The 57671-nt window shown below is 69.2% G+C and carries 49 protein-coding genes and 1 tRNA gene (1 of these 50 running past the window's edge); 20 read left to right on the top strand and 30 right to left on the bottom strand.

Annotated elements, in window-relative coordinates; genetic code table 11:
* Together DBV35_RS19575 and DBV35_RS19570 are read left to right on the top strand one after the other, a co-directional pair.
* On the top strand, window positions 1-1883 hold the 3' portion of the coding sequence (locus DBV35_RS19575) for a methyl-accepting chemotaxis protein (protein WP_108662072.1). It extends 145 nt beyond the left edge of the window; 1883 of the gene's 2028 nt are visible here — the last part of the coding sequence; its start codon lies off the left edge, out of view; its stop codon occupies window positions 1881-1883.
* Window positions 1884-1989: 106 nt separating this feature from the next.
* A complete protein-coding gene (locus tag DBV35_RS19570; RefSeq protein WP_157961864.1) occupies window positions 1990-2364 on the top strand; it encodes a hypothetical protein in 375 nt (124 codons plus the stop codon).
* Window positions 2365-2389: 25 nt separating this feature from the next.
* On the opposite strand, the gene DBV35_RS19565 is transcribed toward DBV35_RS19570, so the two are convergent.
* The 10 genes from DBV35_RS19565 to msrP all read right to left on the bottom strand — a co-directional run bounded on the left by DBV35_RS19565 (window position 2390) and on the right by msrP (window position 17502).
* Window positions 2390-3163 (bottom strand): SDR family oxidoreductase, encoded by a 774-nt coding sequence (locus DBV35_RS19565; RefSeq protein ID WP_108662070.1) that lies wholly within the window; start codon window positions 3161-3163, stop codon window positions 2390-2392.
* A gap of 115 nt (window positions 3164-3278) precedes the next feature.
* A complete protein-coding gene (locus tag DBV35_RS19560) occupies window positions 3279-4346 on the bottom strand; it encodes a capsular biosynthesis protein (RefSeq protein ID WP_108662069.1) in 1068 nt (355 codons plus the stop codon).
* Between the two features lie 197 nt (window positions 4347-4543).
* Window positions 4544-5227, bottom strand: a complete 684-nt coding sequence (grpE, locus tag DBV35_RS19555) for a nucleotide exchange factor GrpE (protein ID WP_108662068.1) — start codon at window positions 5225-5227, stop codon at window positions 4544-4546.
* Between the two features lie 14 nt (window positions 5228-5241).
* On the bottom strand, window positions 5242-5562 hold the full coding sequence (trxA, locus tag DBV35_RS19550) for a thioredoxin (protein WP_108662067.1): 321 nt from the start codon (window positions 5560-5562) through the stop codon (window positions 5242-5244).
* Window positions 5563-5622: 60 nt separating this feature from the next.
* Window positions 5623-9075 (bottom strand): double-strand break repair helicase AddA, encoded by a 3453-nt coding sequence (gene addA, locus DBV35_RS19545; protein ID WP_108662066.1) that lies wholly within the window; start codon window positions 9073-9075, stop codon window positions 5623-5625.
* The gene (gene addB / locus DBV35_RS19540) at window positions 9060-11966 is read right to left on the bottom strand and encodes a double-strand break repair protein AddB (RefSeq protein ID WP_108662065.1); all 2907 of its coding nucleotides are present in this window, start codon (window positions 11964-11966) and stop codon (window positions 9060-9062) included. The genes addA and addB overlap by 16 nt, the downstream gene beginning before the upstream one ends.
* A complete protein-coding gene (locus DBV35_RS19535) occupies window positions 11963-12661 on the bottom strand; it encodes a nucleotidyltransferase family protein (RefSeq protein ID WP_108662064.1) in 699 nt (232 codons plus the stop codon). Before DBV35_RS19535 ends, addB begins: the two co-directional genes overlap by 4 nt.
* Window positions 12662-12681: 20 nt before the next feature.
* Window positions 12682-14115, bottom strand: coding sequence for a tRNA (adenosine(37)-N6)-threonylcarbamoyltransferase complex ATPase subunit type 1 TsaE (tsaE, locus tag DBV35_RS19530; RefSeq protein WP_108662063.1), 1434 nt, complete (start codon window positions 14113-14115; stop codon window positions 12682-12684).
* On the bottom strand, window positions 14112-16388 hold the full coding sequence (locus tag DBV35_RS19525) for a sensor histidine kinase (RefSeq protein ID WP_157961863.1): 2277 nt from the start codon (window positions 16386-16388) through the stop codon (window positions 14112-14114). Before DBV35_RS19525 ends, tsaE begins: the two co-directional genes overlap by 4 nt.
* A gap of 112 nt (window positions 16389-16500) precedes the next feature.
* Window positions 16501-17502, bottom strand: coding sequence for a protein-methionine-sulfoxide reductase catalytic subunit MsrP (gene msrP / locus DBV35_RS19520; RefSeq protein ID WP_108662061.1), 1002 nt, complete (start codon window positions 17500-17502; stop codon window positions 16501-16503).
* A 137-nt stretch (window positions 17503-17639) separates the two neighbouring features.
* Here msrP and DBV35_RS19515 point away from each other — a divergent pair, with 137 nt between their 5' ends.
* The 7 genes from DBV35_RS19515 to phoB all read left to right on the top strand — a co-directional run bounded on the left by DBV35_RS19515 (window position 17640) and on the right by phoB (window position 25308).
* On the top strand, window positions 17640-18875 hold the full coding sequence (locus DBV35_RS19515) for an ATP-binding protein (protein ID WP_108662060.1): 1236 nt from the start codon (window positions 17640-17642) through the stop codon (window positions 18873-18875).
* 157 nt (window positions 18876-19032) lie between these two features.
* Window positions 19033-20073: a substrate-binding domain-containing protein gene (locus DBV35_RS19510; RefSeq protein ID WP_108662059.1), complete on the top strand. Its 1041-nt coding sequence runs from the start codon at window positions 19033-19035 to the stop codon at window positions 20071-20073.
* A 157-nt stretch (window positions 20074-20230) separates the two neighbouring features.
* A complete protein-coding gene (gene pstC, locus DBV35_RS19505; protein WP_245944005.1) occupies window positions 20231-21604 on the top strand; it encodes a phosphate ABC transporter permease subunit PstC in 1374 nt (457 codons plus the stop codon).
* A 4-nt stretch (window positions 21605-21608) separates the two neighbouring features.
* Window positions 21609-22982: a phosphate ABC transporter permease PstA gene (gene pstA / locus DBV35_RS19500; protein ID WP_108662057.1), complete on the top strand. Its 1374-nt coding sequence runs from the start codon at window positions 21609-21611 to the stop codon at window positions 22980-22982.
* Window positions 22983-23008: 26 nt separating this feature from the next.
* Complete coding sequence (gene pstB, locus DBV35_RS19495) at window positions 23009-23842, top strand: phosphate ABC transporter ATP-binding protein PstB (protein ID WP_108662056.1); 834 nt, start codon at window positions 23009-23011, stop codon at window positions 23840-23842.
* A 42-nt stretch (window positions 23843-23884) separates the two neighbouring features.
* Window positions 23885-24613 (top strand): phosphate signaling complex protein PhoU, encoded by a 729-nt coding sequence (gene phoU, locus DBV35_RS19490; RefSeq protein ID WP_425428493.1) that lies wholly within the window; start codon window positions 23885-23887, stop codon window positions 24611-24613.
* Between the two features lie 2 nt (window positions 24614-24615).
* Window positions 24616-25308, top strand: coding sequence for a phosphate regulon transcriptional regulator PhoB (gene phoB / locus DBV35_RS19485; protein ID WP_108662054.1), 693 nt, complete (start codon window positions 24616-24618; stop codon window positions 25306-25308).
* A gap of 45 nt (window positions 25309-25353) precedes the next feature.
* On the opposite strand, the gene DBV35_RS19480 is transcribed toward phoB, so the two are convergent.
* The gene (locus DBV35_RS19480) at window positions 25354-25974 is read right to left on the bottom strand and encodes a GcrA family cell cycle regulator (protein WP_342752388.1); all 621 of its coding nucleotides are present in this window, start codon (window positions 25972-25974) and stop codon (window positions 25354-25356) included.
* A 194-nt stretch (window positions 25975-26168) separates the two neighbouring features.
* On the opposite strand from DBV35_RS19480, the gene DBV35_RS19475 reads away from it, so the two are divergent.
* The 5 genes from DBV35_RS19475 to DBV35_RS19455 all read left to right on the top strand — a co-directional run bounded on the left by DBV35_RS19475 (window position 26169) and on the right by DBV35_RS19455 (window position 34336).
* Entirely contained in the window at window positions 26169-27368 is a 1200-nt protein-coding gene (locus DBV35_RS19475; protein ID WP_108662052.1) for an aspartate aminotransferase family protein, read from the top strand.
* The gene (gene argF, locus DBV35_RS19470; RefSeq protein ID WP_108662051.1) at window positions 27365-28276 is read left to right on the top strand and encodes an ornithine carbamoyltransferase; all 912 of its coding nucleotides are present in this window, start codon (window positions 27365-27367) and stop codon (window positions 28274-28276) included. The genes DBV35_RS19475 and argF overlap by 4 nt, the downstream gene beginning before the upstream one ends.
* A gap of 300 nt (window positions 28277-28576) precedes the next feature.
* Window positions 28577-29554, top strand: a complete 978-nt coding sequence (locus DBV35_RS19465) for an Hsp33 family molecular chaperone (RefSeq protein ID WP_108662050.1) — start codon at window positions 28577-28579, stop codon at window positions 29552-29554.
* Window positions 29555-29591: 37 nt separating this feature from the next.
* Window positions 29592-30974 carry an efflux RND transporter periplasmic adaptor subunit gene (locus DBV35_RS19460; RefSeq protein ID WP_108662049.1) on the top strand — a complete coding sequence of 461 codons (1383 nt, stop codon included), beginning with the start codon at window positions 29592-29594 and terminating at the stop codon, window positions 30972-30974.
* Window positions 30974-34336, top strand: coding sequence for an efflux RND transporter permease subunit (locus DBV35_RS19455; protein WP_108662048.1), 3363 nt, complete (start codon window positions 30974-30976; stop codon window positions 34334-34336). Before DBV35_RS19460 ends, DBV35_RS19455 begins: the two co-directional genes overlap by 1 nt.
* Window positions 34337-34372: 36 nt before the next feature.
* On the opposite strand, the gene DBV35_RS19450 is transcribed toward DBV35_RS19455, so the two are convergent.
* The 5 genes from DBV35_RS19450 to minC all read right to left on the bottom strand — a co-directional run bounded on the left by DBV35_RS19450 (window position 34373) and on the right by minC (window position 37245).
* Window positions 34373-34945, bottom strand: a complete 573-nt coding sequence (locus tag DBV35_RS19450; RefSeq protein ID WP_245944004.1) for a tetratricopeptide repeat protein — start codon at window positions 34943-34945, stop codon at window positions 34373-34375.
* A gap of 175 nt (window positions 34946-35120) precedes the next feature.
* Entirely contained in the window at window positions 35121-35246 is a 126-nt protein-coding gene (ykgO, locus tag DBV35_RS19445) for a type B 50S ribosomal protein L36 (RefSeq protein WP_108662046.1), read from the bottom strand.
* Between the two features lie 88 nt (window positions 35247-35334).
* The gene (gene minE / locus DBV35_RS19440; protein ID WP_108662045.1) at window positions 35335-35619 is read right to left on the bottom strand and encodes a cell division topological specificity factor MinE; all 285 of its coding nucleotides are present in this window, start codon (window positions 35617-35619) and stop codon (window positions 35335-35337) included.
* On the bottom strand, window positions 35616-36431 hold the full coding sequence (minD, locus tag DBV35_RS19435) for a septum site-determining protein MinD (protein WP_108662044.1): 816 nt from the start codon (window positions 36429-36431) through the stop codon (window positions 35616-35618). The genes minE and minD overlap by 4 nt, the downstream gene beginning before the upstream one ends.
* 4 nt (window positions 36432-36435) lie before the next feature.
* Window positions 36436-37245, bottom strand: coding sequence for a septum site-determining protein MinC (gene minC, locus DBV35_RS19430; protein ID WP_108662043.1), 810 nt, complete (start codon window positions 37243-37245; stop codon window positions 36436-36438).
* Window positions 37246-37609: 364 nt separating this feature from the next.
* On the opposite strand from minC, the gene DBV35_RS19425 reads away from it, so the two are divergent.
* On the top strand, window positions 37610-38878 hold the full coding sequence (locus DBV35_RS19425; protein ID WP_108662042.1) for a pre-peptidase C-terminal domain-containing protein: 1269 nt from the start codon (window positions 37610-37612) through the stop codon (window positions 38876-38878).
* 34 nt (window positions 38879-38912) lie between these two features.
* Here DBV35_RS19425 and yacG read toward each other — a convergent pair whose 3' ends face one another.
* The 11 genes from yacG to DBV35_RS19370 all read right to left on the bottom strand — a co-directional run bounded on the left by yacG (window position 38913) and on the right by DBV35_RS19370 (window position 49874).
* A complete protein-coding gene (gene yacG, locus DBV35_RS19420; protein WP_108662041.1) occupies window positions 38913-39119 on the bottom strand; it encodes a DNA gyrase inhibitor YacG in 207 nt (68 codons plus the stop codon).
* Window positions 39116-39763: a Maf family protein gene (locus DBV35_RS19415; protein WP_108662040.1), complete on the bottom strand. Its 648-nt coding sequence runs from the start codon at window positions 39761-39763 to the stop codon at window positions 39116-39118. Before DBV35_RS19415 ends, yacG begins: the two co-directional genes overlap by 4 nt.
* A 4-nt stretch (window positions 39764-39767) precedes the next feature.
* Complete coding sequence (gene infA, locus DBV35_RS19410; RefSeq protein ID WP_108662039.1) at window positions 39768-39986, bottom strand: translation initiation factor IF-1; 219 nt, start codon at window positions 39984-39986, stop codon at window positions 39768-39770.
* Between the two features lie 94 nt (window positions 39987-40080).
* Window positions 40081-40509, bottom strand: a complete 429-nt coding sequence (locus DBV35_RS19405; protein ID WP_108662038.1) for an arsenate-mycothiol transferase ArsC — start codon at window positions 40507-40509, stop codon at window positions 40081-40083.
* Window positions 40506-41006 carry a UPF0262 family protein gene (locus DBV35_RS19400; RefSeq protein ID WP_108662037.1) on the bottom strand — a complete coding sequence of 167 codons (501 nt, stop codon included), beginning with the start codon at window positions 41004-41006 and terminating at the stop codon, window positions 40506-40508. Before DBV35_RS19400 ends, DBV35_RS19405 begins: the two co-directional genes overlap by 4 nt.
* A 12-nt stretch (window positions 41007-41018) precedes the next feature.
* A complete protein-coding gene (gene hisD / locus DBV35_RS19395) occupies window positions 41019-42308 on the bottom strand; it encodes a histidinol dehydrogenase (protein WP_108662036.1) in 1290 nt (429 codons plus the stop codon).
* Complete coding sequence (locus DBV35_RS19390) at window positions 42308-42763, bottom strand: DUF2948 family protein (protein ID WP_108662758.1); 456 nt, start codon at window positions 42761-42763, stop codon at window positions 42308-42310. The genes hisD and DBV35_RS19390 overlap by 1 nt, the downstream gene beginning before the upstream one ends.
* Window positions 42764-42843: 80 nt before the next feature.
* Window positions 42844-44133, bottom strand: a complete 1290-nt coding sequence (gene murA, locus DBV35_RS19385) for a UDP-N-acetylglucosamine 1-carboxyvinyltransferase (protein WP_108662035.1) — start codon at window positions 44131-44133, stop codon at window positions 42844-42846.
* A 206-nt stretch (window positions 44134-44339) separates the two neighbouring features.
* Window positions 44340-46235 carry a putative bifunctional diguanylate cyclase/phosphodiesterase gene (locus tag DBV35_RS19380; protein WP_170134994.1) on the bottom strand — a complete coding sequence of 632 codons (1896 nt, stop codon included), beginning with the start codon at window positions 46233-46235 and terminating at the stop codon, window positions 44340-44342.
* 359 nt (window positions 46236-46594) lie between these two features.
* Window positions 46595-48925, bottom strand: coding sequence for an ATP-dependent helicase (locus DBV35_RS19375; protein WP_108662033.1), 2331 nt, complete (start codon window positions 48923-48925; stop codon window positions 46595-46597).
* Between the two features lie 52 nt (window positions 48926-48977).
* On the bottom strand, window positions 48978-49874 hold the full coding sequence (locus DBV35_RS19370) for a histone deacetylase family protein (RefSeq protein ID WP_245944001.1): 897 nt from the start codon (window positions 49872-49874) through the stop codon (window positions 48978-48980).
* Window positions 49875-50064: 190 nt separating this feature from the next.
* Between DBV35_RS19370 and DBV35_RS19365 the strand changes: the two genes are divergently transcribed.
* Window positions 50065-51408, top strand: a complete 1344-nt coding sequence (locus DBV35_RS19365) for an MATE family efflux transporter (protein WP_108662032.1) — start codon at window positions 50065-50067, stop codon at window positions 51406-51408.
* A gap of 42 nt (window positions 51409-51450) precedes the next feature.
* On the opposite strand, the gene DBV35_RS19360 is transcribed toward DBV35_RS19365, so the two are convergent.
* Window positions 51451-51535: transfer RNA gene (locus DBV35_RS19360), tRNA-Leu, on the bottom strand.
* Between the two features lie 129 nt (window positions 51536-51664).
* On the opposite strand from DBV35_RS19360, the gene DBV35_RS19355 reads away from it, so the two are divergent.
* Window positions 51665-52444, top strand: a complete 780-nt coding sequence (locus DBV35_RS19355) for a hypothetical protein (RefSeq protein WP_108662031.1) — start codon at window positions 51665-51667, stop codon at window positions 52442-52444.
* 9 nt (window positions 52445-52453) lie between these two features.
* Here DBV35_RS19355 and DBV35_RS19350 read toward each other — a convergent pair whose 3' ends face one another.
* Window positions 52454-53140 carry a YggS family pyridoxal phosphate-dependent enzyme gene (locus tag DBV35_RS19350; RefSeq protein WP_108662030.1) on the bottom strand — a complete coding sequence of 229 codons (687 nt, stop codon included), beginning with the start codon at window positions 53138-53140 and terminating at the stop codon, window positions 52454-52456.
* A gap of 69 nt (window positions 53141-53209) precedes the next feature.
* Here DBV35_RS19350 and leuS point away from each other — a divergent pair, with 69 nt between their 5' ends.
* Genes leuS through holA form a run of 3 tightly spaced genes read left to right on the top strand, consistent with a single transcriptional unit; the run spans window position 53210 to window position 57322 of the window.
* The gene (leuS, locus tag DBV35_RS19345) at window positions 53210-55786 is read left to right on the top strand and encodes a leucine--tRNA ligase (protein WP_108662029.1); all 2577 of its coding nucleotides are present in this window, start codon (window positions 53210-53212) and stop codon (window positions 55784-55786) included.
* Window positions 55773-56297, top strand: coding sequence for an LPS assembly lipoprotein LptE (gene lptE / locus DBV35_RS19340; RefSeq protein WP_108662028.1), 525 nt, complete (start codon window positions 55773-55775; stop codon window positions 56295-56297). Before leuS ends, lptE begins: the two co-directional genes overlap by 14 nt.
* On the top strand, window positions 56294-57322 hold the full coding sequence (gene holA / locus DBV35_RS19335) for a DNA polymerase III subunit delta (RefSeq protein ID WP_108662027.1): 1029 nt from the start codon (window positions 56294-56296) through the stop codon (window positions 57320-57322). Before lptE ends, holA begins: the two co-directional genes overlap by 4 nt.
* A 144-nt stretch (window positions 57323-57466) precedes the next feature.
* Here the strand turns inward: holA and DBV35_RS19330 are convergent.
* Window positions 57467-57671: integrase core domain-containing protein (locus tag DBV35_RS19330; RefSeq protein ID WP_157961862.1), on the bottom strand; the 205-nt coding region annotated here is incomplete at its 5' end.

Raw genomic sequence — 57671 nt, 5'->3', positions numbered from 1 at the left:
TCAGCGGCCTCGCGCACGAATTGCAGAAAGAGCGCGGCCTGTCCGCCGGCTATATCGGCTCGCGCGGCGCGACCTTCGCCAACGCGCTGAACCAGCAGCAGCGCGATACGGACGCGGCGCTCGCGCGCGTGCGGGCGCTCCTGCCCCAGATGCGGGCGGGCGCGGAGCGCGTGGCCGAGATCGACGCCCTCGACCGCACCCTCTCCCACCTCGCCGCGTGGCGGAACAAAGTGCTCGACATCGCCGTCCCGGTCTCGGAGATGGCCGGCTTCTACACGGGGATGATCCGCCAGCTCCTGGACCTGTCGACCATCCCGTCCGAGCTCGTCGAGGACGCCGAGACGATCCGGCAGGCGACGGTGTTCTTCACCATCATCAACGCCAAGGAGGCGGCCGGGCTCGAGCGGGCGATGGGCGCGACCGGTTTCGGCTCGGGCGCCTTCGCGCAGCCGATCTACGAGCGCTTCATCCGCCTCGGCGCGCTCCAGGACGGCTACCTGGAGGTCGCCCACCGCAAGGCCACCGCCGAACAGAGCGCCCTCATCGACCGCACCCTCTCCGGTCCGGTGATCGAGCGCGTGGAGGCGATGCGCACCGTCGCGCGCGGCAGCGCCTTCGGCACGCCGGTCGCGAGCGTCACCGGCCGCGAATGGTTCGAGGCCTCGACGGCGCGCATCGAGCTCCTGAAAGCGCTGGAGGAGAGAGTCGTCACCGACCTTGTCGCGGCCTCGGAGGCGGCCGAGCACGCCGCGCTGCGCGGACTCGCGATCACCGGCGGCATCGGACTCGCGATCGTCCTCCTCACCACGATCCTGTGCTGGCAGATCACCCGCTCGCTGAAGCAGCCCATCCGCGCGATCGTCGACAAGCTGCGCCGCGTCAGCGACGGGGACGCCGACCTCACCATCGAGGAGACGGCGCGGCGGGACGAGATAGGCGACATCGCCCGTGGCCTCGAGATCCTGCGGCAGAAGGAGAAGGAGCGGGTGCGCCTCGTCGAAGCCTCGCGCGAGTCGCAGGCGAGCGAGGTCCAGCGCGCCCGGCGGCTCGAGGAGGCGATCGAGGGGTTCCGCAGCCGGGCGGAGGACGCGCTCGCCGAGGTCGACCGGATGGCGTCGCTCCTCGCCACGGTCGCGCGCTCCCTGACCGACGCGGTGGACATCACGAACCGCAACACCGCCGACGCGCAGAGCTCCTCCCTCCAGGCCAACGAGGCGGTGGAGGACGTCGCGACCGCCGTCAGCGAGCTGCAGGGCTCCATCGCGGAGATTTCGAGCCGGATCGATTCCTCCCAGCGCGCGACGGACGAGGCCGCATCCGCCGCCGCCTCCGCCTCCACGCGCATCACGGGCCTTTCGAGCGCGGCTCAGTCCATCGAGACGGTGGCGACGATGATCGCGAAGATCGCCGCGCAGACGAACCTCCTCGCCCTCAACGCCACGATCGAGGCCGAGCGGGCCGGCGCGGCGGGGCGCGGCTTCGCCGTGGTGGCGCACGAGGTGAAGGAGCTCGCCAATCAGACCGCAGCCGCGACCAGCGACATCGCCAAGCAGATCGCCGAGATCCAGCGGGAGACCAGCGCGGCGGTGAGCGGGATCGACGACATCCTGAAACGCTTCGACGCGCTGAAATCGTCCGCCCTCGGGATCGCCTCGGTGATGGCGCAGCAAAACCAGGCGACGCGCGACATCAGCGCCGGCATCAACAGCGCGTCGAGCGGGTCGCGGGTGGCGAGCGACCGCGTCGTGAGCGTCGTCAGCGCGGCCGAGCGCACCTCGGGCGACGCGAAGGAGGTGCAGACGGCCTCGGCGCGGATGAACGAGGTCTCCTCGCACCTGCGCGCCGTCGTGACCGATTTTCTGCACGGCGTGCGCGCAGCCTGATACACTCGGTCCGCGTCATCGGGTCGTCACCCATGCGGACGACACTGTTGTCGATCAGGCCGGCGGGCCCTTCCAGCCTTCCGGCAACACGACGGAGCGACGCGCCATGATTGTAGTTCGACCGGTGATCCTCGCGGCGCTCGCCGCGGCGTCGCCCGCCATGGCGGACGATTGCGCCACGCTGCGCGCCGCGCACGGCCCCAGCGTCTACATGTGCTCACTGGCGTTCAATGACGGCAGCTCGGCGAAGTCGAAGCATTCCTGCTTCGTCGATGTCGACGAGGGGTTCCGCTGGATGGGCCAGCAGGCGTCCTTCGCTAAGGGCCCGATCTTCGTCGGCAACTGCCGCAACGACGCGGGCATGGTCCGCTATCGCGACTGGGCGGCGACGAAGGGCCTCGACGAGAAACCGGACGTGCGCATGCCGAAAAACCCGACGAGCCCCGCCGAACAAGCCGCCGAGGCCGAACGGGCGCGGTAGGCCGCGCCCTCCAGAGCGGTGAGCCTCAGAGGCTCACCGTGATGCCGCCGTCCACATAGAGCGTGTGGCCGTTGACGAAGCTCGACGCGGACGAAGCGAGGAAGATGCACGCGCCCACGAGCTCGGGCAGCTTGCCCCAGCGCCCCTGCGGCGTGCGCTTGCAGAGCCACGAATTGAAATCCGTGTCGGCGATCAGCGCCGCATTCAGCGGCGTCTCGAAATAGCCGGGCGCGATGGCGTTGACGTTGAGACCGTATTTCGCCCAGTCCGTCGCCATCCCCTTGGTGAGGTTCGCGACCGCCCCCTTTGACGCCGTGTAGGGCGCGATGCCCGGCCGCGCGAGCGCCGACTGCACCGAGGCGATGTTGATGATCTTGCCCGCACCGCGCGCGATCATATGCCGGGCCACCGCCTGGCCGACATTGAAGACGCTCGACACGTTGGTGCGCATCAGCCGCTCGAAAGCCTCGGCCTCGAACTCCTCCAGCGGCCCGCGATGCTGCATCCCCGCATTGTTGACGGCGATGTCGATCGGCCCCTTCTCCGCCTCGTAGAGATCGATCGTGGCGCGCGCGGCCGCGTGGTCGGTCGCATCGAAGGGCAGCGCCTCGACGCTTGCGCCGGCGGCTTCGAGACGGCTCACCGCCTCGGCGAGGCGGCCCGCGTCGCGGCCGTTCACGACCACCTTCGCCCCGGCCGCCGCGAGCCCTTCGGCGAGCGCGAAGCCGATCCCCTGGCTCGATCCCGTGATCAGCGCCGTCTTGCCGTCCAGCGAAAAGAGCGCGAGCCCCGTTGCCATGTCCCGTCCTCCGATATCCGACTGACGAGTAGCGGCTGCCGCGTGGCCACGCCAGCGGATCTTCCGGCGACATCCACCTTTGCGGGACGCGCCCTCTCCGGCCGCCCCTCGCCCGTCAGCGGATCCCGAGCGCGCGGGCGCGCCCGTAGCGCGGCGGCGGCCCCTCGGTGGCGCCCGGATGGCCGACGGTCCCGGCCGCGATCCGCGCCGCCATCTCCTCGGCCGCGCGGACCGTGCCGGCGCGCGAATAGATCGTGCCGCGCACCTGGATCGCGGCGACGAGCGCCTTGCGGAAATCGCGGAAGAGGTCCGGGTCGGGCGGGGTCGCCTCGCGCCAGAAGGCGTCGAGCGTGCCCTGGAAGGTGAGGCCCGGCACGTCGTAGATCGCCGGGGACATCGCGAAGGTCGGAAGCCCGGCCGCGAGGGCGTCGAGCGCCGCGCTGGAGTTGACGGTCACGAGGCCCGCCGCGTCCGCGCACCAGCGGTCCATGCCGAGCCCGTCGACGAAATCCACCCGGTCGCCGATGCCCGCCACCATGGCGATCGCCGGCACCGTCGCGTCCCAGTCGACCGGGCCGAGATCGCCCGGATGCTTCTTGACGACGAGCCGCGCGTCCGGGGGGGCGTGCGCCGCGAAGGACGCGAACACCTCGCCGAGCGCCTCGGCCATGTTTTCAAGCTGGGAGTTCGCACGGATCTGGAAATCCGTGTCGGTCTGCATCGCGAAGAGGAAGAAGGGCGGCTTCAGCCGGTCCCGCACCTCCTGCGCGGCCGCGTCGCGCGCGCCCTTGTGCCCCTCGCGCCAGAGGAAACGGGCGTAGGCGACGAACGGGTGATAGAGCCCGTGCGCGCGATAATGCGGGTAGAGGAACCAGAGGAAGACGTTCGGCAGGCTGTTCGAGAGGTCGTCCACCGTCTCTAGCCCCGCCTCACGCGGGTAGAGGACGCCCGTCTCGACCTCAGGCGCGCCGGCCGCGATCGCGCGGATCGCGTCGGGATCGGTCGGGAAGAGGGAATCGACGGAGTTGCCGTTGACCTCCAGCGTCATCCAGTCCGGCCGCAGATAGCCGAGCTCGGTGACGAGCACGTCGATCCCGCGCCGCCGCGCCTCCGCGGCCGCTTCGAGGTGATAGGGCCGGCGCTCGGAATGCATCAGCACCGCGTCGATGCCGTGCTTCTCCATGAACGCGCCGACGAAGGCCGGCCAGTCCGCCTTGCGGCCGCGAAAGGATGTGCCACGACGAAAACCCCAGGCGACACGGTCGCCTGGGCACAGATTGATCCGGTGCGTGGAGATCCCCGCCGCCTCCAGATTCGCCGCGATGCGGCGGTAGAGGGGCGAGAGCGGTCCTTCGAGGAGGAGGACCGCCTTGGGCTTCCTCAGGCCGCGCCTCCGTCGGATTTCTCCTCCGACGGCTGCTCGGCCTCGGGGGCCTCCTTCGGCGCCTCGCCGGGCTTCGGACCGCCCTTCGAGACCCCGACCATCGCCGGACGCAGCACGCGATCGCCGATCATCGAGCCCGCCTGCATCACCTGCAGGACGGTGCCGGACGGCACGTCCGGATTCTCGATCTCGTACATCGCCTGATGCTTGTTCGGATCGAAGCGCTGGCCGGTCGGGTCGACGACCGTCACGCCGTGACGCTCGAACACCTGCTTGAGCTCGCGGTCGGTCATCCGCACCCCGTCGAGCAGGCTCTGCACCTCGGGCGAGAGGCCCTCGGACGCCATGCCCTCAACGCTCTGCAGGGCGCGCTGGAAATTGTCCGCAACGGTCAGCAGGTCACGTGCAAAGCTCGTCACGGCATATTGCCGTGCGTCCGTCACGTCACGCTGCGCACGCCGGCGCACATTCTCCGCCTCGGCGAGGGCGCGCAGCATCTGCTGGCGCATCTCGTCGCTCTCGCGCCGCAATTCTTCCATTGCGGCCCCGAACGCGTCGGGCGCTGAATCCTGTGCCGCACGGTCGTTCGCGGCGCCGCCCATGATCTCTTCGGCTTCGGGAACCAAGCTTTCTTGGGCGTGCGCGTCCTTGGACGCGCCCGTCTTGTTGTCGTCTGCCATAGCCGCCCCTGCGGTTAGATGGACGAATTGATCCAGTCGACGAGCTTGCCCTTCGGGGCGGCCCCAACCTGGGTCGACGTCGGCTCACCATTCTTGAACATGATGAGCGTCGGGATCGAGCGTACGCCGTACTTCATGGCGACGCTCTGATTCTCGTCAACGTTCAGCTTGGCGATCTTCACCTTGCCTTCCATCTCGTTGGCGATTTCCTCGAGGGCGGGCGCAATCATTTTGCAGGGACCGCACCACTCGGCCCAGAAGTCGACGACCACGGGCTCGGCGGAGTTGATGACGTCGTCGTTGAAGGACGCGTCCGTAACGGTGGAGGGGGACATGCCTCACCTTTTACTGTGTCGGAAAAGTTGAATGGTACGTATGGACGGCCCGGCACAGCGTCAAGCAGCAGCGGTGCCGGTGACGACCTCGACGACAGGCAGAACCCCGTCGAGATCCATGAATCGCGGGCCCGCCGTCCAGACGATTCCGGCCGAAACGCGTCGTCCGGGACACATCGCCACCACGAGAGCACGGTAAATGGCGAGTTGAAGCCGGTAGCCCTCGGGCGCCCATTCGGCCCGCTCCGGGACAGCGCGGTCGGTTTTGAAGTCGACAATCAACACCTTGTCATGGCTGAATTGCAATCGGTCGATACGTCCGGTCACCCGGCGGACGCTTCCGTCGGGCAGGCGCACGTCGCCGGTGACGTCGACCTCGCGCCGCACCGTCCCCTCGCCCAGCATGTCGAGCGCCAGCGCCGCGCGCGCCTCGGCAACGATCGCCGCCGCCGCGCCCGGCAGGAGGTCGGGGAAGCTCGCCGCGACGCGCGCCGCCATTTCGGCCTCGCTCTCCCCCTCGCGCTCCAGGAGGACGTGGAGGATCGTGCCGAACTCGGCCGCGGCGAGCGGACGCCGCTCCACGAGGGCGGGCGCGGCGGCGATCTCGTGCTCGCCCGCCGAGGGGGCGAGCGGCTCGGGGGCGAGGCGGATGTGCGGGGCCGGCGCGCCGAGCCAGGCGGGCAACGGCTCCGGCGGGCGCGGCGGCGCGTCCTCCTCGGCGGCAGCGGCTTGGGTGGGCGTGGCGTCGGGGTGGCGCCAGCGCAGGACCGGCCCGGCCTCGGTCTCGATCGTCTCCGCCTCCGCGCCCAGCGCATCGGTCACGATCTCGTGCCACATGCCCGCCGCAGGCCGCAGCGAGCGGTAGGCGCCGCAGATGACGAGATGCCGCTCCGCCCGCGTCATCCCGACATAGAGGAGGCGGTGATGCTCGGCCCGCTCGGCGACCTCCGACTGGGCCATCTCCACTTCCACCAGCGCCGGCCGGTGTGCCTTGGTCGGGGCGAAGAGCACGGCGTCGGCGGCCTTCCTGGCGGGCGGCTCGTCGAGCGGAAGGGCGTACTGGTCCGACCCGGCGGGCTCCGGGCGTTCGGGGATGGGGAGGACCACGGTCGTCCCGCCTGTCTGGCGCTGGATGACGCTGGACCCGACATCGGCGAGGAACACCACCGGCGCCTCGAGCCCCTTCGAGCCGTGGACGGTCATCACGCGCACCGCGACTCCCTTCCCCTCGGCGGCGCGGCGCAGCTCCTGCCGCGTCTTGGAGAGGCGCAGGAGGAAGGTCTCCAGCGAGGGGATGCCCCGCCCCTCGTGCTCCAGCGCGAGGTCGAGGAGCGCGTCGAGCGCATCCTCCGCCTCGCTCCCCATCCGGGCGGCGAAATCGGCGCGCCGGCCCTCGCCGATCAGGATGGACGCCAGGAAATCGAACGGGCGCTCCCGCCGCGCCGCGCGCCCCCAGCGCAGGAGCGTCGCGTGCGCGGCGACGGCGCGGGCGTCGCCCGCCGCGAGCGCGGCAAGAAGCGTGCCCTCGCGCCCGTGGGCGACGGCGAACAGGTCCTCCTCGCCGAAGCCGAAGAGCGGGCTCTTCAGCACGGCGGCGAGCGACAGATCGTCCGGAGTCACGAGCGCGCGGGCGAGCGCCAGCATGTCCTGCACCGCGATGTGGGCGGTGACGTCGAGCCGGTCGGAGCCCGCCGTCGGAATGCCCCGGCGCTTCAGTTCGCGGTTCATCAGCGTCGCGAACGGGGCGCGCTTGCGAGCGAGGATCATCACGTCACCCGGCTTGATCGGCGCCCCGCCATCAGGACCGACCGCGCACCACGCCTCGATCTGGTCGGCGATCGCGCGCACGAGCTTCACCATGCCCGCATTCTCCGGCGCATGGTCGAAGGGGAGGTACCATTCCTTCGGCTGCTCCGACTGGGTGTCGCTGAAGAGCGGCCAGACATCGACACCGCCCACCCGCGAGCGCACCGGAATGTGCCGCACGCTCCCCGCCGCGGCCCGCACCGAGGCGGCCAGCGCGTCCATGCGGAAGACGCGGTCGACCGCCGACAGCACCTCAGGCGAGGAGCGCATCGAATGCGCGAGGTCGACGGCGTGAAAGGGAATGCCTGCGGCAGCGGCGCTTCCGCCATAGGCATCACGCATCTTTGCGAAGAGATCGGGCGCGGCGCCCTGGAACGAGTAGATCGACTGTTTCTCGTCGCCGACGACGAAGAGCGTGCGGTGGGCCTCGCGCGCACCGTGGCCGGCGAAGAACTCCTCCGTCAGCGCCTCGACCATCTGCCATTGCGGCGGGGAGGTGTCCTGCGCCTCGTCGACCATCACGTGGTCGACGCCCTCGTCGAGCTTGAAGCGCACCCAGGCGGCGGCCGAACCGGCGCGCACGAGGTTCATCGCCCGCTCGATCTGGTCGTCATAGTCGATGAGGCCGCGCCGCCGCTTCTCGGCCTCCAGCACGCCGAGCACCTGCCAGGCGAGCTGGACGAGGGGCACGGTCGCCGCGATCGCGTTCCGCGCCTTCTGCCGCTCCTGCCAGGCCGCGAGGCGCGCCTGCTCGGCCTCGATCATCTCATCGAGGGCGGGAAAGCGCTGCCGGACGGGTTTCGTCACGACGCGGCTCGCGGCACGGGGCGCGCCATCGTCCTTCAGGAAGATCTGCGCCCAGAAGAGCTCGCGCTGGGCCGGCTCCTCGCAGCCGAGCGCGCTGGCGAGACGTTCGGCCGTGTCGCGCGAGTGACCGCCGAGCGTCAGGAAGTCGAGAAGCTCGCGGCAGAAATCGGCGCCCCAGGCGCAGGGCGTCTCGTCCCCGTCGGCGATGCCGAGCGCGGCTTCGAGGTCGGCGGTGAGGCGCGCTGTGCCCGTTCCGGTGCGCAGCCAGGGGGCGAGGTGCTGGCGTTCGGCGAGCACGGCCCGCAGCGCGCCCGAGAGGCCGCCGTCGGAGATGTGCGGCAGCAGCGCCTCGATCGCGGCGGCGATGGGGCCGTCCGGCTCGGTGGCGCCCTTGGCGAGGACGGTGGCGATCGCGCGGTCGGTCAGTTCCTCGCGCGTGCCGTCGTCGAGCACCTGGAAGGAGCCGGAGATGTTCGCCTCCAGCGGGAAGCGGCGCAGCAGGGCGGCGGCGAAGGCATGGAGCGTCTGCACCTTCAGTCCGCCCGGCGTCTCGAGCGCCTCGGCGAAGAGGGTGCGCGCCCGCGCCATCGCGATCGCGGGGTCCGCCTCCGGCGCCAGCACCGCAACCCGCTCGGCGAGCGCCGCGTCCGGAAGCGTCGAGAGGCGGGCGAGTTCGGCGAAGACGCGCTGCGCCATCTCCGCCGCGGCGGCGTTGGTGTAAGTGAGGCAGAGGATCGAGCGCGGCGCGACGCCAGCGAGGAGCAGCCGCACGACGCGCTGGGCGAGCACGTAGGTCTTCCCCGCCCCGGCATTCGCCGAGACCCAGACGGACGCACCGGGGTCGGAGGAGCGGCGCTGCGCGGCGTCCGCCTCGGGCGGAACGATCAGCTGTTCTGCCATTCGCCCGTCCTCGCGAGGTGGTCATAGTCGCCGTCGATGACGAGCTCCTCCTTCGGCCGCGCCCGCGAGAGGTAGCCCATCGCCGGATCGTCATAGCGGGCGAGGAGGGCCATCAATTCGGCGAGCGTGTCTGCGGCCAGCGTCTCGGCATCGTCGGCGGCGATGCCCTTCCAGGCGACCGGCACCCTCCCCGCGCCAAGCTCCACATAGGAAAGGTCCCGGATGGGCTCGGCGGGATCGATGTCGGCGACCGCCCCGGCGCGCAGGAGCGCGGCCTCCAGCGGGAGTTGCGGCTCGAAAAAGGTCGTTACCTGCTTCGCGGTAGGGGCCTTGCCGGACTTGTAGTCGATGAGGGCGAGGCTGCCGTCGCGCATCCGGTCGATCCGGTCGATCCGGCCGCGCAGGACGACCCCGTTCGCGAGCGTCGTCTCGGCGGCGATCTCGACGAGCGATCCGGCGACCGAGGGCGCGCGCTCGGCCTCGATCGCGACCACCTTGTCGGCGATGTACTTGAAGCGCGCGCCCCAGAGGGCCTGCGCGTCCGGCGCGTTCTCCAGCGATTTCAGCGCGTCGTCGACGAGGGCGTGGAAGCGGGCGACGGCGTCCGGCACGGTCTGCAGGCGGTCGCGGATGAAATGGGCGAGCACGTCGTGGATGATCTCGCCGCGATCGCCCGCGCCGGGATCGGCCTCCAGCGGGTCGAGCGGGGATAGGTCCAGCACGCGGCGCGCGTAGATCGCGTAGGGATCGCGCACGAGCCGCGCGACTTCGGTCACGCGCAGCACCTTCGGACGGGCCGCGAGCGGCGGGCGCGGCTCCGGACGCGGCGCGGGGGGCATCGCGTCCCGCGCCTCCAAGGCGGCGGCGAGGCGGACGAGCGCCCGCCCCCGCTCGCGCGCCACCTCGATCGCCTCGCCCGCGAAGGCGGCGAGCCGCAGCCACCAGCGGGACGGGACGGACGGGCCGTCCCCCGCCTTGCGCGCCCGCGTCAGCGTCACCCGCTTCTGGTGCGCGGCCATCACGAAATCATGCGCCGAGAGGCCGATCCGGCGCTCCGGCAGGTCGATGCCGAACGCGCTCATCATCCCGCGCGACATCCACGGCCCCGCATCCGGCAGAGCGGGCCAGGTGCCCTCGTTGAGGCCGCCGAGGATCGCGTGGTCGAACGCCTGGAGGCGCGCCTCCAGCGGACCGAGAATGCGCACCGCGTCCTCGCGCGGCGCGCCGCGCACGACGATCCCCGAGAGGAGCGCCTCGAAGGTGGACGGCCAGTCCCCGGCCGGGATGGCGAGCTCGGTGCGCGCCGAGAGGCCTTCGAGCGCGGCGACGATGGCGGAAAGGTCGGGGCTCGCGACGGCGTCGGGCGCAACGCGGGCGAGCGCCGTGCGGTGGGCGCGGGCGAGGGCGCCGACGGTCCGCGACGTGCCGCGGAGCGCGATGAGGGGCGCCAGCGCCTCGGCGATGGGTCCGGCGACGCGGTCGGCCGCCTCCCCCTTCGCCTTCATCGCCGCGAACACCTTGCCAGGCGCGAGGCGCGGGCCGCGGAACATCTTCTCGATGGCGAGGATCCCGGCGCGCATCTCGGCCGGGTCGACGGAGAAGGTCGCCGCCGGATGCTTGAGGAGGGCGAGCCATTCGGCCGCCCCGCCCGAGAAGGCCACCGCCGCGATCAGCCGAGCGAGGATGCCGGCCGAGGTCCCGGTCGCGGGCTCGCCGGCCGAATCGTCGACCGCGATCTCCCAGCGGGTCAGCGCGTGGCGCACGCGGCGGGCGAGCGTGCGATGGGGCGTGATGAGCGCCACCGTCTCGCCGCGCTCCACCGACTGGCGCATCGCGACGGCGATCGCCTGCGCCTCCTCCCGCTCGTCCGCCGCCTCGACGAGGGCGACATTCTCGAGCCCGGCCGAAAGGTCCGTCGCGGCGCGGTCCGCGAGCCAAGCGCCCGTCGCGGGCGCCGGCCGGAGCGCGGCCGACAGCACCGCCGTGCGCGCCGGATGGACGCCGGAGGGGCGCGGGGCGGAGAGGCGTGCGACGTCCGCCGGCGCGAGGCCGAGCGCCTCGACGAGCTGGTGCATGCCGAACTGGGGATGGCCGGGCGCGTCGGCCGCATCGACGAGCCCCGTCCAGTCCGCCGCGCTCGCCGCGCGATCGAAGCCCGGCAGCACCACGGCCCCCCAGGGGCTCTCGGCGATCGCGCGGATGAGGCGGCGCGTCGCCGGCATCGAGCCGGTGGAGCCCGCGACGATGATCGGCCCCCTCGCGTGCGCGACCCGCAGCGCGGCCGCCTCGGCCTCGAGGCGGCGCGCCGTCGCGGCGCTGATGCGGCCGGTGGCGGTGAGATGGTCGGGCCAGGCCTCGGTCGCGATCGTGAGGAAGCGGGTGGTGATCTGCCAGTGCTCGGCGAGGTCGGCGCGCTCCACGAGGCCCGGCAGGTCCGCCCAGTCGACCTCCTGCGTCTCCACCTGGTCCATCAGCGCGATGAGATCGTCGGCGAGGCGCACCGAGTCGGCGCCGGAGGACGGGACGAGCACGCGCCCGTCGGGCTCCGCCTCCTCCGCCTCTTCGAGCGCCCCGGCCCAGGCGCGGATCAACCGTGCGAGGACGACGCGCGCCTCAAGGATGTCCATGACGGCGCCGCTCTCGACCGCCTCGTCCTCGGCGTCGCCGAGCGCCTCGATGCGCGGAAGCGCGGTGGCGCCGCCGCCGGCGGCCTCGAGGAAGGCCGTCGCGAGGGCGCGTGCGGCGCGGCGGGTCGGCAGGTAGATGGTGACGTCGGCGAGGGCCAGCGGGTCGTCGGGCACGGTGCCGCCCGGCCACAGCGTCCCGTCGCAGATGCGCGCGGCGAGCGTCGCGAGGAAGGGGTCACTCGGATCGACCGAGTAGACCCTCATGCCGCGCTGGCGAAATAAGCCCGTTCCGCCTCGCGGATCGCGCCCGGCGTGCCGACATGCAGCCAGAGTCCGTCGAGCCGGAGGCCGTGGAGCCGCCCCTCCTGGATCAGCCGGTTGAAGATCGTGGTGAGCGGGAACTTGCCCTCGGGCGCCCCGTCGAAGACCGACGGCGACATCACCGCGCAGCCGGCATAGACAAAGGGCGCGACCGTCCGCTCACGGCGCCATTTGAGGCGCCCGTCGGTCGAGAGCTCGAAATCGCCCGACCCGTCATAGCCCACGGCGCCGACCGTCGGCGCGAGGAGGAGGAGGGCGTCCATCTTGTCGGGGTCGAAGGCGGAGAGGAGGCGGGGGAGGTTGGCGCTCGCCCCCTCGATCCAGAAGGTGTCGGAGTTCGCCACCACGAAGGGCGCGTCGCCGAGGATGGGGAGCGCCTTGACGATGCCGCCGCCGGTGTCGAGCGCGGCCTTGCGCTCGTCCGAGATCAGCACCCGGTCCCCGGCGCGGCGGCGCACATGCACCTCGATGAGGTCGGCGAGATAGTGGACGTTGACCACGATGCGGCGGACATCCACCGCGTCGAGCCGGTCGAACACATGGTCGATCAGGGCCTTACCGGCGACCTCGATCAAGGGTTTCGGCGTCATGGCGGTGAGGGGGCGCATCCGGGTGCCCCGCCCTGCGGCGAGCACCATGGCCGACAGTCCAGTGGCGCTCACGAGACCTCGCTGAGAATGGTGGTATGGCGTGCGAACCAAGCCTTTAGCGGCTCAAGGGCCGGTTCGGCACGAAGATTCTTCGCGAGCTGCCGCTTCAGCCGGGGCAGGTGCGCGAGATATTGGGGCTTGCCGTCACGGTCGTTGAGGCGGCGGAAGACGCCGAGAATGCGCGTCGCCCGCTCGGCGCCGACGATGTGATAGGCGCGACGCCAGGCAGTGACGTCGAGGCCCGGCCGGGCGGCGAGGTAGCGCGCGACAAGCTCGGCCTCGATCTCGTCCGGCACGTCGACGCGGGCGTCCTGCGTCAGCGAGACCACGTCGTAGACGCTCGGCGCGAAGAGGGCGTCCTGATAGTCGATCCAGCCGATCTTGTGGACGCCCTCGCGCTCGGGGAGCCAGAGGAGGTTCGGCGAGTGGACGTCGCGGAGCGCGAGGTGATCGTCGGCGTGGCCGATCCCCTCGATCGCCGCGCGCCAGAGGGCCGCGAACTCCGGATCGATCGGCGCGCGCAGATACCATTCGGGGAAGAGCGCGACCTCGACGGCCGCAAGGTCCGCGTCGAAGCGCGGCGGGGTGTAGGCGGGTGGGCCGGGCAGGATCGCGGGCGGCGGGGCCTGATGGAAGGCCGCGATCGCGTCCGCCGCGGCGCGGTAGCGCTCGGCGACCATCACCCCGTCCACCGCGATCTTCTCGTCGCCGAGATCCTCCTGGAGGAGGCAGCCGGCCTCGGCGTCGACCGCCAGCGTGCGCGGCACCGTCAGCCCGCGCGCGGCGAGGAGGGCGCCGACGGCGAGGAAGGCGCCCATGTTGCCGTCCGCGAGGCGGGCGCGCACCGGGTAGGAATCGGGCGGCGGCACGAAGGACGGCGCGTCCATGAGGACGGCCCGCTCCTCGCCGCGGAAGAGACGCTCATAGCGCCGCGTCGAGGCGTCGGCCTTCAGCACGGTCCGTTCGGCCGCGCCCCAGCCGGCCTTGTCGAGGAAGGCGGCGAGCACGTCCTGCCGCGCCAGCGCATCCGTGAAGGTGGAAGGAGCCTCGATCGTCACTCTCCGGGCCTCGTCCGCGTCGCCAAAACCGATCTCGACGGTGATGGGCATCGCCTCGCGGGGCCATTCCACGAGCTCGACGGCGTCACCTTCGCCGAGGCCGAGCTCGACAAGCTCATCATCGCCGGACACGCGGTAGAGGTCGACGTGCCTCACCGCAAGCCTCAGATCGTAGTCCTGCACCAGGGTGAAGGTCGGGCTCGGCACTTCGAGCGCCGGATCCTCGGCGATCGCGCGCAGGATCGCCCGCGAGAGGGTGGTCTTCCCCGCCCCGAGATCGCCGACGAGGGCGACCCGGTCGCCCGGCCGCAGCACGCGGGCGATGGACCCGCCGAGGGCGGCCATCGCGGCTTCGTCGCGAATGTCGATCCGGACGGTGCTCACGCAGCTCGCTGCACCGGTGCGCGATCGGCCACCGCGCCCGAGTCGGCGGTCAGCGGGAAGCGGACCACCAGCTCGGCCCCCGCCCCGTCGACCGGCGCGACCGAGACGGACCCGCCATGAAGCTCGACGAAGCTGCGCACGAGCGACAGGCCGAGACCGACCCCGCCGCGCCTGCCCTGCGCACCCGTCGTGTGGAAGCGCTCGAACACCGCCTCGGCCTTGTCCTCGGCGATGCCGGGGCCGTGGTCGCGCACGGAGACGGCGACGAAGGTCCCGTCGCGCTGGGAGGCGACGACCACCGCGCCGCCCGGCGGCGAGTGGGAGATGGCGTTGGAGACGAGATTGAAGAGCACCTGGCGCACCCGCAGCGGGTCGGCATCGAAGACCTTCGCGTCATCGGCGATGTCGATGCGAATGTCGATGGCGCCCTCCGCAACCCTGTCCTTCAGCCCGTCGAGGACCTGGCGGACCGTGTCGGCGATGTCCACCGGCTCGACATTCAGCTCCATGATGCCGGCATCGATGGTGGCAAGGTCGAGGATGCCGTCGATGATGACGAGGAGCGCCTCGGACGAGGCGGAGATGTAATTGGCGTACTCGCGCTGGCGGTCGGTGAGGTCGCCCGTCTCCGGCCGCGCGAGGAGCTGGGTGAAGCCGATGATCGTGTTCAGCGGCGAGCGCAGCTCGTAGGAGACGTGCTCGATGAAGGCGTTCTTCAGCCGGTCCGCCTCGACGAGGGCGTTGTTCCGGTCGACGAGCGCGCGGGCGATGTTCACGCTGTCGGTGACGTCGGCGAAGGTCGCGAGGGTGGACCCGTCCGGCAGCGGCGAGAAGGCGTAGTCGAGCACCTGCCCGCTGGTGCGCTCCAGCCGGCCGCTGACATTGATGCGGTGGTCGGTCATCCCGGTGACGCGCTCGATGAGGGCGTCCCACATCTCCCGCTCGTCGTCCGGGGCGCTGGCGGCGAGATCGCGGACGTGCTCGCCCACGTCCGCCGGCGGCGTGGAGGTGACGAGCCAGAAGGCCGGGTTCGCGAGGCGCAGGAGGCCGTCGGGCCCGAAGGTCGCGATCCCCTCGCCGAGGCTGTCGATCGTCTCGGCCTGGACGCGGGAGAGGGCGTTATAGTTGCGCTCGAGCGCGAGCTGCTCGGTGACGTTCTCGTAGATATAGGTGACGCCGCCGTCCGCCCCCGGATTGGCGATGACGCGCAGCGTCTGCCCGTCGGGCAAGTGCCACCAGCGCTCGAACCCCTCGCGCGTCTCGTAACCCTTCAGCTGTTCGCGCTTCCACGACTTGAAGTCGGCGGTCTCGGGCAGGCGCCGCTCGGCGCGCAGGCGGTCGAGGACGCGCTCCTCCGGCGGCGACTGCTCCAGGAAGGCCGGCGGCAGCGCCCACAGCGTCTGGAAGGCGGCATTGTGGAAGGTGAGGCGGCGGTCAGAGCCGTAGATCGCGATCGCGGTGGCGAGCCGGTCGAGCGTCGCCGCGTGGCTCTCCAGTGCGCGCGCCTGGTTGGTGATGGCGAGCGTCGCGTCCGTCACGTCGATCGCGAGCGCGGCGAGGGAGGTGTCGCGGTGGTCGGCCGTCACGTCGAGGATGCGCCGCTCGCCCGCGACGACGGTCTGCACCCGCTCGTGCGCGACGCCGCCCTTGCTCGCCGCGAGGAGCTGGGCCGAGGCGTTGGCATCAAGGAGCGGGAGGGGGCCGAGCGCGGGATCGGCCCCGGCGCCGCGCTCCACCGCGCGCGTGTAGGCGGGGTTCGCCCACATCGTCTCGCCCGTCTCCGTCGCGACCCAGGCCGCGTGCGGCACGCGCGCGAGGAGGCCCTCGATGATGCCGGCGATCCCCTCCAACGCCGCGCCCGGCTCGAAATGGGCGGTGGGCTCCACGAAGAGGGTCGGGTAGCCGCCATCGAGCGTGCCGATCACCATCGCGCCGCCATTGGCGCCGGCGATGCGCTGGCGGAAGGTCGCGCCGGTGGAGAGGAGGCGCGCGACGGCCTTGTCGAGCTCGCTCGCGGGGGCGTCGCACTGGTCGAGCGCGGCGAGGAGCGGCTGCGGGACCGCGCCGCACGTGATGCGCTCGCCCGTCGGGCTGACGCGCACCGCGCCGCTCGCCCCGCGCTCCATCGCGCGTGACGCGAGCGCGGCGCGCGAGGCCACCGCCGCGCAGCTCTCCTCGGAGCGATGCGCGGCGCCGATCGCAAGGCGCGCCTTCACGATGAACGCGGCGGCCAGCGCGCACGCCGCCGCCGTCACTGCCCAGGCCGCTAGCACCGTTTGGCGCCCTCCGGCGCGTCGCGGTTCATGCCATCATCCCATCCGCCGAATCAGCCGGCAGGATACAGGCTTGGGCGCCGCCTTGAAATGGCGGCGGCGCCGCGGGGGCTCAGAAGAAGATCTTCTGGTCGCCGAGATCCTTGTAGAGGCCGGCCACCTCCTCGGCGTAGCCGTTATAGAGAAGCGTCGGGATGCGGTCGTTGCCGCCGAGCGGCTCCTCCATCGCCTGGCTCCAGCGCGGATGCGGCACCTCCGGGTTCACGTTCGCCCAGAAGCCGTACTCGCTCGGCGCGATATCCATCCAGAACGAGCTCGGCTGCTTGTCCGTGAAGGTGAAGCGCACGATCGATTTGACGGACTTGAAACCGTATTTCCACGGCAGCGCGATGCGCAGCGGCGCGCCGTTCTGCTCCTCGATCGGCTTGCCGTAGAGCCCGGTCACCATGAAGGCGAGCGGGTTCATCGCCTCCTCCATCGTCACCCCCTCCACATAGGGCCAGGGGTACCAGCTCTGGCGCTGGCCGGAGGCGACGTCCGGGTTGAGGAAGGTCTCCATCCGGATATAGCGCGCACCCGAGGTCGGCTTGGCGAAGGCGACGAGGTCGGCCAGCGGAAAGCCCGTCCACGGCACGACCATCGACCACGTCTCGACGCAGCGATGGCGGTAGACGCGCTCCTCCAGCGTCATCTGGCGGATCAGCGAATCGATATCGACCGTCTTCTCCTCCTCGACCATGCCGTCGAAGGTGACGGTCCAGGGCCGGATCGGGAGCTTCTGCGATTCGGCGGCGATCCGCTTGCTGGTGCCGAACTCGTAGAAGTTGTTGTACGACGTGGCGAGGCTCTCGTCGGTCAGCGGGCGCATGACCTGATAGGCCTCGTTGCGCGGGGCCGGGTAGAGATCGGCCGTCGGGTCGACCTCCGCGTCCGGCTTCGCCCCGCCCGCGCCGAGCAGATTGTCGAAAAAGCCTGCCTGTGCGGGCGCTGCGATCCCCGCGCCGAGGATGCCGAAGCCAGCGGCCTTCAGCAGTGCCCGGCGGTTCCGAAAGACCGCCTCCGGTGTCACCTCCCGCTCGGGCAGCGCCCAGCGAGGTTTATGGTGGATTTGCATTCGCGGGCCTTTCACACGATCTTCGCAATCAGTGGTCAAGTTAGACCCGAGGGATATTCCCTCAAGTCAAGCTTGCGTTAGGTCTCCGTGTTTTAATTGCCGTCAACTGGGGACACGCGTTGCGTCACGGAGCGAACATGCGATCCCTTCAGCGCGTCGTCTTAAGCGCTTTGCCCGTCGCCGGGTGTGTCCTCTGCGCGGCGCTCGTCATCGAGAATCCCACGGCCGGCCTCGCCGTCGCGGCAGCGGCGGGCCTGACCTTCTGGCGGCCTGGCCGCGCGGCGGCCGAGGAGATGGAGCTCTCCTCCCCCCTCACGAGCGATGCGCGCGCCATCCTCGACGTCTCGCCCGATGCCTGCATCATCCTGTCGAACGAGGGCACGATCCTCTGGGCGAACACCGCTGCGCGCGAGCAGCTCGGCATCTTCACGGTCGGCAACCCCATCTCCTTCGCGCTGCGCATCCCCGACCTTATCCGCGCGGTCGAGAAGGTGGGCCGCACCGGCCTTTCCGAGCGGGTGAGCTGGTCGGAAAAGGTGCCGACGACGCGCTGGTACGAGGCGTTCATCTCCGCCTGCACCCTCGCCGCCTCCGAGGGCGAGCGCGCGATCGCCCTCTTCGTGCGCGACCTCACCGAGCAGAAGCGGCTCGACCGGATGCGCGAGGATTTCGTCGCGAACGCCAGCCACGAGCTGCGCACCCCGCTCGCCGCGCTGACCGGCTTCATCGAGACGCTCCAGGGCCCCGCCCGCGACGACCCGAAGGCGCGCGAGCAATTCCTCGCGATCATGCGCGAGCAGGCCGACCGGATGAAGCGCCTCACCGACGCGCTCCTCTCCCTCTCCCGCATCGAGATGCGCGCCCATGTGCGGCCGACCGACATCGTCGACTGCACGGAGACCGTCCGCTACGCGGTCGAGATGATCCGCGCGATGGCGCAGGACCACAGCGTCGCGCTGGAGCTCGCCATCTCGCCCGACCCCATCCTGGTGCGCGGCGATTCGGACGAGCTCGTCCAGGTGATCGACAATCTCGTCGAGAACGCGATCAAGTATGGCGGCGATGGCGGGCGCGTCCTCATCAGCGTCGCCGCGGAAGCGAATCCGAGCGGGCCGATGGCGGTGATCTCGGTGGAGGATTTCGGCCGCGGCATCGCGCCCGAACACGTCCCGCGGCTGACCGAGCGCTTCTACCGCGTCGATGTCGAGGAATCGCGCGCCCGGCAGGGGACGGGGCTCGGCCTCGCGATCGTGAAGCACATCATCGCGCGCCATCGCGGACGGCTCACGGTGCGCTCCGAATTGGGCGCCGGATCAACCTTCGCGGTGCGAATTCCGCTGGAGAGCGGAATGACGCCGAAGGCAGAAGTCTAATTCACACGTTTTTTCAGTGACTTAGACTGTCGCGGAAAGTTCATCGATCCGACATAAGACATTCTGGAAGAGCCCATACTTGAGGGGTCAAGCGATCCGGCGGTGAACGACCTCGCCGCGGTCGCGCAGAGACGACCCCAACCGAGGGAGCAATCCAGTGAAATTCAATTCCATCGCGAGCGTCGCGGCGCTTGCCGCTGCCGGTGCGCTTGCCGCCACCGCCGCCGCCGCTCAGTCGCGCGACACGATCCAGATCGCGGGCTCGTCGACGGTTCTGCCGTTCGCGTCCGTGGTCGCCGAGGAATTCGGCAACACCTATCCCGAGTTCAAGACCCCGGTCGTCGGCTCCGGCGGTTCGTCGGGCGGCCTGCGCCAGTTCTGTGCTGGCGTCGGCGAGAACACCATCGACATCGCCAACGCCTCGCGCCCGATCCGCGGCTCCGAGGTCGAGGCCTGCGCCGCCAACGGCGTGAAGAACATCATCGAAGTCCGCGTCGGCTATGACGGCATCGTCTTCGCGTCCGACATCGAGAGCGGCCACTTCGAGCTTTCCCCGGCCCAGATCTTCCAGGCGATCGCCGCCGAAGTTCCGCAGGACGGCAAGCTCGTCGCGAACCCCTACACCAACTGGAACCAGATCGATTCCAGCCTCCCGGACCAGGACATCACCCTCGTGATCCCGGGCACCAATCACGGCACCCGTGAAGTGTTCGAAGAGAAGGTGATCGCGCCGGGCTGCGAGTCCTTCGAAGTCATCGAAGCGCTCGAAGGCGACGCCAAGAAGGCGGCTTGCATCACCTTCCGCCAGGACGGCCGCGTCATCGAGGTTGCCGGCGACTACACCGAGACGCTCGGCCGTCTCGACGCCCAGCCGAACGCCGTCGGCGTGTTCGGTCTCTCCTTCTACGACCAGAACCGTGACCGCCTCCAGGTCGCCACGATCGACGGCGTCGAGCCCTCGCTCGACACGATCGCGACCGGCGAATATCCGGTGTCGCGTCCGCTCTTCTTCTACGTGAAGGGCGAGCACATGGGCGTCATTCCGGGCATCGAAGACTACGCCCTCTACTTCCTCTCCGACGCCGTTTCCGGCACCGGCTCCCCGCTCGAGGCCCTCGGCCTGATCCCGCTCCCGGACGACGAGCGCCAGGCCCAGGTCGAGAAGGTCGAGAACAAGACGACCGTCGAGACCAACTGATCTCGCATCGCGCGCGGCGCCCTCGGCACCCGCGCCCTTCTACGGAGGCCCGCCGTCACCGACGGCGGGTCTTTCGGCCGCTGAGGCCATCCCCCTTCGCAGACGATGCCGCCCACGGCGAATGTCGCCGCCTCACTCCGACCACGCGGAGCCTTCAGTGAACACACTGATCGTCATAGCCGTCCTCCTGATCGCCCTTGGGTTCGCCTACAGCTGGGGTGTCCGGGTCAGCCGCAATGTGGCGGGCCGCACGGGTGCCAAGATGCACTCCCGCCCCGTCTATTACGGCCTCTATGTCATGCTGTGGTGCGCGATCCCCGCGGCCATCGTCCTGATCCTCTACCTCCTCTTCGAGCCGATGATCGCCGACTCGGTCGTGCGCGCCTATCTGCCCGATGACGTGCTCGCCAACACGGGCGAGCTGCCGGGCATCCTGCGCAGCATCGAGAGCATCGCCTCCGGCTACGGCATCGTCGGCGAGGTCGCGCCCTACCAGCAGCAGGCCGCCGAGGCGCTCCAGTCCTTCAACATGATGGCGCGGCTCGCCCTCATCGCGCTCGCCGCGGTGGCCGCGGTCGCCGGCCTCGTGTTCGCCCAGCGCCGGATCAGCCCCAACTTCCGCGCCCGCAACCGGGTCGAGATCGCGATCAAGGTGCTCCTCCTCACCTGCTCGGCGATCGCGATCCTGACGACGGTCGGCATCGTGCTCTCGGTCCTGTCCGAGGCGATCCGCTTCTTCACCTTCGTCCACCCGATCGACTTCTTCTTCGGCACCACCTGGAACCCGCGCTTCTCGACCACCGGGACCGGCGGCCAGGGCGAGTTCGGCCTCCTGCCGCTCCTTGCCGGCACGATGATGATCACCGTCATCGCGATGGCGGTCGCGGTGCCGATCGGCCTGATGGCGGCGGTGTACCTGTCCGAATATGCGGGCCGGAAATTCCGCTTCGTCGCGAAGCCCCTCCTCGAGGTGCTCGCCGGCATCCCGACCATCGTCTACGGCTTCTTCGCGCTCGTCACGGTCGGCCCCTTCCTGAACCAGGTGGGCGCCATGATCGGGCTCAACATCAACGCCACCAGCGCCTTCACCGCCGGCATCGTGATGGGGATCATGATCATCCCCTTCGTGTCGTCCCTCTCGGACGACATCATCACCCAGGTGCCGCAGGCGATGCGTGACGGCTCCTACGGCCTCGGCGCGACCCAGTCCGAGACGATCCGCAGGGTCATCCTCCCGGCGGCGCTGCCGGGCATCGTCGGCGCCTTCCTCCTCGCGGTGAGCCGCGCGGTGGGCGAGACGATGATCGTGGTGCTCGCGGCCGGCAACAGCCCGGTCCTGACCGGCAACCCGTTCGAGGCGGTGTCGACCGTCACCGTCACCATCGTGAACCAGCTCACCGGCGACACCGACTTCGCGAGCCCGCAATCGCTCGTCGCCTTCGCGCTGGGCCTGACCCTCTTCGTCATCACGCTCTGCCTCAACGTGGTGGCCATCTACATCGTCAAGAAATACCGGGAGCAATACGAGTAGGCCGATGGCGATCCAGTCCACTGACGCCGCCATTCCCGGCGGCCCCTCCATCATCGAGACCCGCGCCCGCATCCAGCAGCGTCTCGCCGGCCGCCACCGCTCGGAATTCATCTTCCGCTCGGTGGGCCTCGGCGCGATCCTCCTCGGCATTGCGCTCGTCGGCATCCTGTTCGGCTCGATCCTCGCGAAGGGCATCCCCGCCTTCACGCAGGCGACGCTGCACCTCAACGTCACCTTCGACACCGACATCCTGCGCCTGCCGCCCCGGCCGGAGCAGGCCCCCGGCCAGAGCGCGGCGGAGTTCCACGCCGAGCTGATCTCCTGGCAGCGCAAGCTGCGCACGGCGAACTGGAACCGCCTCATCCAGGCGGCCCTCGCCGAGCAGATCCCGGCGATCGGCGACAATGCGCGCGACGCGGGCGGCATGGTCGCCTCCGGCGAACGCGTGAAGCTGTGGGACATGGTGGAGAGCGATCCGACCATCATCGGCAAGACGGTGCCGGTCTCGCTCGTCGCCGCCGCGAATGTCGACGTCTGGCTGAAGGGCAACATCGACCGCACGCTCGACCAGCGCTACCAGCAGCTCACCGCGCTGCAGCAGCAATGGTCGGACGAGCTCTATGAGCGCGGCGTGATCCGGATGGACTTCTCGACCTCGCTGTTCACCAATGTCGACTCGCGCTCCTCGCCCGCGACGGCCGGTCTCCTCGGCGCCATCGTCGGCTCGCTCATGATGATGCTCATCGTCCTCGTGGTCGCGGTCCCGGTCGGCGTGATGGCGGCGATCTACCTCGAGGAGTTCGCCCCGAAGAACCGGATCACCGACCTCATCGAGATCAACATCAACAACCTCGCCGCGGTCCCCTCGATCGTGTTCGGTCTGCTCGGCGCGGCGGTGTTCATCAACTTCCTGGGGCTGCCGCTCTCGGCGCCTCTCGTCGGCGGCCTCGTCCTCTCCCTGATGACGCTGCCGACCGTCATCATCGCCTCGCGCGCCTCGCTGCGCGCCGTGCCGCCCTCGATCCGCCAGGCCGCGCTCGGCGTCGGCGCTTCGCCGACCCAGGCGATGTTCCACCACACCCTGCCGCTGGCGGTGCCGGGGATGCTGACGGGTGCGATCATCGGCGTGGCGCAAGCTCTCGGTGAGACCGCGCCGCTGCTCCTCATCGGCATGAACGCCTTCGTCGCCAGTGTTCCGTCCACGCCGATGGAACAGGCTTCCGCTCTGCCCGTGCAGATCTATCTATGGCAGGGCAACGAGCTGCGGAACTTCTTCGAAGCGCGCACCTCCGCGGCGATCATCGTCCTGCTCGCCGTCATGATTACGCTGAATGCCCTCGCCATCGTCCTGCGCCACCGCTTCGAGCGGCGGTGGTAGTGGCCAATACGCACAAGGATAGACCCATGAGTGCTGTCGCCTACGCGGATGCGCCCCAAGAGCCCCGCTACGAGACCATCCGGATCCCGGACCCGCAGCCGCGCGACACCAAGATCGCCGCGCAGGACGTGTCCGTCTTCTACGGTGCGAAGCAGGCCCTCCACCACGTCTCGATCGACATCCCGGCCCGTGCCGTGACCGCCTTCATCGGCCCGTCGGGCTGCGGCAAGTCCACGTTCCTGCGCTGCTTCAACCGCATGAACGACACCATCGAGAATTGCCGCGTCGTCGGCACGCTCGACATGGAGGGGGACGACCTCAACGACCACAGCCTCGACGTGGTGCTCCTGCGCGCCCGCGTCGGCATGGTCTTCCAGAAGCCGAACCCGTTCCCGAAGTCGATCTACGAGAACATCGCCTACGGCCCGCGCATCCACGGCGTGTCGAAGTCGAAGGCCGATCTCGACGAGATCATCGAGAGCAGCCTCACCAAGGCCGGCCTCTGGAACGAGGTGAAGGACCGCCTGCACGAGCCCGGCACCGGCCTCTCCGGCGGCCAGCAGCAGCGCCTGTGCATCGCCCGCGCGATCGCCGTCAGCCCGGAAGTCATCCTGATGGACGAGCCGTGCTCGGCGCTCGACCCGATCGCCACGGCCCGCGTCGAAGAGTTGATCCGCGAGTTGCGTGAAAACTATACGATCGTCATCGTGACGCACTCGATGAGCCAGGCGCAGCGCGTGTCCGACCGCACCGCCTATTTCCACCTCGGCTATCTTGTCGAGGAAGGCCCGACTGAGAATATTTTCAACGATCCGCAAGAGAAGCGGACGAAGGACTATATCACCGGCGTTTTCGGCTGATCGTATCGTCGAGGCGCACGGACAATCTGGAGGATGACGTCCGTGACGGATAGTGTTCGCGACCGGCAGCGTGAGTTGCAGAGTCTTGCCGGTGAGATCGCAGAGATGGGCGGGCTCGCCGAGCGCCTCGTGATGGACAGCGTGATCGCGCTGACCCGGATCGACACCCAGCTCGCCCGCGCCGTGATCGCCGCCGATCAGCGTCTCGACGCCATGCAGCGCACGGTCGAGGCGCACGCGGTCGATCTGATCGCGGCGCACCGTCCGGTCGACAAGCCGCTGCGCGAGCTCGTGGCGGCGCTGCGCATCTCCTCCGACCTCGAACGGGTCGGGGACCTTGCGAAGAACAACGCCAAGCGCGTCCTCGCGATCGAGGGGCGGATCCATCCGACCCGCGTGGCGCTCGGCGTGGAGCACATGTCCGACATCGCGCTCGAGCAGCTGAAGGCCGTGCTCGACGCGTTCACGAGCCAGGACCTCTCCGCCGCCCTCGAAGTGCGCAATCGCGACGACGAGGTCGACGCCATCTACACGTCCATTTTCCGCGAGCTTCTGACCTACATGATGGAAGACCCGCGGAACATCACCTTCTGCACCCACCTCCTGTTCTGCGCGAAGAACATCGAGCGCATCGGCGACCACGCGACCAACATCGCCGAGAACATCCACTACCTCGTCACCGGCGAGCAGCCGGCCGAGGCACGGGTGAAGGCCGACACGTCCGCCTACCTGCCCGCCGACTTCACCAGCAAACCCCCTAGGAGTTCCTGATCGTGCCACGGGTCATGATCGTGGAGGATGAGGAACCCCTCATTCTCCTCCTGCGCTACAATCTCGAAGCCGACGGATATGATGTCGAGGCTTGCCGACGCGGCGACGAAGCCGAGCTGCGCCTCCTCGAAGAACTCCCGGACCTTCTGATTCTCGACTGGATGCTGCCGGGCCTCTCCGGCATCGAGCTGTGCCGCCGCATCCGCTCGCGGCCCCAGTCCGAGCACCTGCCGGTCGTCATGCTGACCGCGCGCGGCGAGGAGACGGAGCGCATCCGCGGCCTCGCGACCGGCGCGGACGATTATGTCGTGAAGCCGTTCTCGACGCCTGAGCTGATGGCGCGCGTGCGGGCGATCCTGCGCCGCTCGAAGCCGGAGGTGGTCTCCTCGATGCTGCGCGCGGGCGATATCGAGCTCGACCGAACGACGCACCGCGTCCGCCGCGCGACGCGCGAGGTCCATCTCGGCCCGACCGAGTTCCGCCTTCTGGAATTCCTGATGCAGTCCCCCGGCCGCGTCTTCTCGCGCGAGCAGCTTCTCGACGGGGTGTGGGGACGGGACGTCTATGTCGACGAGCGCACCGTCGACGTCCATATCGGCCGGCTGCGCAAGGCGATGAACCGCGGCAAGGCCCGCGACCCGATCCGCACGGTGCGCGGCGCCGGCTACGCCTTCAACGACCAGTTCGCGCGCTGAGGCGCGCGGGCCCGGCGGTCGCAGCCGGGGGAACGGGAGGCCGCCTCAGTGCGGCCTGTCCTTGCCCTTCTTGGCGACGCGCTGCGGGAACGCGAGATCAGCGTGCGCATTGCAATAGACGGCACCCGGCGTCGTCCGCGCGCCGCAAAAATGGAAGCGCGGATCGGACGGATCGCCGATCGGCCAGCGGCAATGGGAATGTCCGAGATCGAGCAGCGTGATCCCACCGCGCAGCGGCACGACCTCCGCGACCGGCTCGGGCTGGGGCGGGGCGATCATCGGCGGCGCCTCGCGCTCCACCACCTTCACCACGGTCGAGCCGACGGCCATGACGCGCGGCTGCGCGCCGGCGGGCTTCGGCCGCGCGACGTGGGGCGGGACGGACGGCGCCGGCGCGCTGACGGTGCGCTGGCGCGTCGGACGGGCCTTCGGCGTTTTGACGCGCCCAGACAGGCCCAGTCGATGGATCTTGCCGATCACCGCATTGCGGCTGACGCCGCCAAGGGTGGTCGCGATCTGGGAGGCCGAATGGCCTTCCGCCCAGAGTTTCCGCAGCACTTCGATTCGCTCGTCGGTCCAGCTCATCGGGCAACCCCCTTTGTCCACGGCCGATCCACAGGGACTCCACAGCCGCACGCCGACGATCGGCGCCAGGAAGCGCGGCAAACCGTGAGGAGTATGCGGGGCACGCGAAATCGTGCCTTGCTGACGCGAATCCTAGGAGATTTGACGAATCACCGTCTATGCCCTCGGACTCACGGACGACTCGAACCTTGCTTTTTCCCCAACCATCGGGAAGAAAGCCCGCTCGTTCCCGCCACATCAAAAGTTTCATGTGGAGAAGCGCGAAAGGCGCCGAAATGACCCTCAACAGCCTGTTCAAGAACTACAACCGCGTCGACATCTCCTTCGAGAAGGGGGAGGGCGTGTGGCTCGAGGGTTCGGACGGGCGACGATATCTCGACATGGGAGCCGGCATTGCGGTGACCGCGCTCGGGCACGCCCATCCCCATCTCGTCGAGACGCTGCGGGAGGCCGCGGGCAAGGTCTGGCACACGTCCAACCTCTACCGGATTCCGGAGCAGGAGCGGCTCGCCGAGCGGCTGTGCGCGGCGACCTTCGCCGACCGGGTCTTCTTCTGCAACTCGGGCGCCGAGGCGAACGAGGCGGCGATCAAGGCCGCGCGCCGCTATCATTATGTGAAGGGCGCGCCGAACCGGACCCGCATCATCACCGTCGAGGGCGCCTTCCACGGCCGCACGCTCGGCACGATCGCGGCCGGCGGCTCGCCCAAATATCTGGAAGGCTTCGGTGAGCCCCTCACCGGGTTCGATCAGGTGCCGTTCAACGACCTGAAGGCCGCCGAAGCGGCGATCGGGCCGGATACGGCCGCCATCATGGTCGAGCCGATCCAGGGCGAGGGCGGCATCCGCGTCATGGACCGGCAGGTCCTGAAGGGCCTGCGGGCGCTGTGCGACAAGCACGGCCTCTTGCTCGTCTTCGACGAGGTACAGACCGGTCTCGGCCGTCTCGGCACGCTCTTCGCCTATGAGAGCCTCGGCGTCACGCCGGATATCCTCGCCTCGGCGAAGGGTCTCGGCGGCGGCTTCCCGATCGGCGCGTGCCTTGCGACCGAGGATGCGGCCTCCGGCATCGTCGCCGGCACGCACGGCACCACCTTCGGCGGCAACGCGCTCGCCGTGACGGTGGCGAACGCCGTGCTCGACGTCGTCCTGGCGCCGGGCTTCCTCGACGAGGTGAAGCGCAAGGGGCTCGTCGCCAAGCAGCTCCTCGCCGGCGTCGTCGACGCGCATCCGAAGGTCTTCTCCGAGATTCGCGGCGAAGGCCTGATGCTCGGCGTGAAGTGCACCGCGCCGATCGGCGATGTCGTCACCGCGGCACGTCAGGAAGGTCTTCTCCTCGTGCCGGCCGGCGAAGCGACCGCGCGTCTCCTCCCGGCCCTCACCGTGACCGATGAGGAGCTGAAGGAAGCCACGCACCGTCTCGAATCGGCCGCGCGCGACGTGGAGCGGGCGCTGGAGGCGGCGGCCTCGGCATGACCAAACGGGATTTTCTGGATATCGCGTCGCAGACCCCTGCGACGCTGAGAACGATTCTGGACGAGGCGCACCGGCTGAAGGCGGCCGGGCGCGACCGGCTGGACATGCTGACGGGCAACACGCTCGCCATGCTGTTCGAGCAGGTCTCGACCCGCACCCGCTTCTCCTTCGACCTCGCGATGCGCGAGCTCGGCGGCGACACCATCGTCGCCTCTGGCGGCGAGATGCAGCTCGGCCGCGGCGAGAGCCTCGGCGACACGGCCGCGGTGCTGTCGCGCTATGTCGACGCCATCATGATCCGGATGCTCGACCATGACGGGCTCGTCACGTTCGCGCGCCAGGCCTCGATCCCGGTCATCAACGGCCTCACCCGCCGTTCGCACCCGTGCCAGATCATGGCCGACATCCAGACGATCGAGGAGCGCCTCGGCCCGATCTCCGAGCGCACCGTCGCCTGGGTCGGGGACGGCAACAACGTCGCCGCCACCTTCGTCGAAGCGGCGACGCGGCTGAACTTCCGCCTCAAGATCGCGACGCCGTCCGAGCTGGAGCTCCCCGCGACGCTCGTCGCGTCGGCCGAGGCCGAAGGGGCGAAACTCGAGGTCGGGCTCGACCCGTGGAAGGCCGTGAAGGACGCCGACGTCGTCGTCACCGACACGTGGACCTCGATGGGCGACATCGACGAGGACCGCCGCCGCACACTGCTGACGCCCTTCCGCGTCGACAATGCGCTGATGGCGGCCGCCGCGCCGAACGCGATCTTCCTCCACTGCCTCCCCGCCCACCGCGGCGAGGAGGTGACGGACGAGGTGATGGACGGCCCGCAATCGGCGGTGTTCGACGAGGCGGAGAATCGCGTCCACGCCCAGAAGGCGATCCTCGCCTGGTGCTTCGGCGCCATCGGCTGAGAGAGGCCGGAGGCCGGGTTCACGCCCGGCCTTCTTTTTACCGACAAGGCAGGCCGCATCCCCGCGGCCGACCTCGCCGAACCCACCGGTCGAGACGCCGCTCTCCGGGCCGCTGCGGGGCTGTCGGCAGGGTGTGACGGGCCCGCGATCCGCGTGCGGTGACGATCGCGCCGCGAGTGCCTATATGTCGGTTTTCGGGACATTCTCGGATGCAACGATCGGGTGCCGTTTCGCGGCGCCGCGACCCTTTGTTACGGAGAAGCGCGTGCAGAGTTTCAACCATCCCGGCGGAGTCGTCGCGTGAACGCGGACCACAGAAGCGACGATCTCGTCCTCCCCTTCGCCGTCGAGGCGCTCGATGTGCGCGGCCGTGTGGCGCGCCTCGGGCCTGCGCTCGATTCCATTCTTCGCAAGCACGACTATCCCCCCATCGTCTCTCGCCTGCTCGGCGAGGCGGTGGTGCTCAACGTCCTCTTCGCGACCGCGCTGAAGCTGGAGGGCCGCGTCGTCCTCCAGATCCAGTCCAACGGCCCGGTGTCCCTCCTCGTCACGGACTTCACGAGCCCGGACAGCCTGCGCGGCTATGCGAAATTCGACGAGGCGGCGATCGCCGCCCTCCCCGATTCTCCGACGCTGCCGGAGATCGTGGGCGAGGGCTCGCTCGCGCTGACGGTCGACCCGCGCGCCAACATGCGCCGCTATCAGGGCGTCGTCGCGCTGGACGGCAACAGCCTCGAAGAGGTCGCGCTCAGCTACTTCACCCAGTCGGAGCAGATCCCGACGATGATCCGCCTCGCCGTCGCCGAGACGCTGGAACGTCAGCCCGGCGAGGAGCCGCGCCGCACCTGGCGCGGCGGCGGCGTCACCGTGCAGTTCCTGCCGGAGGCGAGCGACCGGATCGTGGTGCGGGACCTTGCCCCCGGCGACGCGCCGGACGACGCGATCCTCGACACGCGGGAGGACGACGACGCGTGGGTGGAGGCGTCCGCCCGCGCCCAAAGCACGCAGGACCACGAGCTGGTCGACCCGGCCATCACGGCCGAGCGGCTGCTCCTGCGCCTGTTTCACCAGCGGGACGTGCGCGTCTTCGACCCGTTCACCGTGAGTGCAGACTGTCACTGCTCAACTGAGCGCATCAAGACGATGCTCGAGCAGTTTGACGACGGCGACCGTTCGTCCATGGTGGAGGACGGGGTGATCAAGGTGACATGCGAGTTTTGCAACACGCACTACACGTTCGACCCGGACAAGCTCGACCTGGTCGGCGAGCCGCACTGAGCGAGACTGCCGGACGCCGCGCCCGCGGCGGCGTCCGATGAAGCGCGCCCTGCGCCTCGGCGCGCAGGCCATCCTGCCGGCCGCCGTCCTCTTCGGCGCATTCTCGCTGACGAGCCACCTCGTCAGCGGCGGGCGGACCATGCCCGCCGCCCCGCCACGCACCGAGGCCGTCTACGCCGTCGCGGCCACGAACGCCGTGGTGGACACAAACCGCGCCACGCTGCGCGCCTTCGGCACCATCGTGGCCGCGGAGACGGCGGAGCTGCGCGTCGCCTCCCCCGGCGAGGTGATCGCCATCGCCGACGGGCTCGAAGTCGGCGAGATCGTCGAGGCCGGCACCGCGCTCGTCACCATTGACCCCTTCGCCTACGAGGGCGCGCTGCGCGAGGCGCGCGCCCAGCTCGCCGAGGCCGTCGCCGGGCGGGAGGAGGCCGCCGCGCGCATCCAGATGGAGGAGAGCGCGGCGGAGCGGGCGCGCGAGCAGCTCGACCTCGCCGCCCGCGATCTCGAGCGGGCGCGCGCGCTCGTCTCCAGCGGGAACATCACCGAGAAGGGCGTCGACGACCGCCGCCTCCTCGTCAGCCAGGCGACGCAGACGATGGAGCAGCGCCGCTACACGCTGCGCGCCGAGGAGGCGCGGCACGAGCAGCAGGTCGCGGCGGTGGAGCGGCTCGAATGGCTCGTGGAGAGCGCTGAGCGCGCGCTGCAGGACACCGTCCTCACCGCCCCCTTCAACGGCATCGTGCGCGAGGAAAACGCCGCGATCGGCCAGATCCTCGGCGCGAACGACATGGCCGTCTCGCTCATCGGCGCCGACGCGCTCGACGTGCGCTTCGTCCTCTCCGACCAGCGCTATGGCCGCCTTCTCGCCCACGGCTCGCTGCTCGGCACGCCGATCTCCCTCACCTGGCGGATCGGCGACATTCCCCTCACCTATTCGGCCGTCATCACCCGCGTCGCTGCGGACATCGCGAGCGGCACCGGCGGCGTCGACGTTTTCGCGCGGATCGAGATGCCCGAGGCGGGGGCCGTGCCGCGGCCGGGCGCGTTCGTGGAGGTCACCGTGCCGGGGCCGCGCCATCCGGGGTCCGTGCGCCTTCCGGCGACCGCCCTCTACGGCCAGTCGGTCTATGTCATCGCCGAGGAGGAGCGGCTGAAGGCCCGGCCCGTGCGCCTCCTCGCCCTCGACGACGGCGAGATCATCGTGTCCGGCCCGATCGCGCCCGGCGAGGCGGTCATCACCACGCGCCTCGCCGAGATCGGCGAGGGCATCAAGGTGCGCCGCGTCGATGACCCGTCGGTGCCGAGCCTTGCCGACCTCACCCGTGCGCGCACGCCCGAGGCCGAGGCCCCCGCGATCCCGAACGACGCGCCCCAGGCCCATCCGCGCCGGCGCGGCCCCCCGGCGGACCGCTCCTGATGACGCCCGCCTCGCTGATCGAAAGGTTCGCGCGGCACCCGAACGCCGCGAATCTGCTGATGGTGCTGATGCTGGCGCTCGGCCTCTTCGCGCTCACCAACCTCACCACGCGCTTCTGGCCGCCGACCGAGCTCAACGAGGTCGAGATCACCATCGCCTGGCCCGGCGCCAGCGCGGAGGACGTCAGCAAGACCATCCTCGCTGCGGTCGAGCCGGCGGTGCGCTATCTCGACAATGTCGACAATCTGCGCTCGATCGGGCGCGACGGCTCCGCCTTCACCTCCGTCGCCTTCGAGGCGGGGAGCGACATGCAGAAGGCGCTGAGCGACGTCGAGCAGGCCGTCGGCGCGATCACGACGCTGCCCGAGGAGGCCGAGCGGCCCGTCATCCGCTTCGACACGATGCGGGACCCGGTCGCCAAGATCAGCATCTCCGGCCCCTTCACCGAGGAGGCGCTTCAGGTCTTCGCCCGCCGCATCCGCGACGACCTCCTCGACCGCGGGCTCGACCGGATCTCGTTCGGCGGGGTGCGCGAGCGCGAGATCATCGTCGACGCGCGCGAACACGACCTCATGCGCCTCGGCCTCACGACCGACGACATCGCGGCCGCAATCCGCGCGAACACGGTGGACCGACCGTCCGGCGTGCTCGACGGGGCGGTGGACCGGCAGGTCCGCGTCGTCTCCGACGAGGAGACGCCGCGCGCCATCGCCGCGATCACCGTCAAGGCGCTCGACAATGGGGAGCGGATCACGATCGGGGACGTCGCCGACGTCACCAACGGCTTCTCGCGCGGGTCGGTGACGGGGCTGCGGGACGGCAATCCGGCGATCGAGCTGACGATCCAGCGCGCCCAGACCGCCGACGCGCTGACGACGGACCGCATCGTCCGCGACTATGTCGAGGAGGCGCGCGAGACCTTGCCGGCGAGCCTGCACCTCAAGCTCTATGACGTGAGCACGGCGCAGCTCTGGGAGCGCATCTCGATGCTCATCACCAACGGCTGGCAGGGGCTCGCCGTGGTGCTCGTGGTGCTGTTCCTCTTCCTCGACGCCCGCGTCGCCTTCTGGGTCGCGCTCGGCGTTCCGGTGGCCTTCGCGGGCACGCTCGCGGTCATGTTCGCGAGTGGGCAGTCGATCAACATGATCTCCCTCTTCGCGCTCATCATGATGCTCGGCGTCATCGTCGACGACGCGATCGTCGTCGGCGAACACGCCGACACGCTCACCGCACGCGGCCTGCCGCCCGGCGAGGCGGCGACGCGCGGGGCGACGGAGATGCTGGTCCCCGTGCTCGCCTCCTCGCTCACCACAATCGCCGCCCTCGCCCCGATCTTCCTGATGCGCGACATCATCGGGCAGATGATGGCGGCGCTCCCGCTCGTCGGCATCGCCATCATTATCGCCTCGCTGATCGAGTGCTTCTTCGTCTTGCCCGGCCATCTCGCCCACGCCGGCCGCCCGCCGAGCGGGCTCGCGATCGGGCGCTTCCTGCGGCTCACCTTGATGGCCGGCATCGGCGCGGCCTTCATCGGCGGCATCATCCGCGCGGGGGGAGCCATGTTCGCGGGGCCCGATGCGGCGCCCTCCGCGCTCGGCGCGATCCTCAGCCTGCCGGTGAGCCTCCTCGCGGTCGTCGCGATCCTCCTCGGCCTCGTCCTCGCGGGGCTCGTGGAGCGTGTCCTCGCCCGCCGGCGCGGGCGGGTTGCCGGTCCCTCCCCGCTCGCCCGCTTCCGCGCGGGCTTCGATCGCGGGTTCGACGCCTTCCGCAACGGCCCCTTCACCCGCTTCGTCGCCGCGAGCTTCGCCTTCCGCTACACGACGGCGGCGGTTGCGGTCGGCAGCATCGTGGTCGTCCTCTACGGGCTATATGTCGGCGGCGGGCACGTGCGGTTCGTCTTCTTCCCCTCGCCGGAGGCCGAGTTCGTCTCGGCCCGCGTCGAGTTCCACGCCGGCACCCCGCGCGAGGTCGCGATCGCCGGGATGGAGAAGATCGAGGCCGCGCTGACGGCCGCGCAGCAGGAGCTCGCGCCGAAGGGCGAGGTGCTGGTGGAGGACGTCTACGCCCTCATCGGCCGCGCCGGACGCGACCGGGGGGACAATCTCGCGACGCTCTCGGTCCAGCTCACCCCGTCCGAAGACCGGACGGTGCGCACGCCCGACATCGTGCGGGCCTGGCGCGAGAAGATCCCCGACCTTTCAGGCCTCAAGCGAGTCTCCATCGCCGAACGGCGCGGCGGGCCGCCGGGGCGCGACATCGACCTGAAGCTCACCGGCGCGGACGCCGGCAGCCTCAAGGAGGCGGCGGCGTCCATCATGGCCGCGCTCGAGGCGATGCCGGGCGTCTCCGCCGTCACCGACGACCTGCCCTATGGCAAGCCGGAGATCGTGATCCGCCTCACCCCGCGCGGCGAGGCGCTCGGTTTCTCGATCGAGTCCATCGGCCGCCAGGTGCGCGGCGCGTTCGAGGGCGACATCGCCCGCCGCCTCGCCCAGGGCGACGAGGAGGTGCCGGTCCGCGTGCGCCAGCGCACCGACGGGCGGCCCGTCCCGCTGGAGGATCTCTTCCTGCGCGCGCCGGGCGGGATCTTCGTGCCGCTGACGGAGGTCGCACAGATCACCGAGCGCAACACCTTCTCGCTGATCCTGCGGCGCGACGGGGTCGTCACCGTCGCCGTGACGGCGGATGTCGACCCCGCGGTCGCCTCGCCGCAGGACGTGAGCGCGCGCATCGCGGAGACGGCGCTGCCGGCCGCGGAGGCGCGCTATGGGGTGCGTGGGGAGTTCGCGGGGCGCGACCGGGAGCGGCGCCGCTCCTTCGAGGACCTTCGCCAGGGCGCTTATCTCGCGATGGTGGTGATCTACCTGACGCTCGCGCTGGTGTTCGGCTCCTACTGGCGGCCGATCGTCATCATGATGATCATCCCGTTCGGCGCGGTGGGGGCGATCATCGGCCACGCGCTCCTCGGCATGAACCTCACCATCGTGAGCTTCGTGGGGTTGCTGGGGCTCGCGGGCATCCTCGTCAACGACTCGATCATCCTCGTGAAGCGCTTCGACGAGCGCCTGGAGGCCGGTGAGGACCACGCGACGGCGGCGGTGGGGGCGAGCGCGGACCGGCTGCGCGCGGTGATCCTGACGTCGCTGACGACGATCGGCGGGCTCTTCCCGCTCCTCTTCGAGACGTCGATGTCAGCGCAATTCCTACTGCCGATGGCGGTGACGATCGTGTTCGGCCTCGCCGCCGCGACGGTGCTGGTGCTCGTGCTGGTGCCGACGCTGATCGGAATCGGCTTCGATATCGGCCGGGTCTTCGCCGGGCTGATCGGGCGGCGCGAGGGCGCGACGGAAGGCCGGCCCTGACCGAGGAATCAGAGCCGCGCCGGTCGCGCGCAATCGTTAGATGCTGGAGCCCGCGAGCTCGGCCGCGTAGCGGTCGCGCCGCTCGCGAATGTCTTCCAGGAAGGGATGCACCTCGAGAGCGCGGTCCATCACCTTCAGCGCCTCTTCCTTCTCCTCCAGCGTGACGAGGATCATCGCGAGGCCGACGAGGGCGCCCCAGTGGCGCGGCTCGCGCTTCAGCGTCTGCTCGATGTCCGCGATGGAGCGGCCATAATTGTTCATCAGGAAGTAGACGGTGGCGCGCCGGTTCCAGCCCTCGGTGAAATTCGGGTCGAGGCGGATGACCCCGTCCAGAAGGTCGAGCGCATCGCCATAGCGCTTCTCCTTCATCGCGCGGCCGGCGCGATCCATGAGAAGGTCCACGGTGTCGCTGCCCGACTGGGTCATGCGGCGCAGGATGTGTGAGGCGATCCGGTCCGCACGGCGCTTGTCGGTGGCCTTGGCGAGGCGGCCGAACATCATGTCGAGCCGGGCCTGCCGCCGTTCTTCGAGCGTGCTGGAGGGTGCAGCGTCCCGCCGGTCCCCTTTGGTCGGGACGGCATCGGACGACACGGCCGGCGCCGTTGGCACGGATCCGGCATCTTGGGCGCTTACGGGAGCAGCAAGCGCGACGAGCAACAAAAGTGAGCTTGCAACCTTTTTCATCCCCTCACTATGAGCCCGAGCGGGCCCACCCGTCAAAGGGGGAACATGGTCGCAACTGCGTGATCGGACCTCGCGTGACGAGCCCCGACCCAGCGTCGTGTCAGCCCTGACGCGCCTTGTAGCGGGGGGCCTTCTTGTTGATGATGTAGACGCGCCCTTTGCGACGGACCAGCTTGTTGTTGCGGTCACGCGCCATCAGCGCCTTGAGCGAGTTCTTGATCTTCATGACTGGTTCCGAATAGCCGGCAAACGAAAAGACGGCGCGGAAATCCGCGCCGTGATCGCTGTGTATTAGGGATCGGAGGGGGTCGATGTCAACCCGTCGCCGCGAGGCGAACCGGCTCCCCTCTCTGATCGCGCAGCGGCAGCTCGACTTCCACCTCGAGGAGGGAGACGTCGTCGCCGCGATCCATCGCGACCTTCACCTTGTCGTGGTCGATCGGCATGTGCTTGGCGATGACCGCGAGAATCTCCTCACGCAGCGTGGCCACGAGGTCGGAATTGCCGCGGGCGGCCCGCTCGTGCGCGAGGATGATCTGCAACCGCTCGCGAGCGACCGGCGCAGACGACTTCTTGCGAAAGAGTTCCAGTAGGTTCATGCCGCCTTCCTTGCGAAGATCTTCCCGAACAGGCCCCGACGATCGGTCGGGATCTGGATCTGGACATCTTCGCCCATCAGCCGCCGCGCGGCGTCGGTGTAGGCCTTGGAGGCGTTCGAGGCGGGCGAGCCGAGCGTCACCGGCATGCCGAGGTTGGAGGCCTTCAGCACGTCCTGGCTTTCCGGCACGACCGCGAGCAGCGGGATCGAGAGGATCTCGAGCACGTCGTCGACCTTGAGCATCTCGCCACGCTCCGCACGGACGGGGTCGTAGCGGGTCAGGAGAAGATACTTCTCCATGCGCTCATCGTTCTCGGCCTTCATCGTCTTGGAATCGACGAGGCCGATGATGCGGTCGGAGTCGCGCACCGACGACACTTCCGGGTTCGTCACCACGATCGCGACGTCGGCATGGCGCATCGCGAGGGTGGCGCCGCGCTCGATGCCGGCCGGGCTGTCGCACAGGATGTAGTCGAACTTCTCGCGCATCTCGGTGATCACGCGGGCGACGCCGTCCTCGGTCAGCGCGTCCTTGTCGCGCGTCTGCGAGGCCGGCAGAAGCGACAGGGTGTCGATCCGCTTGTCGCGGATGAGCGCCTGATTGAGCTTCGCATCACCGTTGATCACGTTGATCAGGTCGAAAACAACACGCCGCTCCGCACCCATCACCAGATCGAGGTTGCGCAGTCCCACGTCGAAATCGACGATGGCGACATTGGCGCCCGTTTTCGCAAGCGCGGCGCCAAGTGCAGCTGTTGATGTGGTCTTGCCGACGCCCCCCTTGCCGGACGTGACAACCAGGACTTTCGCCATCCGTTCATCCCTTTCCATTGAAGGCGGCCATCTTCAGGGCGTCGCCGTCGAGCCATGCTTGGACGGCGCGGCCCAAGTAGCCGCGCTCCAGGTCTTCCGCGGTCTTGTAGAGACCGTCGATCGCGACAAGCTCAGCGTGCAGCGCCTGCGCGAAGATCCGCGCCTTGCGATTGCCGTTCGAGCCGGCGATGGCGCGCCCGCGGAGCGCGCCATAGATGTGTATCGATCCGGCCGCGATGACCTCGGAGCCGGACGCGACGGAACCGATCACGGTCACGTCGCCCTTGAGATTGACGATCGACTGGCCCGAGCGGATCGGAGAATCGACGATCATCGTCTCCGAGTTTTCAGGCTCCTCGATCGCCTTTTCCACCGCGGCGAGGGCCGCCTCGGTGACCGCGTCGAGCTGAGGCGTCGCGACGGTCTCGGCCGAGATGGGCCCGGCCTCCGCAACGCTGGCCGCCGTGTCGGCGAGCTGGGCGAGCCCCGCGATCTCCTTGCCCCCGGACAGAATCGGGGGCAGGCCGCGGGCGTCAGCCCCGAGCTCGCCCGGCGCGCGGCCGTCGAGCCCCATGATCGTGATGTGCCGCCGCTTCAGCTCGGTGATCAGGTGGACGAGCTCCGGCCGCGTCGGCGGCATATGGGAGATGTCCACCACCACCGGCCGCCCGACGAAGAAGCCGGGGCTGCGCCGTGCGAATGTGTCGAAATCTTCTAGCCAGTCGGCCACGGGCGGCTGGGGCGACAGCACAAACGCCATGAACGAGCGGCCCGTGAACCGGATGGATCGCTGAGTCGGGGTTGTCTGTTGCACAAGCGTCTGTCCGGTTCCGCGTGATGACCAATCTGAATACGAACGCGGTGAAGGATTGGTTAACGACTGATTCGTTGCACGCGTCGTGTCGGGCCATCCACAGATTCGGGGTCAACCGCCGAGCGGTTGGTTAAGGCACGCGCCCACCAAAAAACCCTCTGTTATGCTTAATGCTCCGTTGTAACGGCCGGTCGAATGAGACGGAGTCGAGGCAAAGCCGGTTCGAATACGCGGCCTTTAAATTTTGCCCATAATCGAAAATTGCCGTCCGGAGTGAACTCGGAAGGACTATACGTCGAACGCTCAATTCTGAGCATCGGTCGCGGTCATCGCGGACCTACGGTCATTTGGGACAAATACGACAATGACGCAATTCATTGGGGACGGGGACGGCAACACGCTGATCATCGGCACCGAGATGCCGGACAAGCTGCGCGGCCTCGACGGCGACGACACCATTTATGGCCTCGATGGCGCGGACTCGCTCGGCGGCGGGAACGGCAATGACGAACTGATCGGCGGCAGCGGCGACGACACGATGTCGGGCCGCGCGGGCGACGACAAGCTCCTCGGCCAGGCGGGCAACGACCTCCTCTTCGGCGGACCGGGCAGCGACACGATCCTCGGCGGCGGCGGCTACGACACGATCTATGGCGCCGAGGGCAACGACGTCCTCTTCGGGGGTGGCGGCGGCGACACCTTCATGGGCCTCCTCAATGCCGGCCACGACGTCATCCGCGATTTCGGCCGCTATGACGTGCTCGACTTCACCCAGGCGGGCTACAGCCTCTCCGACCTCGTCATCCGCGAGACCCCGGCGGGCGACACCGTGATCCGCTATGGCGGCTCGTCGTTCAAGCTCCTCGACGTGACGCCGGACGAACTGCGCCCGTGGCAGTTCCTCTTCTCGGGTGGGTCGGACGACTACAAGTCCAACCCGCACACGACGGGTGAGGTCGAGGTCGGCAAGAGCGTCACCGGCGCGATCGAGTTCGGCAACGATTCCGACTGGATCGCCGTCGAGCTCGTCGCCGGGCAGGTCTATGATTTCACCGCGCGCGGCTACGGCCCGCTCGGCCTCGGTGACCCGACGCTGACGCTGCGCGCCGCGGACGGCACCGAGCTCGCCTTCAACGACGACTCGCTGAACCTCTCCTCGCGCATCTCCGGCTTCGTGCCCGAGACGTCGGGCACCTACTATCTCGACGTCGACGCCTTCCAGCCGGACGCGATCGGCACCTACAAGGTGCGCGCGATCCTCGGCCAGCCGGACGATTATGCGGGCGACACGTCCACCACGGGGACGATCGATCCGACGGGGCCGGCCGTCCACGGCACGATCGGCGCCACCGACGACACCGACTGGTTCGCCGTCGAGCTGGTGGAGGGGGTGTCCTACAAGATCCGCCTCGGCGGTGCGTCGAGCGATTCCGGCACGCTCGCCGATCCCTTCCTCGGCATCTATGACGGCAACGGCGAACTCGTCGCGGTCGACGATGATGGCGGACGCGGGCTCAATGCGGCGCTGGTCTTCACGCCCGAGACGAGCGGGACCTACTACCTGTCGGCGGAATCGTTCGAAGGCGTCTCGACCGGCTCCTACACGCTCGACATCGCGACGCTGTTCGCCTGAGCGAAGGGGGCGCCGGCCGGAAACGGCCGCGCCCCTATTCCTCCTCGCCCGTCTCGGGCGTGGCGCTCGTGTCTTCCTCGACGACGGGGATCGCGTAGTGGCCGCCGAGCCAGCGGTGGAGATCCACGTCGGCGCAGCGCTTCGAGCAGAAGGGCCGTGTCGCGTGCTGGGCCGGCTTGCCGCAGATCGGACAAGGCTTGCCCTTGTCCTGCGGCGTGTTGTCGTTCTCGGCCTTCGTCACTGGGCCGCGACGGTCTCGGCGTCGTCGGTCGCGACGCTGGGCTTGAAGCCGGAGCCGACGAGGAGGGCCTCGGTCTCGTAGAGAGGCAGGCCGACCACGTTGAAGTAGGACCCGACGATCCCGGTCACGAACGCGCCGGCGCGTCCCTGGATCGCGTAGCCGCCGGCTTTGCCGTCCCACTCGGCGCTCGCCAGATAGTCGGCGATCTCCTTGTCGGACAGGCGCTTCATCTTCACGCGCGTCTCGACGAGGCGCTCACGCACCTTGCCGCGCGGACCGCGCAGGACAACCGCCGTCATCACGCGATGATTGCGGCCGGAGAGGTTCTTGAGGCACGCCTCGGCGACCTCGTAGGAATCGGCCTTCGGCAGGATGCGGCGACCGATCGAGACGACCGTGTCGGCGGCCAGCACGAACGTGTTCAGCGGGTCGAGCGCTTCGCGCACCCGTTCCCAGGCCACGTCCGCCTTCTCGCGGGCGAGCCGCATCGCATAGGCGTTCGGCCGTTCCTTCGACAGAGGAGTCTCGTCGATGCCGGCCGGGGCCAGGTGATCCGGCGGATAGCCGATTTGTTCTAGGAGCTGGAGGCGTCGGGGCGAGCCGGAAGCCAGCACGAGAACGGAGGTGTTGCGCGCTCGCGCCATCGGCTCACTTGTAGCGGTAGGTGATGCGACCCTTGGTGAGGTCGTACGGGGTCATCTCAACCAACACTTTGTCACCGGCCAGCACGCGAATGCGGTTCTTGCGCATCCGGCCTGCGGTGTGAGCGATGATCTCGTGGTCGTTTTCGAGCTTGACCCGAAATGTTGCATTCGGAAGGAGCTCGGTCACTTGGCCCGGGAACTCCAAAACTTCTTCTTTCGCCATGGGCGCCTTTTTCGTTCATTGCACGACGGACTGCGACACAACGCCGTCCCATGCTATAAGGTAGTGTCAACGGCAAGTGGTTCCAATGCCGCAATTAACTGGCAAACCGCTCGCGGATAACACCGTCGAGCGCATTGCGGCACGCACGGTAGCTTTCCAGGATCTGCTCGCGTGAGCCATCCGTACCGGACGGGTCGAGTGTTGGCCAGTACTCTACGTCGAACGACTGCGTTCTGGCGAGGTCCAGCACGTGATGATGTGCTTCCGGCGCAAGCGTGACGATCAGATCGAACGACGTGTCGGCCAATTCGACAAGCGTGCGCGGCACGCGTTTCGAGATGTCGAGGTCCATCTCCGCCATGACGGCGACGGCGAAGGGGTCGGCCTCGCCGTATTCCACACCCGCCGAGCGGATATAGATCGACGGGGCGTGGAGCCGGGCGAGCGCCGCGGCGATCGGCGATCGGATGGCGTTGTGGCGGCAGACGAACAGGACTGATCGCGGAACCGACCCCACACTCACCCCTTGAAGTGAAGCGCGCAAATCAGCGTGAACAGGCGCCGCGCCGTGTCCTGATCGACGTCGATCTTGCCTTCCAGCCGCTCGATCAGCAGGCGCGAGCCCTCATTGTGGACCCCGCGCCGACCCATGTCGATTGCCTCGATCTGCGCCGGGGCGGCCGAACGGATCGCCGTGAAGTAGCTCTCGCAGATCAGGAAATAGTCCTTCACCACCTTCCGCAGCGGGTTGAGCGACAGGATGTGGGTGATGACGGGCGCGCCGTCCGCAAGCTCCACCTGCAGGACGAGGCGGTTCTCACGGATGGAGAGGACCAGCCTATAGGGGCCGCGCGGCCCGGCGAGCGGGCGGAAATAATTGTCCTCCAGGAGGTCGTAGACCGCGATCGCCCGCTCCTGCTCGACGTCCGGCGCGCCGCGCTCGATCGACGCCTCGTCGAGCGTCACCGCGACGAGGCGGTCCTCCTTGCCGTCGGCGGATCCGCTGGGCTCATCGCTCACCGGGGTCGCCCCCTACCGCTCCAGGCGACGCGCGATGGAGATGCGGTGCGCGTCGAGCCCTTCGGTCGCGGCGAGCGTCATCGCGTGGCCGCCGAGTGTTTCGAGACCGCCCCGGCCGACGCCGAGGAGCGTGGTCCGCTTCATGAAGTCGAGCACGGAGAGGCCTGAGGAGAAGCGGGCAGAGCGGCTCGTCGGCAGCACATGGTTGGTGCCGGCCACATAGTCGCCGATGGCTTCGGGCGTCTGCGTGCCGAGGAAGATCGCGCCGGCGTGGGTGATCGAGCCGGCGAGCGCGTCGGGGTCGCTGACCGCGAGTTCCAGGTGCTCCGGGGCGAGGCGGTCGACGAGGTCGATCGCTTCGTCCAGCTCGCCGATCTTGATGATCGCGCCATGATTGCGCCAGCTCGCGGTCGCGACCTCGCGGCGGGGCAGAGTGGCGAGCTGCGCCTCGACGGCGGCGGCGACATCGTCCGCCAGCATCGCGTCGTCGGTGATGAGGATCGACTGCGCCGCCTCGTCGTGCTCGGCCTGGGCGAGGAGGTCGGCCGCGACGTGCTCGGGGTCGGCCGTGCCGTCGGCGACGATCACCACCTCGGACGGGCCGGCGACGAGGTCGATGCCGACCGCGCCGAAGACCTGGCGTTTGGCCGAGGCGACATAGGCGTTGCCGGGGCCGACGATCTTGTCGACGGGCTTGATCGTCTCCGTCCCATAGGCGAGCGCGGCGATCGCCTGCGCCCCGCCGATCCGGTAGATCTCGTCGACGCCGGCAAGGTCGGCCGCGGCGAGCACGATCGGGGCGATCACGCCGTCGGGCGCGGGGACCACCATCACGATGCGCTTCACGCCGGCGACCTTCGCCGGCACCGCGTTCATGAGCACCGAGCTCGGATAGGCGGCAAGGCCGCCGGGAACGTAGAGACCGACCGAGGAGACGGCGGTCCAGCGCCAGCCGAGCGTCGCGCCGGCATCGTCGACATAGCGCACATCGTCCGGCCGCTGGCGCTCGTGGAAGGCGGCGATCCGGTCACGGGCGAAGGCGAGGGACTCGATCGCCTCGTTCGAGACGGCGGCGCGCGCGGCTGCGATCTCCTCCGGCCTCAGCCGGGCGGGAACCGCACCGAGGTCGAACCGGTCGAACCGCTTCGTGTACTCCGCAACGGCCGCATCCCCGCGCTTGCGCACGTCCGCAATGATGGCGGCGACGACGTCCGTCACGTCCTGCGAGAGCTCGCGCTGGTCGGCGAGGAGGGCGGAGAAGGCCTCCGCGAAATTGAGGTCGCGCGTGTCGAGGCGTTGCATCAACGCGCCTCCTTTCCGAGACGGTGCGTCGGGCGCATGGACGCGCTCCAGGCCGCACCGAGATCGGTGAGCTGGGCCTCGATGCACTCGACGTCGAGCCGGAAGGCGATTTCGCCGGAGCAGACGATCGTCACGACTCCGGCCGGGGACTCGCCCATCTCGAACACCACGGCGAGGACGGAGAGCACCGCGTCACGGTCGTTCGGGCCGATGCCGGAGGCGCGGGCGCGGCGCACGCGGTCGAAATGGAGGACGGAGCGGCGGCGCTGATCGCCCTCGCGGCGGGTTCGCCTGGCGGTGGTCCGCTCCCAGGCGAAGCGGTTCATCGGGACGCTGAACTGCTGGGAGGTCGGCGACCAGCGGATGTCCGACACCTTCACCACCGCGTCCTGCACATGGGCGGACAGGACGGCGAGATCGTCTTCGTCGAGCGCGTAGAGCTTGAGCGGGCGAATGGTCGACATGGGCTGCGGCATCCGAAGGTGGAGGTCGGTCAGCCCCGCCTATAGACGGGATCGGCGTTCGCCGCGAGGGGTTAAGCCGAAACCCGCTCGATCTGGGCGCCGCAGCGGGACAGTTTCTGCTCCAGCCGCTCGAACCCACGGTCGAGGTGATAGATGCGGGAGACTTCCGTCTCCCCCTCGGCCGCGAGGCCCGCGATCACCAGCGAGACGGAGGCGCGAAGGTCGGTCGCCATCACCGGCGCGCCCTTCAGCGTCTTCACGCCTTCGATCGTCGCGGTCTGGCCGTTCAGAGAGATCTTCGCACCGAGGCGGGCGAGTTCCTGGACGTGCATGAAGCGGTTCTCGAAGATCGTCTCGGTGACGTGGCTCGTGCCCTTGCCGGCCGTCATCAGCGCCATGAACTGGGCCTGGAGGTCGGTCGGGAAGCCGGGATAGGGGGCGGTCTCGGCATCGACGGCGTAGATGCCGTGCCCGTTGCGGCGCACGCGCATCCCGCGATTGGTGACGGTGATGTCGGCACCGGCCTGGCGCATCAGCTCGATCGGCTTCTCGAGATGGTCGGCGCTCGCGCCTTCCAGCGTGACGTCGCCGCCGGCCATCGCCACGGCGAGGGCGTACGTGCCGGTCTCGATCCGGTCCGGCATGACGGCGTGGCGCGCGCCGCGCAGGCGCGGGACACCCTCGATGAAGATGGTCGAGGTGCCGTGCCCCTCGATCTTCGCGCCCATCGCGATGAGGCATTCGCCGAGGTCGGCGATCTCGGGCTCACAGGCCGCGTTCTCGAGCACCGTCTCGCCGCGGGCGAGCGTTGCCGCCATCATCAGCGTGTGGGTCGCCCCGACCGAGGCCTTCGGCAGGCGGATGCGGTTGCCGATGAGGCCCGCGCGGGCCTGGGCGACCACGTAGCCGGCTTCGATCTCGATGTTGGCGCCGAGTGCGCGCAGACCCTCGATGAAGAAGTCGACCGGGCGCGTGCCGATGGCGCAGCCGCCGGGGAGGGAGACGCGCGCCTCGCCCATGCGGGCAAGGAGGGGGCCGATCACCCAGAAGCTCGCCCGCATCTTGGAGACGAGGTCATAGGGGGCGGTGGTGTCGACGATGGCGCGGGCGAGGAGGTCGACCGTCTGCCCGGCGAGCTGGTCCTGCCCGGTGCGCTTGCCCTGGAAGGAGGTGTCGACGCCGTGATTGGCGAGGATGTGGAAGAGCTGTTGGACGTCGGCAAGGCGCGGGACGTTGTCGAGCGTGAGCGTCTCGTCGGTCAGGAGCGATGCGATCATCAGCGGGAGCGCGGCGTTCTTGGCCCCCGAAATGGGGATCGAGCCCTCCAGCGGGACGCCGCCCGTGATGCGAATCCGATCCATAGCCCGCCCCTTTCAACTCGATACGTGGGTCCGGCCAGAGCGTATTGGCCGATTCCCGAATAGCGAGTCGCTACGGGAGGCGGGGTTGGCAATCAACGATCATCCGCTGCCGGCTCATCCGCGGCGGGCGACATCCGCGAGCCTGCGACATTTACGTCACAGACCGGCGCGGTCCGGGCGTTTTGGTAAAGGCGACGGCCTCGAAATCAAGCCCGGAGCGAGACGACGATCGGGCCTTCCTGGCTGAACTCCATCCCATCGGTCGTGCAGCGGCGGATGTAGCTCAGAACCTCGGTCTCGGGCATCGGTCGGCTGTAGAGGAAGCCCTGCAGCTCGTCATAGCCGGCGAGCCGGGCGAAGTCGCGCTGGTACTCGGTCTCGATGCCCTCGGCGGTGACTTCGAGGTCCATCGCATCGCTCATCGCGCTGATGGTGCGCAGCACCTCGCCCACCCGTTCGGCCTGGCCGAGCGACATGAAGCAGGAGCGATCGACCTTCACCTTGTCGAACGGGAACTTCCAGAGATAGCTCAGACTCGAATAGCCGGTGCCGAAATCGTCCATCACGAGGCGCACGCCGAGATCCTTGAGGGCGCTGAGCTGCGTGCCCACTGCCTCCGGATCCTTGATGAGGAGACTCTCCGTCACCTCGAGGCCGAGGCGGTCCGGCTCCAGATTGCTCTGGGTGAGCGCGGCCTCGACCTCGCGCACGACGTTCTCCTCGAACTGCTGCGGGGAGAGGTTGACCGAGATGGAAAGCGGCACGTCCCACGTGGCGGCCGCGATGCAGGCCTGCCGCAGCACCCACGCCCCGATGCGCGGCGTGAGGCACATCTCCTCCGCGACGGGGATGAAGATGCCCGGCGGGATGTGGCCGCCCTCGCCGTCCGGAAGGCGCAGGAGCGCCTCGAAGCCGGTCAGCGCGCCGTCCGTCGCGCGGTGGATCGGCTGGAAATAGAGCTCGAACGACATCGTCTCGGTCGCGGCGCGGATCTTCATGCGCAGGAGCGCGCGCTCGCGCAGCTCCACGTCCATCCCCGCCTCGAAGGTGACGGCGCGGTCGCGGCCCGATTCCTTCGCCCGGTAGAGCGCAACGTCGGCGCATTTCTGCAGGTCGCCGACATCGCACGCATGGGCCGGCGCGATCGTGATGCCGACGCTGGCGCTGACGCGGATCGTCTGCCCCTCCACCGAATCGATCAGGCTCACGCTGTGGATGATCTCGGCCGCGAGCGCCTCGGCCGCTTCCGGGTTCGCGATGCGCCGCTGGACGATGGCGAACTCGTCCCCGCCGAGCCGGGCGAGAAGATCCTCGGGACCGAGGAGACGGGCCGCCTCGCGCGCGACGCGGCGCAGGACACCGTCCCCCACGTCGTGGCCGAGCGTGTCATTGACGTGCTTGAAGCCGTCGAGGTCGAGAAGGTGGAGGGCGAAGGAGGTCTCGCTCCCGCGATGGACCGCGTCCATCGTCTCGGCCAGGAATTCCTGATATTGGTGGCGGTTCGCGACGCCCGTCAGCGGGTCGTGGTGGGCGAGGTGATGGATCCGCGCGTCGGCCCGTTGCTGGCGGTGCAGGAGGAAGCCGATCGCGATGGAACTCGTCAGCGCGAGCCCGGCGAGGACCGAGCTCAGCACCATGGAGCGGACCATCTCGTCGTCATAGACGGCCTTCGCGCCCGATTCGTCCGAATAGACGCGCGCCATGCCGACGACCTGGCCGTAGCGGCGGAGCGGCACGTCGAGGACCGAATAATAGGGCGGCATCCCGTCGGCATCGGTCCCGTGGCGAATGTCGGCCACGGCCCGGCCTTCCGCCGCTTCCAGCACCATTTGCGGGTCGGAAGGCATCGCGCCGACGTCGCGGAAGGTGCCGTTGGCGTAGGCGACGATGGGGGTGCCGTCGAGGCCGAAAATCTCGAACTGGACGACGTTGCCGCCGTTCGCGAGGGTCGCGAGATGTGCCTCCTCGCTCTCGGGGAGGCCGCGCCCGAGAAAGAGGCCCTCGACCGCGATGGAGGGCGCCAGCGCCCCGTCCACCCAGCGCGTGGCCTCCTGCTGGGCGATGCCTCGCAGCTCGTCCTCGGCCGAAACGATCGAGAGCACGGTAATCGCGAGATAAACGCAGATGATCAGGACCGACGCGCCGAGATTCAGCGCAAAGGCTTGGCCGATCGTATAACCATTTCGTAAAATCAAGCTTTTTACCATGGGTCGTCGCCGGGTCTTCGATGCTGGTGCGGCGACTTTATTTTCGATGGCTCTCCTCTGGCTGTCCTATGCGCAGACTTTGGAGAGTGACCACCAGCACATATGTTGAAGACGGCCGCGACGGGCCGTGTGTTCGCCGGCCGCAAGTCATCGATGCTGCGCGGTGTCGTCTTTGTCGGAGAAGATCGTCTCGTGCCGGAAAAGCCGGCGAAGCGCAATGCAATCGCAATGCGATTCTGCAACCCTGAACTGTGTCAGACGCGGGTCACGAAACTGTCGATCACCCGCTTGCGGCCGGCCTTGTCGAAATCGACGGTGAGCTTGTTGCCCTCGACGCCGGAGACGTCGCCATTGCCGAACTTCTGGTGGAAGACGCGGTCGCCGACGGAGAAGGCGGACGGCGCGGTCGTCACCGACTTCGCCACCAGCTCGCCCTCGATCGTCCGCCCCGCGGTGCGGCGGCGGGGCGTCGCATCCTCGCGGCGGCGCTGCGCCCGCTCCCAGCCCGGCGTGTGGTAGCTGGAGGAGAAGGATTCGACCTTGTCGAACCGGCTCGCCCCGTAGCCGCCGAGCCCGCCATAGCCGACATCCTCGCGCACCATGACGTGCGCCTCGGGCAGCTCGTCGATGAAGCGCGACGGGGCGGAGGACTGCCACATCCCGTGCAGGCGGCGGTTGAGGGCGAACCAGATGAAGGCGCGGTGGCGGGCGCGGGTGAGCCCGACATAGGCGAGGCGGCGCTCCTCCTCGAGCCCGGCCTGCCCGTTCTCGTCGAGCGCGCGGATCGAGGGGAAGAGGCCTTCCTCCCAGCCGGGCAGGAAGACGACGTCGAACTCAAGACCCTTCGCCGCGTGGAGGGTCATAAGCGTGACGGCCTCTGCGGAGGTCTCGCCCTGCGCGTCCGTCACGAGGGCGACGTGCTCCAGGAAGGCTGGGAGGGTCTCGAACTCCTCCATGGAGCGGATCAGCTCCTTGAGGTTCTCGAGCCGGCCCGGCGCGTCGGCGGACCGATCGGCGCGAAGCATGTCGGTGTAGCCCGATTCCTCGAGGATGATCTCGGCGAGCTCGGTGTGGCTGATCCGGTCGAGCTGGTCGCGCCAGCGCTCGAAGGCGCCGACGAGGGTGTTGAGCGCGGTGCGGCCCTTGCCCTTGATCTCGTCCGTGGTGAGGAGCTCCGCCGCGGCGTGGAGCATCGGCACCTCGCGGGCGCGGGCGGCGTCGGCGATCGTGCGGACCGCGACCTGGCCGAGGCCGCGCGCCGGCACGTTGATGATGCGCTCGAAGGCGAGATCGAAGCTCGGCTGCACGACGCAGCGGAAATAGGCGAGGGCGTCGCGGATCTCCCGCCGCTCGTAGAAGCGCGGGCCGCCGATGACGCGATAGGACGTGCCGGTGGTGACGAACCGGTCCTCGAAGGCGCGCATCTGCGCGGTGGTGCGCACGAGGATCGCCTGCTCGTCGAGCGAGACGCCCTGGCGCTGGAGGCTCTCGATCTCCTCGTTGATCGCGCGGGCCTCTTCCTCCGAATCCCAGGCGGAGGCGACGACGACCTGCTTCTCGTCCGGGTCGCTCGCCTCTGAGAAGAGAGTTTTGCCGAGCCGACCCTCATTGTGGCTGATGAGGTGGGAGGCGGCGCCCAGAATGTGGCTGGTGGAGCGATAGTTGCGTTCGAGGCGCACCACGACGGCGCCGGGAAAATCGGTCTCGAAGCGCAGGATGTTGTCCACCTCGGCGCCACGCCAGCCGTAGATCGACTGGTCGTCGTCGCCGACCACGCACAGATTGCGGTTCCCCTGGGCGAGCAGGCGCAGCCAGAGATACTGGGCGACGTTCGTGTCCTGATACTCGTCGACCAGCATGTAGCGAAAACGGCTCTGGTAGCTCTCCAGAATGTCCGGATTGGCGCGGAAGAGGCGGATCGGCTCCAGGAGAAGGTCGCCGAAATCGGCCGCGTTCAGCGTCTTGAGGCGCTGGCGATAGTCCCGGTAGAGCTCGATCCCGCGCCCGTTGCCGAAATATTCGCCCTCGCCGTTCGGCACCTCGTCCGGCGTCAGCCCGCGATTCTTCCAGGCGTCGATCATCCCGAGCATCTGGCGCGCGGGCCAGCGCTTCTCGTCGAGATTGGCGGCCTGGAGGATCTGCTTGGCGAGGCGGATCTGGTCGTCCGTGTCGAGGATGGTGAAGTCGGGGTGGAGATCCACGAGCTCGGCATGGCGGCGCAGGATGCGCGTGCCGATCGCGTGGAAGGTGCCGAGCCAGGGCATGCCCTCGGCCGTCCCGCCGCCGAGGACGGCGCCGATCCGCTCCTTCATCTCGCGCGCGGCCTTGTTCGTGAAGGTCACCGCGAGGATCTCGGACGGGCGCGCCTTGCCGAGATTGAGGATGTGGGCGATGCGCGTCGTCAGCACCCGCGTCTTGCCGGTGCCGGCGCCGGCGAGCACGAGAACGGGCCCGTCGATCGCCTCCACGGCGCGGCGCTGCTCCGGGTTCAGCCGGTCGAGATAGGTGGGGGTCGGCCGCGATGCCGCGGCGGCACGCTGGGAAATCGACACGTTGGCAACCGTTTGGCGCGCAGCCTTCGCCATCAACTCATCCCGAATCACAATGGGCGCAGTCTAGAACAGATGTGCAACGCCGTCACCCATTGTCCAAGGCGTCGCGGGCCATCAGGTGCAAAATCGCATGCCGCCGGGCAAGCTTGTCCACATCGTCCATATAGCCACCGCCGAGGACGCCGGCCAGCGGAAGGCCCCGCCGGCGCACGGCGTCGATGACCCGTCGGTCGCGCTCGGCGAGGCCGAGATCGGTGAGGGCGAGGCGGCCGAGCCGGTCGTCGCGATGGGGATCGACGCCGGCATTATAAAAGACGATGTCGGCCGGAACGGCGCCCGCCGCCTCCAGCATCTCGTCCAGCGCGGCGAGATAGTCGGCATCCTCCGTCCCGTCGGGAAGCGCGACGTCGAGCGAGGATTGGGCCTTGCGCGTCGGGTAGTTCGCGGCGGCGTGGATCGACATGGTCGTCACGCTCGGATCGCCGGCGAAGATGTGCGCCGTGCCGTCCCCCTGGTGGACGTCGCAGTCGATCACGAGCGCCTGCCGGATCACGCCCTCGGCCTGGAGGACGCGGATCGCGACGGCGACATCGTTGAAGACGCAGAAGCCGGCCCCCTGTTCGTGCCGCGCGTGGTGGCTCCCGCCGGCGGTGTTGCAGGCGATGCCGTGCTCCAGCGCGAGCCGGGCGGTGAGCGTCGTCCCCGCGCAGGCCGTCCGCGCGCGCAGGGCAACGCGGTCGTTCATGGGAAAGCCGATCTCGCGTGCGACCTTCGCCGGCACGTCGGACGCCAGCACCTGGTCGACATAGGTCCGGTCGTGGGCGAGCGCGATCCAGTCGGCCGGGGCCGGGGAGGGGATGTGGAACGGGCCGAAGCCGAATTCGGTGAGGATCGCGGCGACGGCCGCGAACTTTCCCATGGGGAAGCGGTGATTGTCCGGCAGCGGCGCGTGATAATTCGGGTTGTGAACGACCGGAAGCACGGCCCCTCCGTTTCGACGAACCGGCGAAGGGCCGGCGGATTCGACAGATAGGGCTCCGGCACTGCGGTGAAAGCGGGGCGTGACGAAGGCGCCCGGACGCGCCGATTGCAATTCTTCTATCTCAGGAAGTGATACCACCCGTTCCAAAAGCGCGCTAACGGGATGGGCGAAGTCCCACCCAGGTCACCCGATGCATCCGCCGCAGATCCGGCCGTTCACGGTCAAGCTTCCGATGGTGCTGCGCATCGCCGTGCCGATGACGATCGCCCACATCTCGACCCCGCTGATCGGCATCGTCGACACGGCGGTCATCGGTCAGCTCGGCAGCGCGATCCTCATCGGCGCGGTCGCCCTCGGCGCGCTGCTGATCGACTTCGTCGGCACGTCCATGAACTTCCTGCGCATGGGGACGACCGGCCTCGTCGCGCAGGCGATGGGCGCGGAGGACCGCGAGGCGGAGGCGATGGCGCTGTGGCGCGCGATCGTGATGGGCCTCGTCACGGGCGTCGCGATCATCCTCCTCCAGTTGCCGCTCATCGCGATCTTCCTCTTCGTGATGGGGCCGAGCGAGGCGGTCGCGGCGGCGACGCGGGACTATGTGGCGATCCGCGTGTGGGGCGTGCCCTTCATGCTGATCAACTACGTGATCCTCGGCTGGCTCCTCGGCCTCGCGCGGGCGCGGGCGGGGCTCCTCCTCCAGATCGTGCTCGGGTTCAGCAACATCGTCGGCTCGGTCGCCTTCGTCCTCTTTCTCGGCTGGGGGGTGAAGGGCGTCGCGGCGGCCTCGGTGCTCGCCGAGCTCGTGACGGTCGCGGCGGGCGGCGTGTTCGTCGTGCGCCATCTCGCGACGCAGCCGCTCCCGCCGCTTGCCTCCATCTTCGAGCGTGTCGGCTTCCGCCGCATGGTCGCGGTCAACACCGACATCCTGATCCGCTCGGTGCTCCTCATCAGCACCTTCACCGCCTTCAGCGCGATGGGGGCGCGGTTCGGCGACGTGACGCTCGCCGCGAACGCGGTGCTCCTCAACATCCTGCTCCTGTGCGGCTACATGCTCGACGGCGTGGCGACGGCGGCCGAGCAGCTCGGCGGCCGCGCGATCGGCGCGCGCTACAAGCCGGCCTTCACCGACACGGTGCGCCTCACCGTCACCGCCGCGTTCGTGGTGGCGGCCGGCCTCTCGGCGTTCGCGCTCGTGGGCGGCGGGCTCTTCATCCACATCTCGACGACGGCGGAGGACGTGCGCGCGGCGAGCCTTGCCTATCTCGGCTGGGCCGCGATCACGCCGCTCACCGGCGCGCTCGCCTATTCGATGGACGGGCTCTTCGTGGGGGCGACGTGGACGCGGGCGATGCGCAACATGATGATCTGCGCCTCATCGCTCTTCTTCGTCGTGTGCTTCACGGTGACGCCGATCCTCGGCAATCACGGCCTCTGGCTCGCGCTGAACCTCTATCTCGCGGCGCGGGGCGTGTCGCTCTGGCTGATGGTGCCGTCGATGACGCGGCGGACCTTCGCCGCCATGCACGCGGCCTGACCGGCCTTCATCGGGAGGGTGGTGCGCCGGAGCGGACAAGGTTGGTGCGAGAGGGGGGACTCGAACCCCCAAGCCTTGCGGCGGACGATTTTGAGTCGTCTGCGTCTACCGATTCCGCCACTCTCGCGCTCGCTTCGGCGGGCGGCACCATAGCGGCTGGCACGCACGACACAAGCCTCTTTATCTCAATGCAAGGTTGTGTTAGGAGATACATACTTAGATTGTATCTCCTAGCAACACATCCAAAGGGTGCGCCATGCGTCTGCCCCTCGCCCTTGCCTGCGTCCTGTGGACGGCCCCGGTCCTGGCCGGCGCGTGGACGCTGGAGCAGGGCGAGACGAAGACCTTCGTCACCAGCTCTTTCACCTATGGCGAGAACGGATTCGACAAGAACGGACGGCTCGTCAGCGTCCCCGAATATCGCAAGTTCGAACTGTCGGGCCGGTTCGAGTACGGCGTGCGGCCCTGGCTGACGATGATCGCGATCGGGGAGTTGCGGGAGGAGAGCGTCGAGACGGTCGTGACCCCCAATCTGATCGCCCCCGTCTCGACGTCCTTCGGCTCGGTCGCCGGCGGCGCCCGCCTGCGCCTCCACAAGGCGCCCAACTGGGTGTTCTCGACGGAGGTGAAGCTCCTCTCCGGCGGCTTCGACTCGAACGGGACGAGCGCCCCGGCCGACGGCCTCGCGCTCGACTCCCGCGCGATGTTCGGAATCGGCGGAGAGGTTCTCGGCAAGCACACCTTCGCCGACGTGCAGGCGGCCTACCAGACGAGCTTCCAGGAGGACGATGCGGACGAGATCAACATCGAGCTGACGCTCGGCCGGCAGGTCCGCCCCCGCTGGCTCGTCCTCGCCCAATCCTTCTCGACGTTCGAGCTCGGCGGCTCCGACACCCAGTATCACAAGGTGTCGGCAAGCGTGATCCGCCGGGTGAGCGAGCGGCTCCAGGTGGAGGTCAGCGGCCTCGCGACCGTCTATGGCCGCAACGCGCTGCAGGAGTTCGGCGGCAAGCTCGGCTTCTGGTACACCTACTGACGGCGGCGCCTACGCGATCGGCGGCCGCGATCCGAAGATCGCCGATCCGACGCGGACCCAGTGCGCCCCGTGCGCGATCGCCTCGACATAGTCGCCCGACATCCCCATCGAGGTCTTGAGCCCGCCGCAATCGCGCGCGATGCGGGCGAGCGCCTCGAAGTGCGGCCCCGCGGCCTCGTCCACCGGCGGAATGGTCATCAGCCCGTCGATCGGCAGGCCGAGCACGCGGCAGCGCGCGACGAAGGCGGGTGCCTCGTCCGGCATCACCCCGGCCTTCTGCGGCTCACGGCCGATATTGACCTGCACGAGGCAGCGCGGCATCCGCCCGACGCTGTCGGCCGCGCTCGCGATCGCCGTCGCGATCTTCTCGCGGTCGACGCTCTGGATCATGTCGAAGAGGGTGACCGCGTCCTTGGCCTTGTTGGACTGGAGCGGGCCGAGAAGGTGGAGCTCGATCCCGTCGAACTCCTCGCGCAGGGCCGGCCACTTGCCCTTGGCCTCCTGCACCCGGTTCTCGCCGACGATGCGCTGCCCTGCGACAAGTGCGGGGCGGATATGCTCGGCGGTGAACGTCTTCGTCACCGCGACGAGTTCGACCGGGTCTGTCCGCCCGGCTCGGGCCGCCGCGTCGGCGATCGCGCGGCGCACCTCGGCAAGACGCGTGGCCACCCCCTCGGTGGCGTCGATGGCTGTCATGAGTGTTGACCCCCGGCGATCTCTTGCCCATGGTCCGGCGTCTTTTCGCATCGCCGGTCCCAAATATCCATGAGTACGTCAGAGCGTTACAACGCGCCCGCCTCTGAAGCCAAGTGGCGCGCGGCCTGGGAGGAGGCGGACCTGTTCCGCACCCAAAACGACGACCCACGGCCGAAATATTATGTGTTGGAGATGTTCCCGTACCCGTCGGGACGCATCCACATGGGCCACGTGCGCAACTACACGATGGGTGACGTCGTCGCCCGCTTCCGCCGCGCCAAGGGATACAACGTCCTCCACCCGATGGGTTGGGACGCGTTCGGCATGCCGGCCGAGAACGCGGCCATGCAGAACAAGATCCACCCGCGCGAGTGGACCTACGCCAACATCGCCGCCATGAAGGCGCAGCTGAAATCGATGGGCCTCTCGCTCGACTGGTCGCGCGAGTTCGCGACCTGCGATGTCGACTACTACCACCAGCAGCAGCGCCTCTTCCTCGCCTTCCTCGCCGAGGGCCTCGTCACGCGCAAGACGAGCAAGGTGAACTGGGACCCGGTCGACCAGACCGTGCTCGCCAACGAGCAGGTGATCGACGGGCGCGGCTGGCGCTCCGGCGCGCAGGTCGAGCAGCGCGAGCTGTCGCAGTGGTTCTTCAAGATCACCGACTATGCCGAGGACCTCCTGGACGCGATCGACGGTCTCGAGCGCTGGCCCGACAAGGTGCGCCTGATGCAGCGCAACTGGATCGGCCGGTCCGAGGGCCTCAGGATGCGCTTCCCGCTGAAGTCCACCGCGCCGGACGGCTCGACCGAGATCGAGGTCTTCACGACGCGCCCGGACACGATCTTCGGGGCGAGCTTCGTCGCCGTCGCGGCCGGCCACCCGCTGGCGCGCGCCGTCGCGGCCGCCCGGCCCGACGTCGCCGCCTTCGTGGAAGAGACGCAGCGCATGGGCACCAGCGCCGTCGCCATCGAAAGCGCGGAGAAGAAGGGCGTCGACACGGGCCTGCGCGTCGCCCACCCCTTCATCGAGGGTGAGGTGCTGCCGGTCTACGTCGCCAACTTCATCCTGATGGAATACGGCACCGGCGCCATCTTCGGCTGCCCCGCGCACGACCAGCGCGACCTCGACTTCGCCCTGAAATACGACCTGCCGGTGATCACCGTCGTGCGCCCGAACGATGCGCCCGACACCTTCGATGTCGGCGTCGAGGCCTATACGGGCGACGGCGTCCTCATCAACTCGCACTTCCTCAACGGGATGAGCATACCCGCGGCGAAGGACGAGATCGCGACCCGCCTCGAAGGCCGGATGATGGGCAACGCCCCCCAGGGGGAGCGCAAGGTGAACTATCGCCTGCGCGACTGGGGCATCTCGCGCCAGCGCTATTGGGGCTGCCCGATCCCGGTCATCCATTGCGAGGCGTGCGGCATCGTCCCGGTGCCCGACGACCAGCTTCCCGTGAAGCTGCCCGACGACGTGACCTTCGACGTGCCGGGCAACCCGCTCGACCGTCACCCGACCTTCACCAAGGTCGACTGCCCGTCCTGCGGCGCCCCCGCCCGGCGCGAGACGGACACGATGGACACGTTCGTCGACTCGTCCTGGTACTTCGCCCGCTTCACCACCCCGCATGAGACGAGCGCGCCGCTCATCCCGTCGATCATGGAGAACTGGCTGCCGGTCGACCAATATATCGGCGGCGTCGAGCACGCGATCCTGCACCTCCTCTACTCGCGCTTCTTCATGCGCGCGGTGGCGAAGGCCGGCTACGGCAACTGCCCGGAGCCGTTCGCGGGCCTCTTCACGCAGGGCATGGTCACGCACGAGACGTACAAGGACGAGGCCGGCGCCTGGGTCTTCCCGGAAGACGTCGTGGTGCGTGACGGCGCGGCGGTCCACGCCAAGACCGGCGGGCCGATCACCGTCGGCGCGATCGAGTCGATGTCGAAGTCGAAGAAGAACGTCGTCGACCCCGACCAGATCATCGCAGGCTACGGCGCGGACACCGCCCGCTGGTTCATGCTCTCCGACACCCCGCCCGAGCGCGACATCGAGTGGACGGACGGCGGCGTCGACGCGGCGCACCGTTTCGTGCAGCGCGTCTGGCGCCTCATCGGCGAGGCGATCCCGCGCATGAACGACACCGGGTCAGGCGACGGGCTCGTCCTGCGCAAGGCCTCCCACGGCTTCGTGCGCGCGATCGAGAACGACATCGAGACGCTCGGCTTCAACCGCGCCGTCGCCCGCCTTTATGAGTGGGCGAACGCGCTGCAGAAGGCGCTGGCGGACCCCGAGACGCCGGGTTCGGCGCTGCGCGAAAGCGTCGACGCGATGATCCGCTGTTTTGCGCCGATGATGCCACACCTCGCCGAAGAGTGCTGGAAAGCGATCGGAAACGAGGGCTTTGCCGCCGCTGCCGCATGGCCGACGGTGGACGAAAGCCTCCTCGTGGAGGATACGATAACCTTGCCGGTCCAGGTGAACGGCAAGAAGCGGGCGGAGGTGACGGTGCCGAAGGACGCGAGTCAGGCGGAGATCGAGGGCGTGGTCCTCTCTCTCGACGAGGTGCAGCGCTTCCTCGAAGGCCGCCCGCCGCGCCGGGTCATCGTTGTGCCGCAGCGGATCGTCAATGTCGTGGCGTAGGCTCGCCTCGGCGGCGCTCCTCGGCCTCGCGCTCGCGGGCTGCCAGGTGCGCCCGCTCTATCTCGACGCGTCGACGGGCGGGCCACTCTCGCCCGTCCCGGACCTCCGGGCGATCGTCATCGATCCGCCGCGCAACTACACAGAACAGGTCCTGCGCAACGAGCTGCTCTTCCTCTTCCGCGGCGACGGCGGCCAGGCCGACGAGGAGCGCTATCGGCTTCGCGTCCTCGTCAGCCGCGGCACCGACCCCCTTGCCGTGCAGCTCGAGGAGGATCTGCCTGCGGCCGTCCTCGTGACGATCGACTCGACCTTCATCCTGACCGAGATCGCCACGCAGAAAACGCTCCTCACCGGATCGAGCACGGCGACCGCCTCCTACGACTTCTCGTCCCAGCGCTTCGCCAACGTGCGTGCCGAGCGCGACGCGTCGGCCCGAGCGGCGCGCACCATGGCCGAACAGATCTCGGCGCGCGTCGCCGCCTACTTCGCGGCGAAGCGCTCGGACTCGTGACCTCGCTGCGGGCGTCGGACGTCAGCCGCCGGCTGAACGATCCGGCGACCCTCCCCCCGGTGATCCTCGTCTTCGGGCCCGATCGCGGCCTCGTCACCGAAGTGACCGACGCGATCTCCGCTCTCTTCCAGGCGAACCAGGACGATCCGTTCTCGGTGGTCCGGCTCGACGCCGCCACCGTCAGCTCCGACCCCGCGCGCCTCATCGACGAGGCGGGCACCGTCTCCCTCTTCGGCGAGCGGCGGCTGATCGTCGTGCGCGACGGCGGCGCGCGCAATCTCTCCCCGGCCGTCTCCCCGCTCCTCGACCAACTCCCGACCGATGCGGTGGTGGTGGTGGAGGCCGGCGACCTCCGCCGCGGGACGGGCCTGCGCAAGGAGGTCGAGGACCACCGCCAGGCCGTCGCCATCTATTGCCCGGTCGACAGCGAGCGCGATCTCGAACGGATGATCGACGAGGAGGCGCAACGCCTCGGCCTCACCGTCGACACGGACGCGCGCGCCGTCCTCGTGGACCGGCTCGGCGCCGACCGCGCTGCCTCCCGCGCCGAGGTGCTGAAGGCGTGCCTCCACGCCGTCGACAATGGCCGCCTCACCGTCGCCGACGTCGACGCGGTCGTGGGCGACATCGCGCTCAGCCAGCTCGGCGACGCGGTGGACGCCGCCTTCCTCGGCCAGCGCGAAACGCTCGACCGCCTCCTCACGCGCCTCCTGCGCCAGGACTCGGCCGCGGTGCAGCTCCTGATGGCGGCACAACGAATGAGCCACACGCTGGAGCTCGCCGCCGCCGCCGTCGCGGGCGGCCAGTCGCCGAGCCGCGCGGTGGAGTTCGTCCGCCCACCGCTCTTCGGCGCCCACAAGGACGCCGCCGCGCGGATCCTCGACCGCTGGACGCACGCCCGCCTGCGCGCCGCGTCCGCCGCCATCGCCGACGCCACCTTCCGCACCCGCACGATGCCCCACCTCGCCGCCGCGGTGACGCGCGACGTCCTCTACCGCATCGCGTCGCAAGCCGCCGCGCGCTGAGCGCGCGGGGCGGCTGGGCAGCTGGATAGCTGGGTGGTTGGGGCGACGCGGTGGACACGGCAGTCGCCGACTTCCTCAGCCAGTGTGAGATCCTCGACCACCTCCCCACGCGCCTGCCGCACCAGGCCCGGCCGCCATGCCGCTCTAGTTGTCGTTTCCAAGAAGATTATTCAGCGGGAGCCATGGAGTTTGTTGGGCGAGGGCGGAGTGTGGGCGGGCAGGGTTGTAGGCTCTGAGGAAGGGCTGCATGGCGCGCGTTCGCTCGTGCGAGGAGTGATAGGGCTGGGCGTAGACCCATTCCCGCAGCGAGGTCTGGATGAAGCGCTCGGCCTTGCCGTTGGTGCGGGGC

It is taken from the genome of Acuticoccus kandeliae (assembly GCF_003073115.1).
The sequence above is the reverse complement of the archived record's forward strand: the minus strand, read 5'-3'. Positions and strand labels throughout refer to the sequence as shown.

Bases quoted from the DNA above. Each gene is read 5' to 3' on its own strand.
- DBV35_RS19570 (WP_157961864.1), top strand. From the start codon at position 1,990: ATGATTGTAGTTCGACCGGTGATCCTCGCGGCGCTCGCCGCGGCGTCG.
- DBV35_RS19565 (WP_108662070.1), bottom strand. From the start codon at position 3,163: ATGGCAACGGGGCTCGCGCTCTTTTCGCTGGACGGCAAGACGGCGCTG.
- DBV35_RS19560 (WP_108662069.1), bottom strand. From the start codon at position 4,346: ATGGAGAAGCACGGCATCGACGCGGTGCTGATGCATTCCGAGCGCCGG.
- grpE (WP_108662068.1), bottom strand. From the start codon at position 5,227: ATGGCAGACGACAACAAGACGGGCGCGTCCAAGGACGCGCACGCCCAA.
- trxA (WP_108662067.1), bottom strand. From the start codon at position 5,562: ATGTCCCCCTCCACCGTTACGGACGCGTCCTTCAACGACGACGTCATC.
- addA (WP_108662066.1), bottom strand. From the start codon at position 9,075: ATGGCAGAACAGCTGATCGTTCCGCCCGAGGCGGACGCCGCGCAGCGC.
- addB (WP_108662065.1), bottom strand. From the start codon at position 11,966: ATGAGGGTCTACTCGGTCGATCCGAGTGACCCCTTCCTCGCGACGCTC.
- DBV35_RS19535 (WP_108662064.1), bottom strand. From the start codon at position 12,661: ATGGTGCTCGCCGCAGGGCGGGGCACCCGGATGCGCCCCCTCACCGCC.
- msrP (WP_108662061.1), bottom strand. From the start codon at position 17,502: ATGCAAATCCACCATAAACCTCGCTGGGCGCTGCCCGAGCGGGAGGTG.
- DBV35_RS19515 (WP_108662060.1), top strand. From the start codon at position 17,640: ATGCGATCCCTTCAGCGCGTCGTCTTAAGCGCTTTGCCCGTCGCCGGG.
- pstA (WP_108662057.1), top strand. From the start codon at position 21,609: ATGGCGATCCAGTCCACTGACGCCGCCATTCCCGGCGGCCCCTCCATC.
- pstB (WP_108662056.1), top strand. From the start codon at position 23,009: ATGAGTGCTGTCGCCTACGCGGATGCGCCCCAAGAGCCCCGCTACGAG.
- DBV35_RS19475 (WP_108662052.1), top strand. From the start codon at position 26,169: ATGACCCTCAACAGCCTGTTCAAGAACTACAACCGCGTCGACATCTCC.
- argF (WP_108662051.1), top strand. From the start codon at position 27,365: ATGACCAAACGGGATTTTCTGGATATCGCGTCGCAGACCCCTGCGACG.
- DBV35_RS19460 (WP_108662049.1), top strand. From the start codon at position 29,592: ATGAAGCGCGCCCTGCGCCTCGGCGCGCAGGCCATCCTGCCGGCCGCC.
- DBV35_RS19455 (WP_108662048.1), top strand. From the start codon at position 30,974: ATGACGCCCGCCTCGCTGATCGAAAGGTTCGCGCGGCACCCGAACGCC.
- ykgO (WP_108662046.1), bottom strand. From the start codon at position 35,246: ATGAAGATCAAGAACTCGCTCAAGGCGCTGATGGCGCGTGACCGCAAC.
- minE (WP_108662045.1), bottom strand. From the start codon at position 35,619: ATGAACCTACTGGAACTCTTTCGCAAGAAGTCGTCTGCGCCGGTCGCT.
- minD (WP_108662044.1), bottom strand. From the start codon at position 36,431: ATGGCGAAAGTCCTGGTTGTCACGTCCGGCAAGGGGGGCGTCGGCAAG.
- DBV35_RS19425 (WP_108662042.1), top strand. From the start codon at position 37,610: ATGACGCAATTCATTGGGGACGGGGACGGCAACACGCTGATCATCGGC.
- DBV35_RS19415 (WP_108662040.1), bottom strand. From the start codon at position 39,763: ATGGCGCGAGCGCGCAACACCTCCGTTCTCGTGCTGGCTTCCGGCTCG.
- infA (WP_108662039.1), bottom strand. From the start codon at position 39,986: ATGGCGAAAGAAGAAGTTTTGGAGTTCCCGGGCCAAGTGACCGAGCTC.
- hisD (WP_108662036.1), bottom strand. From the start codon at position 42,308: ATGCAACGCCTCGACACGCGCGACCTCAATTTCGCGGAGGCCTTCTCC.
- murA (WP_108662035.1), bottom strand. From the start codon at position 44,133: ATGGATCGGATTCGCATCACGGGCGGCGTCCCGCTGGAGGGCTCGATC.
- DBV35_RS19375 (WP_108662033.1), bottom strand. From the start codon at position 48,925: ATGGCGAAGGCTGCGCGCCAAACGGTTGCCAACGTGTCGATTTCCCAG.
- DBV35_RS19365 (WP_108662032.1), top strand. From the start codon at position 50,065: ATGCATCCGCCGCAGATCCGGCCGTTCACGGTCAAGCTTCCGATGGTG.
- DBV35_RS19355 (WP_108662031.1), top strand. From the start codon at position 51,665: ATGCGTCTGCCCCTCGCCCTTGCCTGCGTCCTGTGGACGGCCCCGGTC.
- DBV35_RS19350 (WP_108662030.1), bottom strand. From the start codon at position 53,140: ATGACAGCCATCGACGCCACCGAGGGGGTGGCCACGCGTCTTGCCGAG.
- leuS (WP_108662029.1), top strand. From the start codon at position 53,210: ATGAGTACGTCAGAGCGTTACAACGCGCCCGCCTCTGAAGCCAAGTGG.
- lptE (WP_108662028.1), top strand. From the start codon at position 55,773: ATGTCGTGGCGTAGGCTCGCCTCGGCGGCGCTCCTCGGCCTCGCGCTC.